Origin of the sequence: Kribbella rubisoli (assembly GCF_004217145.1) — a bacterium.
GTDB lineage: Bacteria > Actinomycetota > Actinomycetes > Propionibacteriales > Kribbellaceae > Kribbella > Kribbella rubisoli.
Map to the genome: position 1 here is coordinate 928,344 of NZ_SHKR01000013.1, position 56,335 is coordinate 984,678.

A 56,335-nucleotide genomic window follows, 5' to 3' on the forward strand; every position below is an offset into this window, starting at 1 on the left:
GGCGCCGTACGCAGCCAGACCATCGGTGCTGAGGGTGAGCAGCAAGACGACCTGACGCAGACCCAGCAGACGGCCGGTCCGGACCAGCAGTTGTCTGGGCAGGAGCCTGAGGTTGCAGCGCCGGAGCCCCAGCAGGTCCAAGCGCCCGAGCAAGGACAGCAGCAGGTGCAGGCGTCCGAGCAAGGTATGGGTGAGCAGAACGCAAACCAGGCAGGGCAGCAGCTGAATGCCCAGCAGGTTGGCAACGCTGCCCAGTCGGGCGTCGACCAGAGCGCCTCGCTCGGTTCCGATGAGCAAGGCCAGAGCGGTCAGGAAAGCCAAGCCCAGAGCCAATGGCGCCCACCCGCCGAGGAGCCGGTGCTCGACGAACAACGGGCGAAGAGCGGCCCGAACCAGCCGGGAAGCGAGATCCCACCGGGCGAGCGTGACACACTGACGCGCACCCAGCAGGGCCAAGCCCCCGCCGCCGGCGCAACCAGCCGCGAAGGCGGCGGCGTAGCCACCAGCGAACGCCCCGGCACCCCGGCCCAGCAACGCGGCCAGGACCGCAACCGCGGCGACCGAGGCCGAGACGACACCGGCCGCGAACGCTAACCACCAACCACCCCACGGTCCCCCGCCAATCACTACCGGCGGGGGACCTCTCCATTCTCCCGAACAACATCCCCGGCCCGTGCCGCACCTGCCGGCCTTCGACCGGCTGCTGACCCGGCTTCCGGCGTCCCGAGGAAGCCCCGCCGGCACACCAGTTTGTGGTTAGTAGACGATGGCTTGGGTGGCTTCGGTGAGGATTTCTTCGGTGAAGGTGGGGGCGCCGGCTAGGCGGGTGCCGGGGCGGAGGTCGGGTTGGGTGAGGTCGCGGCGTTTGGCGCATTGGGTGCAGACGGTTAGTTGACCGCCTTCCAGTACTGCGGTCAGCAGGTCTGCGAGTGGGGCGGCGTGGGGCAGGTCGAAGGACTCGGCGCGGCCGGGGACGGCGAACCAGACGGCCTCGCCGGTCAGCCAGAGGGAGACCGTGGCGCCGGCCGCTACGGCTGTGGCGGCGACGGTGAAGGCCTGGTTGGCGCGCTCGGGTTCCTCGGCGCCTGCGGTCAGTTTGATCACCAGCGTGCGGGACATCCCGCCACGCTAACCGAAGCCGCGGGGAACGTGGGTGCGGGAGGTCACGTCGAGGGAGGCGGGGCGACGGCGGTGAGATCCTCTAGAGTGGGGCCCGTGCTGCATGTTGTTTTCACCTCGCTGCTGGTGCTGGTCTGTGTGTTCATGGGCTGGTTCTCGGCGTTTGTCGTCTACCGGCTGTATCGCGGCCGCAACGCGGGCTGAGTGATTCGATGGCGTTCGAGATTCCGCAGGACCTGCACCCGGACCTGATGCCGCTGGCGTGGCTGCTCGGTCGGTGGGAGGGGCGCGGGCACGGCGACTACCCGACGATCGAGAAGTTCGAGTTCGGGCAGCAGATCGACTTCAGCCACAACGGCAAGCCGTACCTGCACTACGTCAGTCAGACGTTCGTCGTCGGCGAGGACGGCACCAAGGAGCGCCCGCTCGCGGTCGAGACCGGGTTCTGGCGGCCGCAGCCGGACAACAAGGTCGAGGTGATCCTGGCGCATCCGACCGGTTTCGCCGAGATCTGGTACGGCGACATCGACGGCGCCAAGATCGAGCTGCAGACCGACGTCGTCGCGCGCACCGTCAGCGCGAAGGAGGTCACCGCGGGCCACCGCCTCTACGGCTTGGTCAACGGCGAACTGCTCTGGGCGTACGACATGGCAGCCGAGGGCCAGGCACTCCAGCCCCACCTCTGGGCCACCCTCGTCCGCGCCTAAGCCCCCACCAAGCAGCCCCGGCAGTCACTCGGGCAAACACTCGGGCAAGCGGCTCAGCTCTCGGCGACCCAGGAGTATTCGACCTTGGGACGCCCGCTGCGGCCGTCGTAGCGTTGGGTCCGTAGCGCCTGTCCCTGGTCAGCCAGGTGTTCCAGGTAGCGCCGGGCCGTGATGCGCGACGTGCCCAACGACGTGGCGACCTCCTCCGCCGTCCACCCCTCGCGGTCCGCGAGCAGTTGTACGACGCGGTCCAGCACCGAGCCGGCCAACCCCTTCGGCACCGACGAGACCGTTGCTGGATGCAACAAACGGTCGACCTCGTCCTGATCCGCGACGACCTGTCCCGCCTCAGCCGCCCGGCGTTGCCGCGCGTACGCCGACAACCGATCCCGCAACGTCTCGAAGGCAAACGGCTTCAGCACATACTGGACGACCCCGATCCGCGCAGCGGCCTGTACGGCGGCGACCTCGCGCGCGGACGTCACCGCGACAACATCCGTTTGGTTGCCAAGAGCACGCATGCGCCGTACGACGTCCAGCCCGTGTCCGTCGGGCAGATGCATGTCGAGCAGTACGACGTCCACGTCGCCGCGGGCGAGCACCTGCAACGCGCGTCCCGCCGTACCGGCGATTCCCACGCAAGCGAAGCCCGGCAGGCGATCGACGTACGTGCGATGGGCTTCCGCGGCAACGGGATCGTCCTCGACGACGAGGACGCGGAGGGGGTCAGGCACTCGCGCCCACCGCCCGCGGTAACCGCACCCGCACGGTCAGCGCCGGTACTTCGTCCAGCTCGGAATCCGGATCAACCATCAGAGAACCTTGCCACCGCTCGACCGTGCTCCGCACCAGCACGAGCCCCAACCCGTGCCCGGGCTCGGCCTTGGTCGACCACCCGCGCTCGAACATGTGCGCCAACTCCACCGATCCCAGCTCGGCCCCGGTATTGGTCACGATCAGGTCGATCGCGCCGGGCAAGGCGGCCGCCCGGAACTCCACCTTCCGCGGCGCCGGCCCGCCCCGCGCGGCCTCGATCGCGTTGTCCAGCAGGTTTCCGACCACCGTGACCACGTCCTGCGCCGGTAGCCGCGTGTTCAGCTGCTCCTGCCCGAGGTCGAGCGACAGAACCACACCGCGCTCCTGCGCCTGCGCCAACTTTGCCAACAGCAACGACGCCAGCACCGGATCCCCGACCGTACCGACGACCCGGTCCGTCATCGCCTGCGCGAACTGCAGCTCCGACACCGCGAACTCCCGCGCCCGCTCCGGCCGACCGATCTCGATCAGGCTGACCACCGTGTGCAGCCGGTTCGACGCCTCGTGGTTCTGCGCCTGCAGCGATTCCGCCAGACTCCGTACGGCGTCCAGCTCGCCGAGCAACCGCTGCAACTCAGTGTGATCTCGCAGCGTGACGATCCGCCCGCGGCCCGACGGCTGCTGGTTCACGACGACAACGCCTTGCGCGCCGAGATGGAGCTCGTCGTACGCCGTACGCCCGGTCCCGAGCAGCTCGGCGAGGGGCGCGCCGAGATGCAGCTCCTCCAACGGCGTGCCTGGCGCAACGGAGCGCAACCCGAGCAGCTGCAGCGCCTCGTCGTTCGCGAGCTGGACCCGTCCGTCGAGGTCCAGCAGGATCAAGCCCTCACGGGCCGCGTGCAGCACGCCTTCGTAGAAGTCGAGCATCCGCGCCAGCGACTGCGTGCCCATGCCGCGCGTTGCCCGACGTACCCGCCAGGTGACGAGCGCGTTGCCGGCGATCGCGACCCCGAGCATCAGGCTCGCGATCCCGAGCATCGAGCGCAGATCGAGCCGGGCCAGCTCCCACCAGCTCGGTGCCGGCAGCCCACCGGCCGCGGCGTCCCGCACTGCCTGGGCGCGGGATCTGCTGACGATCGTGATCCAGACCATCGCGACCAGGACGGTGACCGTGACGGTCTGCAGCCAGAGAACCTGGCGGCGCAGCTCCCACGGTCGGTGTCGCATGCGGACAGTTTGCCTCTAATCCGTACTGCGAACGATATGAACGAAACGTGCACTTCTCCTGTGCGTCACGTCACAGTTACTCACCAAGTCCCCAACACCCCTCCGCCAGGCCGATACCGGGAGTCCCACCATGTCGAGCCAGATCGAACCCCGACCGACTCCGGTCCGCAACGACCGGACCCATTTCCTCTACATCGCCGTCATCGTCGCCGTTCTGCTCGGCATCGGTGTCGGGTTCCTGTTCCCGGACTTCGCGGTCGAGCTGAAACCGCTCGGCACAGGGTTCGTGAACCTGATCAAGATGATGATCAGCCCGATCATCTTCTGCACCCTGGTGCTCGGTATCGGCTCGGTCCGCAAGGCCGCCAGCGTCGGCAAGGTGGGAGGTCTCGCGCTCGTCTACTTCCTGGTGATGTCGACGGTCGCGCTCGCCATCGGCCTGGTCGTCGGCAACCTGGTCAAGCCCGGTTCCGGCCTGAACCTCACCGACGCGCTGCGCAAGACCGGCCAGCAGCAGGCCGCCGGCGCGCACGAGGGCACCACCGACTTCCTGCTCGGCATCATCCCGAAGACCATCCTGTCCTCGCTGACCGAGGGTCAGGTGCTGCAGGCCGTCTTCGTCGCCCTGCTGGTCGGCTTCGGCCTGCAGACGATGGGCAGCAAGGGTACGCCGATCCTGAACGGCATCGGCCACCTCCAGCGGCTGCTGTTCAAGGTGCTGTCGATGATCATGTGGGCCGCCCCGGTCGGCGCGTTCGGTGCCATCGCGACCGTTGTCGGCGCCGCCGGCGGCCAGGCGCTGCGCAGCCTCGCGATGATCATGGTGGCCTTCTACATCACCTGTCTGCTCTTCGTGATCGTTGTCCTCGGCACCATTCTGCGAGTGGTCACCGGAGTCTCGATCTTCCAGCTGCTGCGGTACCTCGGCCGGGAGTTCCTGCTGATCGTGTCGACCTCGTCGTCGGAGACCGCGCTGCCGCGGCTGATCGGCAAGATGGAGCACGTCGGCGTCAGCAAGGAGGTCGTCGGTATCACGGTTCCGACCGGCTACTCCTTCAACCTGGACGGCACCGCGATCTACCTGACGATGGCGTCGCTGTTCATCGCCGAAGCGATGGACCAGCCGTTCTCGATCGGACAGCAGATTTCCCTGCTGGTGTTCATGATCGTCGCCTCGAAGGGCGCCGCCGGTGTCACCGGCGCCGGCCTGGCCACGCTGGCCGGCGGTCTGCAGTCGCACCGGCCGGAGTTGCTCGACGGCGTCGGTCTGATCGTCGGTATCGACCGGTTCATGTCCGAGGCTCGGGCGCTGACGAACTTCGCCGGCAACGCGGTCGCCACGGTCCTGGTCGGGCACTGGGTCGGCGAGTTCGACAAGGAACAGGCCCAGCAGGTGTTCGCGGGCAACGACCCGTTCGACGAGGTCGCCTTCGCCGCCGGCGACACCCACGCCGGCGACATCCCGGCCGGTGTCGGCACCGGCGAGGCAAGCGTCGGAGCCGGCCCCGCCGGCGTCGGCCCGGCGGGCACCCGCCAAACCGACAGCTAGTCCGCCGAACCGCCACCCACCTGGTCCACTTCCCACCCCTCCACGCGCTGCCCGCCGGGCCACAGACCGGCGGGCAGCGCTGTGTTTGCGGATCCCCAGGCCATCACTATCGCCGCCCGGGCGGCGTCCCTCGCGGCGCGACCGCGTCAGGCGCGGATTGTGATGGCCTGGTGATCCGCTACTTCCCGTCGAGCAGCTCGATGACGGGAGCGAAGTCCTCGAGGTAGCCCGCGTTGATGCTGATGTAGCTGGCGCCGATCTCGTCGCGGCGGCGGAGGAGCTCGTCGGCCATCTGCTGCGGAGTACCGCGGAGCAGCATCAGCGAGTCCATCGCCTCGAGCTCGTCGGGGTCGACGCCGGAGGCCCGCTTCGTCCAGGGCGGCAGCGGGCGGGTGCCGGCGGCGAGCAGGTTCATCGCGAGCTCGATGTCGTCGGCGCGCGAGCCGGCCAGCGAACGCAACTCCCGCGCGACGGCCGCAACCTCCGAGCGAGGTGTCGTGGCGTCTTTGGCGATCGAGACGATGTCCGCCCGCGAGGCTGCCAGCGCGAGCGCCTTCGGCCCGCCGGCGGCAAGCATGATCGGCGTACGACGATCGCCGTCGAGCTCACGCAGCAGATCGAGGGTTGCGATGACCTGCTCCCGCCGCTCGCGCGCCGTTCCCCACGGCAGACCGATCTCGGCCGTCTGCTGCTCCGCGACCGGCCGACCGGTCCCGATGCCGAACTCGAACCGCCCGTCGGTCAGCACGGTCAGCGTGTGCGCCTCCCAGGCAGCCTGCCGCGGCGTACGCAGCGGTGCTGCCGCGACGAACGTGCCGACGCGGATGTCCGCGACCGCGGCCGCCATCGCCAGCGAAGAGAACGGCGCGGGGAGCTGGAGGCCGTCCGGCATGAGCACGGTCGAGTACCCGAGATCCGCCGCCTGCCGGACCGTCTTCACCCACTCCTCACCGGTCGTCGGGCTCCCCGCCACGCCGAACCGGAACCGCCTGTCGCTCATCGCCCTGTCCCTCCGTCGTTTGATGCCTCCAGCCTCCCTGCGCCGGGGGTCTGTCCACATCCCACGACGGGAGGCGTTCGCCGTACGCCGAGCGACGTACTCTGGTGACATGTCACGCAAGCGCAGCCCCCTGCTGGACCGGCCCGGCGCGGTCGAGGCCGACGGACTCGACGCCGGTGTCGCCGCGCACTACGGCTCGGATCTCCGCGAACAGCGGGCGTTGGTCGCCGGTGAGGCGTTCGTCGACCTGTCGCACCGCGACGTGGTCACAATCACCGGACCGGACCGGCTGACGTGGCTGCATGCGCTGACCACGCAGTTCTTCGAGGGCCTCAAGCCCGGTACGTCGACCACCGCGCTGCTGCTCTCGCCGACTGGTCACGTCGAGCACGTGATGTACGGCGTGGACGACGGTCAGACCTTCTGGTTGCACACGGAGCCTGGGGCCGCTGAGGCGCTGATCGAGTGGCTGCAGAAGATGGTCTTCATGTCCCGCGTGGAGATTGCGGATGTGACTGACGACTACGCGATCATCTGGCGGTCAGGTACTGCGGAAGGCGAGCACCTGACGCGCGCAGGTGAGGACTCGTTGGGCGGGCATGAGGTGTTCCTGCCGCGCGTCGAGCTGGCCAACCTTGAGGGCGTGGCCGCAGGCGTCTGGGCGTACGAGGCGCTGCGGATCGAGGCCGGGGCGCCGCGGTTCGGGCTGGACACCGACGAGCGCGCGATTCCGAACGAGCTCGGTTGGCTCGGGGTCGGCGTACATCTGAACAAGGGGTGCTACCGCGGGCAGGAGACGGTCGCGCGGGTGCACAACCTCGGCCGGCCGCCGCGGCGGCTGGTCCGGCTGCACCTGGACGGTTCGGTGGACCGCCTGCCGCAGCACGGCGACGCCGTACTGGCAGGGGAGAAGCAGGTCGGAGTCATCGGGTCGGCGGCTCGGCATCACGAGTTCGGGCCGATTGCACTGGCTGTCGTGAAACGCAACGTCGACCCCGAAGCCGTGCTCGACGTGGTGGCGGAGGACCAGCCGACGGTGAAGGCGAGCCAGGAGCTTCTCGTCGACCCCGAGGCCGGGCTGCACGTGCGCTCGCGGCTGTGAGGGGAATCATTCGCAACACGGCGTTTTGCACCTGTACAGTTCAGCCGTGACCGAACCTGTGATCCTGGCCGACGTCGTCCGCAGCGACTTCGTCGAAGGCCACCACCGCGGCTCCGTCGTGGTGACGCGTCCCGACGGCAGTGTGGACTGGTCCGTCGGCATCGTGGACGAGCCGATGTTCCCGCGCTCGTCCAACAAGCCCATGCAGGCGCTCGGTATGCTCCGCAACGGGTTGCCGCTCACCGACGAGCTGCTCGCCCTCGCAGGCGCGTCGCATTCCGGTGAGCAGTTCCACCTGGACGGCGTACGGAAGATCCTCGCGACGGCCGGTCTCGACGAGAGCGCGCTGCTGACGCCTGTCGCGTACCCGCTGGACGACGAGACCCGGGACGCGTGGGTCAAGGCCGGTCACGGCAAGGAGCGGGTCGTGATGAACTGCTCGGGCAAGCACGCTGCGATGCTGCTGACCAGCAAGCTCAACGACTGGGACCTCACGACGTACCGGTCGCCGGATCACCCGCTGCAGAAGGAGATCCGCACCGCGATCGAGGACACCGCCGGCGAGAAGGCGTCGTACGTCGCGGTCGACGGCTGCGGCGCGCCGATCTTCGCGCTCACGCTGTCCGGCCTGGCCCGCTCGTTCGGTCTGTTCGCCGGCGCGGCCCCGGAGACCAACGAGGGCCGGATCGCCGATGCGTTCCGCGCGCACCCGGAGTACGCCAGCGGGAGTACGCGCGACGAGGCCGAGCTGATGCGAGCCACCGAGGGTCTGTTCTGCAAGGCGGGTGCTGAGGGCGTGTACGCCGTCGGCCTGGCGGACGGCACCGGGATCGCGCTGAAGCTCGAGGACGGTACGCCACGCGCCCGCAAGGTCGTGATGGCCGCAACCCTCCAGCGCCTCGGCATCACCAACGAGACGATCGAGAACCACCTTCACTTCGAACTCACCGGCGGCGACAACATCGTCGGCGCCGTCCGCCCCCACGCGCCTTCGTTCAGCTGACCCGGGCGCCGGTCACTTGGCGCGTAGACGGTCGACTGCGGGCGACACGATCGGGAGCGATGCGGCCGGGGCCGGCAGGTTGTACCCGGCGTACAGGCGGCGGCGGATCGCCTCGAGCGGGAAGGTCTCGCGGTAGATCGCGAGCTTGACCGTGACGCCCTCCAATGTTGCTCTGAGCAACATTTCCTCGACGGCCGGGTCCGCGGCGCCGCGGGCCGCGAAGACGTCGCGGATCGCGTCCTCGACCAGCGACAGCCGGTCGGACTTGGCCTGCTCGACGCGGGCGAACACGTCGTGGGTGGTCGGCAGCATCATCAGGCTGATCGCGAGCCGCTGGATGTGCAGCGTGGTCGCGGCCGCCATCAGGGCGCCGTCGATGATGCCGGCCAGACGTTCATCCGGTGTTCCCTCGATGGTCAGGATGCCGGCGATGCCGTCCAGCCAGCGGTCCAGGAGCTCGGCGGCGAGCTGTTCCTTGGTGGCGAAGTAGTACGAGACCAGGCCGCGGGAGACGCCCGCCGCGGTGGTGATGTCGGAGATCGAGGCGGCCTCGTAGCCGTTCGCCGCGAAGACCTCCAGAGCCGCCGCCAGGATGCGCTCGCGGGAGCGTTCGCGCATCTCCTGGTTGACGGTGGCCGATCGCGGCACGGATTCCTCTCCTGGTCGAGGCCCTGAAGCGCCGGGCGACCCCCATCCTCTGCCCGGCGCCTCGGGGCTGACCCCCCGTGTTACGGCCCCTCCCCAGGCGCCATCTATAGACTGGACGTCCAGTCAACAAATGTCAAAGGTCTGCCCGGTTCGTGGGACACGCGCAGTAACCGGTAGGATGGAGGCGCTGCGCCCTGTGTCGAGTGGCACGTGAACCAGCCGTAGCCACCGCCCTGAACCCACCTGACTGCTTGGAGCGCTTCCTCATGCCTGTCCGTAACGACCTGCGCAATGTCGCGATCGTGGCCCACGTCGACCACGGGAAGACCACCCTCGTCGACGCGATGCTGTGGCAGTCGGGTGCCTTCGGAGCCCACCAGCACGTCGACGAGCGGGCGATGGACTCCGGCGACCTGGAGCGTGAGAAGGGCATCACGATCCTCGCCAAGAACACCGCCGTCCGGCACAAGATGGCCAACGGCGAGCAGATGACGATCAACATCATCGACACCCCCGGTCACGCCGACTTCGGTGGTGAGGTCGAGCGCGGCCTGTCGATGGTGGACGCGATCGTGCTGCTGGTGGACGCCTCCGAGGGTCCGCTGCCGCAGACCCGGTTCGTGCTGCGCAAGGCGCTGGCGCGCAAGATGCCGGTGATCCTGGTGGTGAACAAGGTCGACCGTCCGGACGCCCGGATCTCCGAGGTCGTCGACGAGACCTACGAGCTGTTCCTCGACCTGCTCGACCACGACGCCGACCAGGGCGCGCTGGACTTCCCGGTCGTCTACGCGTCCGCGCGGGCCGGCCGTGCGTCGCTGACCCAGCCGGCCGACGGCGGGATGCCGGACTCCGAGGACCTCGAGCCGCTGTTCGAGACGATCCTGAACAACGTGCCGGCGCCGGAGTACACCGAGGACGCGCCGCTGCAGGCCCACGTCACCAACCTGGACGCCTCGCCGTTCCTCGGCCGGCTCGCGCTGGTCCGGGTGCACGAGGGCACGCTGAAGAAGGGCGCCCAGGTCGCGTGGTGCCGTCACGACGGCTCGATCCAGAAGGTCAAGATCACCGAGCTGCTGGTCACCGAGGCGCTCGAGCGCGTTCCCGGCGACTCGGCCGGCCCGGGCGACATCGTCGCGATCGCGGGTATCCCGGAGATCATGATCGGCGACACCCTGACCGACCCGGACAACCCGAAGCCGCTGCCGCTGATCACCGTGGACGAGCCGGCCATCTCGATGACGATCGGCACCAACACCTCGCCGCTGGCCGGGCGGGCCAAGGGCACCAAGGTGACGGCGCGGCTGGTCAAGGACCGCCTCGACCGCGAGCTCGTCGGCAACGTGTCGCTGAAGGTGCTGCCGACCGAGCGTCCGGACGCCTGGGAGGTGCAGGGCCGTGGTGAGTTGGCGCTGGCCATCCTGGTCGAGCAGATGCGTCGCGAGGGCTACGAGCTGACCGTCGGCAAGCCGCAGGTGGTCACCCGTGAGATCGACGGCAAGCGGCACGAGCCGGTCGAGCGGCTGACGATCGACTGCCCGGAGGAGTACCTCGGGACCGTCACGCAGCTGCTCGCCGTCCGCAAGGGCCGGATGGAGCAGATGACCAACCACGGCACCGGCTGGGTCCGGATGGAGTTCCTGGTCCCGGCGCGTGGCCTGATCGGGTTCCGCACCGAGTTCCTCACCGACACCCGCGGTACGGGCATCGCCCACCACGTGTTCGAGGGGTACGAGCCGTGGTTCGGCGAGCTGCGCACCCGCCCGTCCGGCTCGCTGGTCTCGGACCGGGCCGGCGCCGCGACGTCGTACGCGATGATCAACCTGCAGGAGCGCGGCACGATGTTCGTCGAGCCGGCCACCGAGGTGTACGAGGGCATGATCGTCGGCGAGAACTCGCGCTCCGACGACATGGACGTCAACATCACCAAGGAAAAGAAGATGACGAACGTCCGCTCGAACGCGGACGAGTTCGAGAAGCTGGTGCCGGCGCGCAAGCTGTCCCTCGAGCAGTCGCTGGAGTTCTGCCGCGAGGACGAGTGCGTCGAGGTCACGCCGGACGCGATCCGGATGCGCAAGGTGGCCCTCACCCAGATCGAGCGCTCCAAGCTGGGCCGCAAGAACAAGAGCTAGCCTCCAGCGAGAAGGAAGACACCGAGCCATGGTGGATCGTGCGGTTGTTGACGTGCTGTTTCCGAGTGAGCTTCCGGAGCCGGAGTACTGGGAGGGGCAGTATCCGGTGCGCGAGCTTCCGGAAGGGGCGAAGGTAACGCGGTTCGGGCCTTCGCCTACCGGGTTTGTGCACATCGGCGGGATCTACACAGCGATGATCGATCGGGACGTCGCGACGGACTCCAAGGGTGTGTATCTGGTTCGGGTCGAGGACACCGACCAGGCTCGTGAGGTCGAGGGCGCGCTGGAGCAGTTCGACCGCGCCTTCTCCTACTTCCGCATCAGCTCCGACGAGGACCGGCGCCAGGGCTCGTACGGGCCGTACGTGCAGTCGCAGCGCGAGCAGATCTATCTGACCTTCGTGCGGCACCTGCTCCGGCAGGGCAAGGCGTACCTGTGTTTTGCGACCAAGGACGAGCTCGCCGACATCACCGCCCGCCAGCAGGCCGCGAAGGTCCCGACGGGGTACTACGGGAAGTACGCGCTGTGGCGCAACGCCGATCCGGCCGACGTGCAGGCGAAGCTCGACGAAGGTGTGCCGTACGTCGTGCGCTTCCGGGCGCCTGATGACGCCGACGGGCAGCGGACCAGCTTCGTCGACGCGATCCGCGGCCGGCTCGAACACGAGGCGAATCGCAACGACGCGGTGATCCTGAAGTCGTCGGACCAGTCGCCGCGCCTTCCGACGTACCACTTCGCACACGCGGTCGACGACCACCTGATGCGGGTGAACCTGGTGATCCGCGGCGACGAGTGGATCTCGTCGGTTCCGCTGCACCAGCAGCTGTTCGCGGCGCTCGAGTTCGAGCCGATCACCTACGCGCACGTCGCGCCGCTGATGAAGCAGATCCCGGGCGGGAAGCGGAAGCTGTCGAAGCGGAAGGACCCCGAGGCCGGTGTCGACTTCTACATCGGCGCCGGGTATCCCGCGGACGCAGTCCTGTATTACCTGCGCGGCCTGGCCAACGGCCGGCTCGCGGAGATGCCGTTGGCGGATGCGCTGACGACGCCGATCGATCTGGCCCAGTGCGGCGTTGCCGGTCCGCTCGTCGACCTGGTGAAGCTCGAAGACATCAGCGCCGACTACATCGCGACGCTCAGCGGTCAGCAGATCCTCGACGCGGTGCGCGTGTGGGCGACGGAGTACGACGCGGAGCTCGTGCCGGTGCTGGACACCGAGAAGGAGCTCGCGCTGCGGGCGCTCGCGGTCGAGCGCGACGGCGTCGAGAACCCGCGCAAGGACCTGCGCAAGTGGTCGGACTTCCGCTCGGCGTACGGCTTCTTCTTCACCGAGCTGTTCGTCCCCGTCGACGGTCCGACGGACGAGCGCCTCGTGCCGCTCGGCGTTGCATCGGACGTCACCACGGCCTTCGCGGCCGATCTGGTGGCCGGGTACGAGCATCGCGAGGACCCGCAGGAGTGGTTCGACCAGATCCGTTCGCTCGCCGCCAAGCACGGATTCGCGCCGAACGCCAAGGAGTACAAGAAGGATCCGGATGCGTACGCCGGTTCGATCCGCGAGGCCTCGCAGCTCGTGCGCGTCGCGATCACCGGTGCGACGCGGAGTCCCGACCTGCACGCGACGGCCCAGGCGCTCGGCGCTCCGGAGGTATTGCGCCGGCTGCAAGCGCTGATCGGCAAGTAGCTCCTGTGGCGTAAGTGGCTACTGGGAAACGCGTAGGGCACGAAGTGGACACGGTGGCTCACAGCGCGCGACCGCAACTACATCGGTGTGATACATAATTCTCGGTCGCCGGTGGGGGAAGAAGTTCTGATTCGTTACCAACCAGACGCCATGCGGCGACGTCTGTCTTGTGGAAGCATTCTTTGGGGGAAGGACAAGGGGAACATGGGCATCCTGCGTAAGGTCTGCGCAACTCTGACGGCCGTTGCGTTCGTGGGCGTCGGGGCGCTGTCGGCGACCACCTCGGCTGACGCCGCCACCCAGGTTGCGGGGTCGGCGCAGAAGTCGGCCACGGCGCCGAAGCCGGCGGGTCTGCCGCCGAAGGCGGTGACGAAGGCCCCGGCCTCGTCCACCAGCAAGCTCATCGCCAAGTACAAGATCGACCGGCGGTGCGTGACCAAGGGCCGGGTCCTCTGCATCAACAAGAAGACCCGCAAGCTGGTGTACCTGGTGAACGGCAAGCCGGTCCAGGTCATGGACGTCCGGTTCGGCGCGATGAAGACGCCGACCCGCAGCGGCGTCTTCAAGGTCTACCGCAAGTCGAAGAACCACGTCTCTTCGCTGTACCACTCGAAGATGCCGTACGCGATGTTCTTCAGCGGCGGTCAGGCCGTGCACTACTCGTCGGACTTCAAGGCCCGCGGCTACAACGGCGCCTCGCACGGCTGCGTGAACGTCCGCGACAAGAACAAGATCGCCTGGGTGTTCGCACGGGTGCACGTCGGCGACAAGGTTGTCGTCTACAGCAAGTGAGCTGAGTGTTCAGGACAGCGGCCGGGGAGCTACTCCCCGGCCGCTGTCGCGTTCCGGAACGCCTTGTACAGCCGCGGCTCCACCAGGCAGAAGGTGCCCTGGGCAACGTTTGTCGGCGTACTGCGCAACGTCTCGACGGCGATCTCCGCCGCGGATCGGGCCGGCCACCCGTAGATCCCGGCCGAGACCGCCGGCAGCGTCATCGTCTTCACGCCGAGCTCGTCCGCGATCCGCAACGCGTTGCGGTAGCAGGACTCGAGCAGCGCCGGATCCCGTTGCCCCGCGAGGTAGTTGGGTCCGACCACGTGGATCACGTACGACGCCGGTAGCGCGCCGGCCGTCGTCCACACCGCCGTACCCGTAGGTGTGCCGTTCGGGTACCGCTCGATCAGCTCCGCGAGGATCTCGCGACCACCGGCCCGATGGACCGCGCCGTCGACGCCGCCACCGCCGCGCAACGCGTGATGAGCGGCGTTCACGATCGCGTCCGCGGGCACCGTGGTGATGTCGGCGGTGCTCAGAACGATCTCCATGCGCGGTTCCTCCGGTACGCTGAGGCGCCAACCAAATGGGCCGTGAGGACGTCCTACAAGTGTAGGAACGGGGCTAGCAGAGGGGTGTCCGATGCGTGGGCTGATCATTCGCAAGGCACTGAGCACGCTGATCGTGGGCGGCGTGATTGCGACACTCCTGAGTTCTGGAACTGTGGCGACGGCGACCTCGTCGGACCTGAAGACGGTGCCGTTCGAGGTCAGCGGCGAGCTGCCGATCTACCCGAAGGCGCTGTGGAAGAACGGTTCCAGCGGGACGAACGTCCGCAAGGTCGAGGCGCGCCTGGTGCAGCTGAAGCTGCTCGAGAAGAAGTACCTCGACAACGACTTCGGCACGATGACGCGGTCCGCGGTGAAGAAGTTCCAGAAATCCAAGGGCATCCCCGAGCTCGGGTACGTCGACCAGAACACACTGGACCAGCTGGCCAAGGTCACGCATGTGCCGACCCAGACCGAGCTGTATCCGCCGGCACCCGTGGTGAACGGCAAGAAGCTCGACGCGCGCTGCGCGACCGGTGTGGCGCTGTGCATCGACAAGACCACCCGCAAGCTGCGGTACGTCGTCGACGGCGTCGTGAAGATGCAGATGGATGTCCGGTTCGGCGCCGTGAAGACCGCGACCCGCGAGGGCAGCTTCACGGTCGGCTGGAAGAGCCGGAACCACGTCTCGAAGCTGTACGACTCGAAGATGCCGTTCGCCATGTTCTTCAGCGGCGGCCAGGCGGTGCACTACTCGTCGGACTTCGCGGCGCGTGGTTACAACGGCGCGTCCCACGGCTGCGTGAACGTCCGTGACCTCGCCAAGATCAAGATCCTCTTCGACGAGGTCCACGTCGGCGACAAGGTCATCGTCTACCGCTCGTAACCGGGTTATCCCCTCGTCTTGGGGGTTCTCTGCTGGTGTGCGAGGGGAGAACCCCCAACACGAGGGGATGACCCCGTGCGCCGACGACCGACCGCCCCGCCCGCATCCGGTTGGTTTACAGCGGGCGGGGTCCTCGGCGGCGGCGTACGCCCCAGCCGCCTCGGCCGCGACCGGTGGCGGCGCGGAGAGCTGGGCGGGCGTCGACCAGGTAGACGGCGGACGCGACGATGCCGATCAGGCCGAAGAAGCTCAACCAGCCCTGGAAGAACTGACTCAGCGTGAACACGACCAGGATCAGCACCCAGCCCGGCTTGGTCAGCTTGTCGGCGGCGATGAACACTGCCCGCGGCCGGAACGCCGCGTCGAGCAGCGCGACCAGCTTGAGGACAAGCAGCACCCACCAGATGACCGACAGTGGATCGCCGAACCCGGGGATCAGGTTCTGGAAGGTGATCATGCTACGAGCCTAACTGACAGACCGGGCGGTCCACCTCTGCTGAGTCGCAGCTGTGGACCGCCCGGGCGAGGATTCACGCAAACAATCGGTGAATGATCACCGTCAGTGGCGGGTCAGTCGCCGATCTTGTCGGCGGCGGACCCGGCAGCCTTACCGGCCGCCTTCGCGGTCTTGCGGGCGCTGGTCGCGGTCGCCTTCACGGTGCGGGTCGCGGTCTCGGCGGTCTTCTTCACCGTGGTCCGGGTCGCCTTGACCTTGCTGACCGTGGACTTGGCCTGGGTCTCCAGGTCCTCGGTGGCCTGCTGGTGGCGGATCCGCTCGACCAGGTCCTTGCCCCGGCCGGCCAGGTCCTCGTAGGTCTCCTCGGCCTGGCCGAGGACGGTGGTGAAGCCGGCCTGCGCGGTCTTCGGCAGCTCGCGCAGCTTGGCCGGAGCGGTCCGCGCGTCGGCGACGATCGCCTCGAAGCGCTTGTTCAGCTCGGTCTGGGCCTTGGTGAGCTCGGTCTGCAGGGTCTTCTGGTCCAGCTTGGCGAACCGGGCAGTGACGTCCTCGCTGATCGCGCGGAACTTCTCGACCGCGAGGTCGCCGGCGCCGGCGATCGCGTAGAACGGGGTAACAGGCGTACGGGTAGCCATCAGGCTTCTCCTCGGGATGTCTTCAGCAGGTTTCAGTCGGTACCAGGTTTGGTACTGCGCTTGCGGGCGGAGGTCTTCTTCGCCGGAGCCTCTTCCGGGGCGGCGTTCTCCCGGACGAACGACGTGTACACGTCCAGCAGGACGCGCTTCTGCCGCTCGTTCAGGGCGGGGTCGAGCAGGACGGCGTCGACCACGCCAGAGGCCTGTCGGCCCTCCTCGTTGTCGTCCGGATCGAGGATGCCGGCCCGCACGTACAGAGTCTCCGCGGAGATCCGCAACGCCTTCGCGAGCTGCTGCAGCACCTCGGCCGACGGTTTGCGTAGGCCGCGCTCGATCTGGCTCAAGTACGGGTTCGACACACCGGCCAGGTCCGACAACTGCCGCAACGACAACTGCGCTTGCCGCCGCTGCTCGGCGAGGTACTCCCCAACGGAGCCCACCGCCCCAGCCGCACGATCACTCAACCTGGCCATACGCCCAGTGTGCTAGCAGGCGCTTGCAATTGCAAGCACCCCAGCCGTGAGGCGGCTCACCCCGCGCCCCGCTCACCCCCGCGAACCCGCTCACCCCGCGAACCCGCTCACCCCGCGAACCCCGCGACTTTGTGCACCAGATCCGTACGGCGCGGCGTCTGACGTGCGGATGTGGTGCACAAAGTGGGCGCGACGGGTCGACCCCCCGCCGCTCGAGGGAGGCGGTGTGTGGCTACTGCTCGCGGAAGACCTTGTGCTGGGCGGCCTGGGCGCGGGGGCGGACCGTGATGCGGTCGAGGTTCACGTGGGCCGGGCGGGTTGCGACGTACGTGACGATGTCGGCGATGTCGTCGGCGGTGAGCGGCTCGCGGACGCCGGCGTACACGGCGTCGGCCTTCGACTGGTCGCCGCCGAAGCGGGTCAGGGCGAAGCCTTCGCTCTGGACCATGCCCGGGGCGATCTCGGTGACGCGGACCGGCTGGTCCCAGAGCTCGAGGCGCAGCGTGTCGACGACGGCCTTCGCGCCGTGCTTGGCGGCGACGTACCCGCCGCCGCCTTCGTATGCGACCTGGCCGGCCGTCGAACCCATTACGAGGATCGTGCCGCGGCCCGCGATGAGGGCCGGGAGCAACGACTTTGTGACGGCTGCGACGGCGATCACGTTCACCTCGTACATCCGCCGCCAGGCGTCGAGATCCGCGTCGGCGATCGGCTCGAAGCCGAACGCGCCGCCGGCGTTGTTCACCAGTACCTGCAGCTGGTCGCCGACGGCTGCGGTCAGTGCGGCGACGTCGTCGGCCGACGTGACGTCGCATTGCACGGCGCGGCCGTCGATCTCCTTGGCCAGCGCCTCGATCCGATCGAGCCGCCGCGCGGCGCAGATGACCTCGAACCCTGCCCGGGCGAGGTACCGCGCCGACGCGGCTCCGATCCCACTACTAGCACCGGTCACCACGGCAAGAGGACGCTCGGAAGTCATACCCCGAGTCTCTCAAACCCTCTCGTCGAGCAAGGCAGGTGTCTCAGGACCGCCCGGCTCCGACGGGCTGCCGCGGTGCTACCTGCTCGGGTACGGCGGTACGCCGGGCGGCCGTGAGCACCGCTGCGAGCGCCAGCGCGCTGACGGCCAGGAAGCCACCGAGCATGCCCAGCGTCTCCGCGTCCGGGTGGATCAGTGCCTGCCCGCGGAACGCCTGGACCGTCACGGTTGCCATTACGCCGGCGTACGCGAAGGCTGCGACTCCGATCAGGCGGGCGCGGACGCGCTCCGGGCGGAGCCAGGCAATGCGACCGGCGAGGAGGTGCAGGACCAGCAGGGTGATGAGTAGGAAGTGGATCGCGTGCAGGCCCACGAAGTGCGGGACGCGTAGGTCGCCGCCGACGGTGCTCCAGTGGGTGAGCGGCATTCCGGGGCCGCCCGGCTCGACGCCGATGCCGTGGCTGCCGGCGAGGGTGACGGGGTGGCCGTAGGCGTCGGTGACCTGCTGGCGGTCGGTGTTGGCGCCGACCAGGTAGAACGCGATGCCCATCCCGGCGACTGCGAGCCCGAGGCCGACGCGGATCGCCCGATTCAGCGGGGCGTCGCCGACGCGCTGGAACAGCAGCATGATCGCGACGACCAGGCTGGCGCCGAACAGGCCGAGGACACCCGACATGAAGACCTTCTGCCCGACCTGGTTGAACGTGTCGGCGTTGTCGTTGAAGTGGCTGAACGTCCCCCGCGCAGCCTGTACGGCGATGAACCCGACGTCAACGATCCCGGTGACGGCGAACACCGTGCCGGTCCACCAGCCGAGGCGCTTCGCCTTCCGCAGCTTCGACAACAGCCAGGCCAGCGTTGCGCCGTACAGGACGAACGCGATGCCGAACTTGAACGGCTTGAGCCACACGGACTCGTTGAGGATCTCCCGGTTGTCGACCGCAAGGCCGATCGCCGACGCGACGACGAGACCCGTCATGGCGAGCACCATCAGCATCAGAGGACGGTGCCAGGACTTGGCTTGCTCGAGGACTGTACGCATGTGTTCCATGCTTTCGGCGCGGAGGCCGCAGCGCAGTGGGGCGAATCCGCCAACGCAGGTAGGGATAGACCCACCCTGAGAGAGACTCCGGGGTACGACCAGGGGTCTGGAACGACGTCACGCCTGGCGGGTCGGCAGCGCGATGATCTGACGCAGGTTGACCTCACGCCGCCGGCTCACCGCGAACGTCACCACATCCGCGATGTCCTCGGCGGCAAGCGGCCCGATCTGCTCGTTCATCGAGGCGATCAGATCCTGACCGGAGCTGTCCAGGTGCGTCGCCAGTTCGGTGTCGGTGAGACCCGGCTCGACGTTGGTGACGCGGACGTCGTACGGCGCGAGGTCGGCCCGCAATGCCGCGGACAACTGGGTGAGAGCGGCCTTCGTGGCCCCGTAGACGGCGTACCCCGGGAAGATCGCGTGCGCGCCGATCGACGAGATGTTGACGAGGTCGGCGGTCAGCCCTGCACCAGCAGCCGCGATCAGGTCCGGTGTGAAGGCCTGGATCAGTCGGAGTACGCCGGTCACGTTGGTGTCGATCATCCGGGTCCAGTCGTCGAGCCGGCCGTCCGCGATCGGCGCAGCGAGCATCACCCCGGCAGCGTTGACGACCAGGTCCGGCCGTCCGAGCCGCTCGTGGATCTGCTGTACGCCGGCATCGACCGAGGCCTGCGACGTGACGTCGAGGCTGACGCCGATCGCCCGCGGCCCGAGCTTGCCGGCCAGGTCGTCGAGCCGGTCCTGCCGCCGCGCTACCAGTGCGACAGACGCGCCCGCATCGGCCAATTGGGTGGCGATCGCAGCCCCGATTCCGCTGGCAGCGCCGGTGACGACAGCAATGCGGCCGGTGAGATCAGTCATGGTGTTCCTCCAGGTTTCGGTTGATGTCACCGATCCTGGAGCGATCGCCGAGGCTTACCCAGGTGTCTGTTGAGCCTGGTTCTGGCAGGACCAGGTTGCGCTCCGGGCCGCCCTGGATACTTGAGGCATGGATCGTCGAGCGGAGCTGACCGAGTTCCTCAAGTCACGCAGGGCCCGGGTGCAGCCCGAGGACCTGGGGCTGAAGGTGTTCAACGGCCGCCGCCGCGTCCCCGGGCTGCGCCGCGAGGAGCTCGCACAGGCCGCCGGGGTGAGTGCCGACTACTACGTCCGCTTCGAGCAGGGCCGGGCCGAGAACGTCTCGCAGGAGATCCTCGACGCGGTCGCCGACGTACTGAGTCTGACCGACGACGAGCGCAAACACCTTGCCCTGTTGGCGAAACCGGCCCGCCGCAGGGCGCGCCGCCGTACGGCGGAACGCATGCGCCCCGGCCTGCAACGGCTGCTGGACTCGATGCCCGACGTACCGGCGTTCGTCCTCGGCCGCCGGATGGACGTGATCGGGTGGAACCGGTTGGCCGCGGCCCTCATCGCCGACTTCGACAACCTCGAGCTGAAGGACCGCAACATCCCGCGGATGGTGTTCCTCGACCCGGCGACGCGCGACTTCTATCCGCAGTGGGAGGCGGTCGCGGACGAGACCGTCGGCTACCTGCGGATGTACGCCGGCCGCTACCCGGACGACCCGGAGCTCGCCGAGCTGGTCGGCGAACTGTCCATCCGTAGCCCGGAGTTCCGCGAGCACTGGGCCCGGCACGACGTCAAGGACAAGACGTTCGGCACGAAGACGCAGCACCACCCGATCGTGGGCGACATCACTGTGCAGTACGAGACGCTGCAGCCGCCGGGCGAACCGGACCAACTGCTCGTCACCTACACGGTCGAGCCCGGATCGACGTCCGAGCAGAATCTCCGTCTGCTCGCCAGCTGGACAGCCGCGGATAGGGAGGATTCCCGATTCCCGGCCCAAAGCCCGGAGTTACCCTGACTCCGTGAATAAACCCCTCCGGCGGGTCGCGATGATCAGCCTGCACACGTCGCCGCTCGACCAGCCGGGGACCGGGGACGCCGGCGGGATGAACGTCTACGTCGTCGAGCTGTCCAAGCAGCTGGCCGGCCTCGGGATCGAGGTCGACGTGTTCACCCGCGCGACCGCGTCTGTGCTCCCGGCCCGGGTCGAGCTGCTGCCCGGCGTGGTGGTCCGCAACGTCGCCGCCGGACCGTACGAAGGCCTCACGAAGAACGAGCTCCCGTCCCAGCTGTGCACGTTCGCCCGAGCGGTACTGCGGGCCGAGGCGATCCACGAGCCCGGCTGGTACGACGTGATCCACTCGCACTACTGGCTCTCCGGCCAGGTCGGCCTGCTCGCCCGCGACCGGTGGGCGGTCCCGCTGGTGCACACGATGCACACGATGGCCAAGGTCAAGAACGCCAGCCTGGCGGAGGACGACGTACCGGAGCCGCCAGCCCGGCTGCTGGGCGAGGAGCAGGTCGTCGAGTCCGCGGATCGGTTGCTGGCCAACACCGCCGACGAGGCGCGGGAGCTGATCGAGCTGTACGGCGCTTCGCCCGCGAAGGTCGGCGTCGTCAACCCTGGCGTCGATCTCGAGCTGTTCAGCCCGGGTTCGCAGGCGGCCGCCCGCAGCGAGGTTGGCTTGCCGGCGGATGCCGTCGTACTGGCGTTCGTCGGTCGGATCCAGCCGTTGAAGGCGCCCGACCTGCTGATCCGGGCGGCTGCGCGGATGCTGGAGCGGGATCCTTCGCTGCGCTCGAGGCTGGTGGTCGCGATCATCGGCGGGCCGTCGGGGAACGGGATGGAGCATCCGGAGTCGCACGCCGAGTTGGCGCGTGCGCTTGGCATCGACGACGTGGTGCGGTTCGTGAAGCCGATGGAGCGCCCTCGGTTGGCTTCGTGGTACCGCGCGGCCTCGGTCGTCTGCGTTCCGTCGTACTCGGAGTCCTTCGGGCTGGTCGCGCTGGAGGCGCAGGCGTGCGGTACGCCGGTTGTCGCGGCGGCTGTGGGCGGTCTGAGTACTGCGGTGGTGGACGGGCGGACCGGGTACCTCGTGCGCGGGCACCGGGTCGACGACTTCGCCGACGCGCTGGCCCGGATCGCGACGGATCCGGCCACTCGCGAGAGCATGAGCACCGCGGCGGTCAAGCACGCGCAGGGTTTCGGCTGGGAGGTGACCGCCCGCAAGACGCTGGCGGCGTACGGAACCGCAGCGGACACGATGGCGGCCGAAATCGCCGCGGAGGTGGCCGGGTGAGAGTTGCAGCGGCGGACGTGATCCGCCAGGTGCTGACCGAGAACGAGATCGAGTTCACCGAGCAGGACGGCGCGTTCACCGCCGATCTGCCGGGGGAGCGGAAGCTGAAGACGACCGTGACCCTGACGGTCGGGGCGCAGGCGGTCCAGGTGCATGCTTTCGTGGCCCGGCACCCGGACGAGAACCACGAGGCCGTGTACCGCTGGCTGCTCGAGCGGAACCTGAAGATGTACGGCGTCGCGTTCGCGGTCGATCATGTCGGCGACATCCACCTGGACGGGCGCGTCCCGCTGCACGCGATCACGCCGACCGAGGTCGATCGGCTGCTCGGCGCCGTACTGGAATATGCCGATACGTCGTTCAACACGATCCTCGAACTCGGCTTCGCGTCGTCGATCCGGCGCGAGTACGACTGGCGGATCGCGCGCGGTGAATCGACTCGAAACCTGGACGCTTTCAAGGGCTGGTTGGAGCCTCGATAGACTCACGACCATGACCTATCGCCTGATCCTGCTCCGCCACGGCCACAGCGACTGGAACGCCAAGAACCTCTTCACCGGCTGGGTCGATGTCGACCTGAACGCGCAGGGTGTCGAGGAGGCCCAGCGCGGTGGCGAGCTGCTCCGCGACCGCGATCTGCTCCCCGACGTACTGCACACCTCGGTGCTGACCCGGGCGATCCGCACCGCGAACATCGCGCTCGAGGTCGCCGATCGCCAGTGGATCGACGTACGGCGCTCCTGGCGGCTGAACGAGCGGCACTACGGCGGCCTGCAGGGCAAGGACAAGAAGCAGACCCTCGAGGAGCTCGGCGAGGAGCAGTTCATGCTGTTCCGCCGTTCGTACGACACCCCGCCGCCGGCGATCGAGCGCGGCTCGGAGTACGACCAGGCCGGCGACGCGCGGTACGCCGGACTCCCGTCCGAGCTGCTGCCCGCGACCGAGTGCCTGAAGGACGTCGTCGAGCGGATGCTGCCCTACTGGTACGACGCCATCGTCCCCGACCTCCGCGTCGGCAAGACCGTCCTGGTCGCCGCCCACGGCAACAGCCTCCGCGCCCTGGTCAAACACCTCGACAACCTCGACGAGCAGACCGTCGTCGGCCTCAACATCCCCACCGGCATCCCCCTGTACTACGAACTCGACGACGACTTCAACCCGCTGACTCCCGGCGGCGAATACCTGGACCCCGAAGCCGCCAAAGCCTCCATCGAAGCCGTCAAGAACCAGGGCCGCTAACAGCCCTCCAGCCGCGCCGGCCAAAGGACACGCCCCCGGCGCGGCTGTTCTATTGCCGGCTTCGCCGGGGTGCGGGATCGCATCGCCAGCGGGTTGCCCGCGCGCGGTCAACTGGAGTTCGCGGGGCGAACGGATACGGCTACGGCGCAGTTGCGTCTTGCCTGCTTCGTCGTAGGCCGGGGAGAGGCTATGGCGATTGCCGGCGCCAGCGTTAGGTCGCGCCATTCGCGCCTCGGGGTGCCGTCAGTCCAGAGGGGTGGTGCGGAGCTCGGTCAGTCGGGCTTGGAGGGCGGGGTGGTCGGACAAGACTTCCGAGCTGGCCTCCAGAAGGTCGCGTTCGGTGCGTAGGAGGTCCTTCATCCGGCGTTCGACCTCCTCCAGGTGGGCTTTCAGCTCCGTGGGGGTCAGCTTGGAGACGTCGGTGTTGACCAGGCGGTCGGTCTCGGAGGCGTCTGTCATGCGGTGAAGATATCGGTGATCGCACCTGGGAAAGCAAAAGCCCTCGGCAACCAGTTGGTTGCCGAGGGCCGCTTAGTTGGAGTTACTCGCCGACGAGCTGGTCGTAGTACAACGCCTCGCGGGAGGAGTTGACGCCGTTGCCGGCTTTGCCGGGCGGGAGCTGAATCCGCCCGATCTGCTTCCAGCGAGGTATCCATGTCACCCGGAGCATCGCCGCTCGCGATCCCTGTCACGGCAGGCGTCGTCGCACAATAGTCGGGATATCCGCACTTTAGTGCGGACAGCCGGCGCGTGAAGGCCGCCGATGGAGCCTCTTCGCTTCGCAGACAGCCACGATTACGGAATGTAGGCGGACCCTGCTACAAATTGTTTCCCTCTTCTGGGCCCGGGAGCCCGGACGATCGCCGGTGAGGGTCAGAAGACGTGAGGGAAGAAATACGTGGGAAGCGGGATCGTGCAGCTCGCTGCGTACCGCGCGTTCGAGGTGCAGCGGCAGGAAGCCAGCAACGCGATGATGGGGCTCCTGGCCGGTGCCCAACTGGCCTCGCATCTGCTGCAGCTGACCGAGGGCTCGGACACTCTGCTCCCCGAGGTGTTCCCGCGGGTCCCGCACATCCGCCGCTTCAACCTCCGAACCGAGGCTGCACGGTCCATCCTGCAGTCTGCCGACACGCATCTCGGTGCGATGAGCGTTCCGTACGCCCTCGCCCTGCATGAGGATTTCCTCAAGACCTGCGTCGGGCTGCTGATTCGAGACGGGAGAGCGCCCTCGAGTGCGGGCAGCGCTGTGCTCGCTCAATTGCACGATGGGATCGAGACGGCCACCGGTCAGACATTCGACGCGGACAGCATCATCCAGATCGACACGATTCGGCTGATGCGCAATGCGACCATCCACAGTGGTGGCCGGGCACACCAGGCTCTGGTCGACAAGGTTGCGCGGTGGACACCGACCGCGGAGGCCGGCTGGGTGAGGATTGCGAAGAAGTCCCTCGCCACGATCGCAGTTGGCGATCGGGTGGAGTTTGGCCACCCCGAGCTCATCCTCACGTTGGCAGTGACCAAGTCCCTCGGACGCCAGGCGAACGTCATCCTCCGGGATTCCCTCAGCCGGACCTTGTGGGCGCGGCTCGTTATCGAAGACGTCCTTGCCGAGGAACCCGGGAACTTGAACCGGCACCAGCTTGAGCGGAAAGTCGCAGGAAAGGCCCGACGCCACTACGCCAGTCTCAAGCTGACCGACTACGAACTCACCGCTGCGATGCGCGTCGTACTGGCCAACACATGACGAGGGGCGGACTGCCGAGCAGCCCGCCCCTCACGAAAAAGTGGGGCTCTACCAATTGAGCTACGTCCCTCCGGGGAGGGCGCCGGGACTCGAACCCGGATCGTCCACTTCAGTCGGAGCATCCGGCGATGAACCGCTGGGACTGACTCCCCATGCTCCGTTACCGCGATCTTCTTTCCACTTTTACTGTATCACCGAGGCGCCCCCAGCCACTGTTTGCTGAGGGCGCCTTCAGTTGGTGGCTACTCGCCGACGAGTTGGTCGTAGTACGAGGCCTCGCGGACGGTGTCGACGCCGTTGAAGACGACGTCGTGGATCGGGCCGTAGCCGGTCAGGGCGGTGGCTGCGCCGTTGGCCTTGCTCATGGCGTAGAGGGTGCCGGTCTGGGTGTTGTTGTCGACGCCGACGATCAGCAGACCGCCGCGGTTGCCGCAGTTCTCGACGACCAGCGACTCGAAGTTCTGCCAGCCGCCGGTGCGGATCCGCTTGAGGATCGGCTTGGTGGAGGCGGCGGTCGGGATCCGCACGGTCCACAGCGCGCCGGCCGTGGTCGTCATCAGCAGGGTGTCGTACGCCGCGTTCTCGCTGATAACGGTCATCGCCTTGAAGCCCTTGAAGCCCGGGAACGAGCCGTACGACTTGATGCCGGCGCCGACGATCGAGTACCGGTACAGGCTGCCGTTGCTGTTCAGGCCGTACAGGAACGAGTGCCGCGCGTTGTAGGTGTTGAGGTTCGACGTGGCGATCGTCTTGAAGCTCGTCCAGCCGCTGCCGACCTTCTTGAAGGTCGCAAGCGGGGCGCGGCCGTCCTCGTAGATATACGTCGTGTGCCGGTAGAGGTTCCCGCCCTGGAGCAGCAGGCCGTAGTAGTAGAACTGGGTGAGCGCGGCGTTCGACGCCAGGTACCACGATGCGTTGGCGCGGGTTCCGACGAACTTGAACGCGTCGTACTGCAACCCCTCCGCCGGCCGTCCGGCGATCACGTCGGCCTCCGACACGGTGCCTGCCGCGCCCGGGAAGGCGGTCGAGACCAAGCAGGCCGTGCCGGCTTTGGTGGTGTTCGTCTGCTTGGTCCGGTCGGACCACGGCTTCGAGCCGGTCGTGCCGGCGGTGGCCGGCGCGGACACGACGGACGCAGCGAGCAGGCCCATCCCTGCCATCGCGAGGGCGAGTCGTTGCAGTCTCATGGGCGGTTCCTCTTTCAGGAGAAGTCTTTCAGGTCACTCCTCGTCCAATCGCGCGGCCAGCACCCGGCGTTACATCGACAACTGGGCGTAACCAGATCGAGACATCCCTGGAAATAAACAGCCCTCGGCAACCGATGGTTGCCGAGGGCTACGGAAAGTCGGAGGGTCAGTTGCCGTTCGGGTTCGGAGTGGAGGCTCCGGCGCCGGAGCCGGCTGCGGTGCCGCCGATGGCTACCGGGAGTTCGCCGGTGACCAGGTAGACGACGCGGCGGGCCATGGCTACCGCGTGGTCCGAGATGCGCTCGTAGTAGCGGCTGAGGAGAGCCATGTCGACGGCCACCTCGACGCCGTGCGGCCAGGCGTTGTCCATCATCAGGCGGAACTGGTTGGAGCGGAGCTTGTCCATCTCGTCGTCGCTGGCCTCGAGCTTGCCGGCGGCCTCGACGTCGCGGGACGCGATCACGTCACCGGCCGCGTCGACCATCTTGCCGGCGACCGAGCCCATCGACTCGATCACGTCGTGCAGCTCGGTGGGGATCGCGGGAGCCGGGTAGCGCATCCGGGCGATCTTCGAGACATGTGCGGCCAGGTCGCCCATCCGCTCCAGGTCGGCGACCATGCGCAGCGCGGCGACGAGCATCCGCAGCTCGTTGGCGACCGGCGACTGCCGGGCCATCAGCTCGAAGACCTTCTCCTCCACGCCTTCACCGGCGGCGTCGAGCTGGATGTCGGCCGCGATGACCTCTTCCGCCCGGCGGATGTCGGCCTCCAGCAGCGCTGAGGTCGACCGGCGTACGGCGGTGGACACCGTCCGCGTCATCCGTTCCAGTTCGGCGAGGATGTCGTCGAGCTGTTCGTGGTAGGTGTCGCGCATTGTGTTCGAATCCGATCTGTGGTGTCCGATACCGCCGTGGGCGAGGCCGGCGGCACACGCCGGGTACCCGCCCACCAGGTGACCGTATGCCGTCGAGGTTGCCGGACGGCGACGAGTGGTGAACGACCGATGAACAGTTAGGTCGTGTCCCGGTCATCCGGTGCTCATTCGGTCTTTCCCTGCTGGTTGCCCGCGTAGCATCGTTGCCGTGGACCCCACGCTGGCTGCGGTGCTGGGCGGCGTCATCGGCGCGGCCCTGGCCCTGCTTTCGCTCGGTGCGATGATGCTTTCCGAGCGGGCCCAGCGCAAGATCCCGGAGACCTCGGACCCGATCGTCCCGGCCGGAGTCGCCACGGTTCTCTCGGTACTGCGGTCCTCCGCGGTCGTGATGGGCCCCGAGGATCAGGTGCTGCAGGCCAGTGCCCCGGCGCACGTGCTCGGCATCGTCCGCGGTGAGCGGCTGGTGGTCGACGACATCCTGACCATGGTCCGCCAGGTCCGGCGCGACGGCGAGATCCGCCAGCAGGACCTGGAGATCGTCCGCGGCCGGCTCGGCGCCACGCAGTACGTCAGCGCCCGGGTGGCGCCGTTGGGCAGCCAACTGGTGCTGGTGCTGGTCGAGGACCGGACCCGGGAGCGCCGGCTGGATGCGATCCGGCGGGACTTCACCGTCAACGTCAGCCACGAGCTCAAGACCCCCGTCGGCGCGCTGATCCTGCTCGCCGACGCGGTCTCGGAGGCCTCCGACGACCCGGAGGCGGTGCAGCGGTTCTCGGACCGGATGCGGATCGAGGCCTCCCGGCTGAGCCGCCTGGTCAAGGAGATCATCGAGCTGTCCCGGTTGCAGGGGGACGACCCGCTGGAGAACCCCGGCCCGGTCGACGTCAACTCGATCATCGAGACCGCGGTGGACCGGTGCCGGATCGACGCCGACGACCGCGACATCAAGATCGTGGTGAAGACCGAGCCCCACCTCGAGGTGATGGGCAGCGAGGACCAGCTCGCGATGGCGATCGGCAACCTGGTCGAGAACGCCATCAACTACAGCCCGGACGGCACCCGGGTCGCGGTCGCCGCGCACCCGATCGGCGACCTCGTCGAGCTGACCGTGTCCGACCAGGGCGTCGGCATCCCGAGCAGTGACCTGGAGCGGGTCTTCGAGCGGTTCTACCGGGTCGACCGGGCCCGCAGCCGCGAGACCGGCGGCACCGGGCTCGGCCTGTCGATCGTCAAGCACATCGCTTCCATCCATGGTGGCGACGTCCGGGTGTGGAGCGTCGAAGGCCAGGGCTCCACCTTCACCGTGAGACTCCCGCTGCGGCTCGAACCCGCGCCGGGCCAGACCGACTCCTCCAGCCAGGAAGAGCCGGCCGTTCCCCTGACGCCTACCCCGTCAGGTCAGATCGCAAAGGAGACAGCTTCGTGACCCGAGTGCTGGTCGTCGAAGACGAAGAGAGCTACAGCGACGCGCTGTCGTACGTGCTGCGCAAGGAAGGGTTCGAGGTCGCCGTCGCGGAGACCGGACCCGATGCGCTGGACGAGTACGACCGCGCCGGTGCGGACATCGTCCTGCTCGACCTGATGCTGCCGGGTCTGTCCGGCACGGAGGTCTGCCGGGCGCTGCGCAGCCGGGGCAACGTCCCGGTGATCATCGTGAGCGCCAAGGACACCGAGGTCGACAAGGTCGTCGGGCTCGAGCTGGGCGCGGACGACTACGTGACCAAGCCCTACAGCCCGCGCGAGCTGCTCGCCCGGGTGCGCGCCGTACTGCGTCGCGGGCAGGACGTCGAGCTGCTGCCGGACACGCTCGAGGCGGGTCCGGTCCGGATGGACGTCGAACGGCACGTGGTGACGGTGTCCGGGACCGAGATCCGGCTGCCGCTGAAGGAGTTCGAGCTGCTCGAGATGCTGCTGCGGAACACCGGCCGGGTGCTCACCCGCGGTCAGCTGATCGACCGGATCTGGGGCGCCGACTACGTGGGCGACACCAAGACCCTGGACGTGCACGTGAAGCGGCTGCGCTCCAAGCTCGAGAAGGACCCGTCGAACCCGGCCCATCTGGTCACGGTGCGCGGGCTCGGCTACAAGTTCGAGTCCTGAGTCACACCCCCGCGGGTCGCAACGGCCCAGGGGGTTAGCTTAGGCTCTCCTTAGTTGAGGCAATTGGTCTAAGGAGAGTCACCATGTCCTGGTCCCGTACCAAGGTCGGCCGAGTCGTCAGTGCGGTCACCACCGTGCTGCTCGCCACGACCACGCTGGCCGCTTGCGGCAGCGACGGCGACAAGCAGGCCGGCACATCGGCCGGTACGGCTGATTCGGCACAGTCCGGGTTCCCGGTCACGCTGAAGAACACGTTCGGCGATACCATTATCACCAAGAAGCCGGAGCGGATCGTCACGCTCGGCTGGAACGCGCAGGACGTCGTCTACGCGCTGGGCGAGACCCCGGTCGGGATGCCGAAGGTCACTTACGGGCCGACCCCTGAGGGCGTCACCGCGTGGGACGCGGACAAGTTCGACAAGTCCAAGACGACGCTGCTCGACACCGGGGACAAGTACCCGTTCGAGAAGATCGCGGCGCTCAAGCCCGACGTCATCCTGGCGCCGTACGAGGGGTTCGACGCGGCGACGTACAAGACGCTGAGCGGGATCGCGCCGACCGTCGCGTACCCGGGGGCGCCGTGGCAGACCACCTGGCAGGACCAGACGCTGCTGGTCGGTGAGGCGCTCGGCAAGAAGGCCGACGCGGAGAAGCTGATCACCGGCATCGAGGACAAGATCAAGCAGGTCGCCGCCGAGCACCCGGAGTTCAAGGACAAGACGATCACGGTCGGCTCGTTCGGCCCGGAGAACTACATCTACATGCCGGGCGACCCGCGGGTGCAGATCCTGAACGAGATGGGCTTCAAGAACGCGCCGGGTGTCGAGGCGCTGGAGAAGACCAACACCAAGAAGGAGTTCTCGCTCACGATCAGCAAGGAGAAGGTCGCGGATGTCGACTCCGACGTGCTGATCGCGTATGTCGACGGGATCGGGACGCAGAAGTTCCTGTCCGACCCGGTCTACTCGTCGCTGCAGGCGGTCAAGAGCGGCGGGGCGTACGCGCTGCAGGACCAGCAGGTGATCTCCGGGATGAGCGCGGTCAGCGTCCTGAGCGTCCCGTGGGTGCTGGACAAGATGCTGCCGGGCCTCTCGAAGGCAGCCTCAGCCAGCAAGAACTGACCGCCGTACGCCGCCGACCGAGCACGTCCAGCTGAGGGGTTGACCCCTCAGATAGACGGTTGCCCCCCGAGAATCTCGGGGGGCAACCGTCCGTTCGAGGGGTTGACCCCTCAGACGTTCCAGGCGGCTACTGGTCCGAGTTCGGGGACGGGGAGTAGTGGTCGTCGGTGAGGACCGGGATGTATGACGAGACCGGCGCCGCGTTGCCGAACGTGATCGTCACGTTGACCATCTGGCCCGGCTTCGCGCCGGTGACGATGATCGCCGGACCGGCGTCCTCCGCGCCCGGGGTCGGGGCCGACGGGGTGTCGGTCGGCGCCGCGGACGGGGTCTCGGACGGGGTCGCGCTCGGCGTGGCCCCGGCTTCGGCGATCGGCGGGGTGTCGGCGCCCGGCAGGCGGAGCGCGGTGTGCGGCGCCAGGTCGATCGGCTGGGTCAGGCCCTCGAACTTGACGTCGGTCGGCTGGTCGGCGCCCGCCTGGCCGTCCTGCGTCCCGGCCGGCGCCTGCGCGATACTGACCAGTGTGTCCGCCTCGTCACCGTCGTTGACGATCACGCTGTGCAGTTCGCCCCTGCCGTCGGCATCGGCCAGCACCAGCATGTTGCGCACCTTGAGCTGGCCGGAGTCGAAGTTCGTGCCCTCGGCGGCCTGGTACGGCTGCAGGGTCGGCGCATCGAAGCTCGCGCTGCACGCCGCCAGCGCGATACTGAGAGTGGCGGCGGCACTCGCCAGCGCAGTACGCCGGGCGAACCGCGAGGACAACGTGATCGGCACTGGAATCCCTCTCGTGCAAGCTAATTCGACACTGTCTAGGACAGTTCGTGTTGCCGTCAGGCGGCCGCCTCCGGCGCCCCAAAGCGTAGCCCTCGGGCTCCCCGGGCCTGACGGCGGGATGCCCCCGGAGGGGGCGGTAGGCAACAGGTCGCGCGCGTACGAGGCACGCACTCGAGCGTTTGTCAAGGCGAGAAGTGGCCCCTGACCAGCGCAAACGCCAGAACCGGACCACCGGCTGCGTGGTAGGATAGATCTTGGAAAGGGGCACTTCACACATGACTTTCACAGTCGGCGAGACGGTTGTTTACCCCAATCACGGAGCGGCCGTCATCGAGGACATCGAGACCCGTCAGATCAAAGGTGAGGACAAGACCTATCTGGTCTTGAGGATCGTCGCTCAGAACGACCTGGTCGTCCGGGTCCCCGCGTGCAACCTCGATCTTGTCGGCGTGCGTGACGTCGTGGATCAGGCCGGCCTGGAGCGCGTCTTCGACGTGCTGCGTGCACCGCACACGGAGGAGCCGACCAACTGGTCGCGTCGTTACAAGGCGAACCTGGAGAAGCTGCACTCCGGTGACGTGCTGAAGGTGGCAGAGGTCGTCCGCGACCTGTGGCGCCGTGAGCGTGACCGCGGTCTGTCCGCCGGTGAGAAGCGGATGCTGGCGAAGGCTCGCCAGATCCTGGTCTCCGAGCTGGCCCTGGCCGAGCACACCAACGAGGACAAGGCCGAGGCCATCCTCGACGAGGTCCTCGCCTCCTAAGACTGTTGACTCAGTCTGAAGCTGCAGTTCTGAATGACTAGCGCGGTCGTGATTCCCGCGGCCGGGTTAGGGCTGCGGCTCGGTGGAGAGACACCGAAGGCATTTCGAGAGGTCGGTGGCGATTCGCTGCTGGTCCACGCGGTGCGTGGGCTGAAGGCAGCGACCGCCGCCGACCTCAGCTGTTTCGTGGTCGCCGTACCGCCGGGTGCCGAGGAGAGTGTCTCCAAGGAGCTCGAGCCGTACGTCGGGGACGCGAAGCTGATCGTCGTCGCCGGTGGCGCGGAGCGACCCGATTCGGTCCGGGCCGCCCTGGACGTGGTCCCGGTCGACGGGATCGACTGCATCCTGGTGCATGACGCGGCGCGGGCGTTCGTTCCGGCCGACGCGATCGAGCGGGTGGTCGCGGCGGTGCGAGCCGGCGCGGAAGCCGTCGTACCGGTGGTGCCGGTGACGGACACGATCAAGCGGGTCGGGCCGACCGGCGAGGTCGTCGACACGCCCGATCGGTCGACATTGGTTGCCGTCCAGACCCCGCAGGGGTTCGCCCCCGAGGTACTGCGTCGCGCGCACGCCGCCGGCGCTGATGCCGGCGTGACCGATGACGCGATGATGTGCGAGCGGCTCGGGGTGACTGTGCAGACGGTCGAAGGATCGCCGGATGCGTTCAAGGTGACCCGCCCGCAGGACCTGCTGCTGGCCGAGGCCTTGCTGGCGGAGAGGCGGCTCAGGTGAAGATCCCGCGAGTCGGCAACGGTATCGACGTACATCCGTTGGAGGACGGCCGCCCGATGTGGCTGGCCGGTCTGCACTGGCCGGACGAGCCTGCCGGGCTGTCAGGTCATTCGGACGGCGACGCAGCCGCACATGCCATCTGTACTGCGTTGCTCACGGCAGCGAAGCTGGGCGACCTGGGATCGAACTTCGGCACCGCCGAGCCCGAGTGGGCCGGTGCGGCCGGCGTCGCGCTGGTCGCGGAGGCCGCACGCCGGGTGCGGGCGGCCGGGTTCGAGATCGGGAACGTCGCGGTGCAGATCGTCTGCAACCGCCCCCGGATCGGCACCCGCCGCGAGGAAGCCGAGAAGGTGCTGTCGGCTGCCTGCGACGGTGAGGTGTCGGTGAGCGCGGCAACCACAGACGGCCTCGGCTTCCCAGGCCGAGCCGAAGGCATCGTGGCCATCGCCACCGCTCTCATCTACTGACAGGATCAGTCGAGAACCTCGTTGCGCGAGGGTCGAGTTCGTCGCCCTGGCGTTCGGTCAGCAAGCCGTACAGTTCCGGCCGTCGTCCGCGCAGCCAGCGGCGGCCGGTTGCCAAGGGCACCAGATCCAGGTCGAGGTCGGCGACCACCACGGCCTCGGCGGGTACGGGCGTCTCGGCGACGATGCGGCCGTACGGGTCGAGGATCATCGCGTTGCCGGTGCGGAGCTCGTCGTCGTCCCGTCCGACGCCGTTGCTGAACAGGAGGAACATCCCGTTGTCGTGCGCCCGCGCTGGCAGCCACCGCATCAGCCAGCCGCGACCGCTCGGTCCGTTGAACGCCTCCTCGATCCGCGCGCGATCCCCGCTCTCCCAGACCTCGAGCGGGATCGGCTTCATCCCGTGCGGGCTACGCGAGTTCGTCCCGCCGGTCTGGTGCGGCGCGATCAGGACAGTTGCACCGAGCAACGCAGTGATCCGGACGTTCTCGACCAGGTTGTTGTCCCAGCAGATCAGGACGCCGGCCCGGAATCCCCAGGGCGTGTCGAACACCGTGTACGACGATCCGCTCGCGATCTGCTCGTGCTCGAACGCGTGCAGCTTCCGATGCACGTGGACGGTCCCGTCCGGCAGGCACACGGCGTACGCGTTGAACAGCGTGCCGTCGGCATCCTCCAAGAACCCGACCCCGATACCGGCGTCCAGCTCCTTGGCCAGGGCAACGACCCGGCTGATCAACGGCCCGTCGGCCGGCTCGGCCAGCTCGTGGAGCCGCTCGGAGGTGTGACGGCGCAGATGCCAGTAGCCGAGCAGACACATCTCGGGAAGTACGACGAGCCGGGCGCCGTCGTCGACCGCCGCACGGGCGAGTCGCTCGACGGTGGCGAGGTTGGTCGAGGGCTGATCGGGGGTCGGCTCGAACTGGACGACGGCGGCGCGGAAGGACGTCATACGACCATCGAAACGCCGATCGGTCCATGACGTCCAATAGCCGTTCGGGAGGATTCCATATCCTGGGGTTATGGATCTCCGTCTGCTCCGGGCGTTCGTCACGGTGGCCAGGCTGCGGAACTTCGGCGCCGCGGCCGAAGAACTGTCGACCAGTCAGCCGGCGCTGACCAAGCAGATCCAGGTGCTGGAGCGTCGGGTCGGTTCGGTGCTGTTCAGCCGGGGGCGGCATGGTGCCCGGCTGACCCCGGCCGGGGAGCTGCTGCTTCCTGACGCTCTGGAGTTGCTCGACCGGTCCGAGGCCTTCGAACGACGGGCTGTGCAGGTCGCGTCCGGGACTGAGGGATCGCTGGCGATCGGGTTCGGATTGTCCGGCATCGAGTTGGCTCCGAAGGCCGTTGCGCTGTTCCGGAGCCGGTGGCCGGGAGTGACGATCTCGCTGGAAGACATGTCGTCGGCGATGCAGTGTGAGCGGTTGCTGGCCGGGAGTCTGCAGATCGGGTTCGTCCGGTTGCCGGTGCCGGCCGGTCTCGAACACCTTCGGTTACGACGGGATCGGCTCACGCTCGCGGTCCCGGCGGGGCAGAACCTGCCTCGCGACCTGGTCCACTGGATCGACTCCCGCCCGCTGATCCGGCTGACACCCTCGCGGGGGCCGGGGCTGACAGCTCAGATCAACAGTCTGTACGCCGAGCTTGGTTGCCATCCGCAAGTACTTCAGGAAGCCGGTGATCTACAGACAGTGCTCGCTCTGACCGCGGCCGGCGCGGGGCCTGCCGTCGTACCTCAGTCTGCTGAGCGGATCGCACCGCCGGAGGTCCGGCTGGTGCCGCTGCCGGGACGTGCTGCTACCTGGTGGATCGGCACGGCCTGGGCAACGAGGACCCCACTCACCGAACGCTTCGTGAAGGTGGCCGCCGAGGTGGCGCGGGGGGAGGTGCGTTCCGGTTGACGCTGCCTACGGACCGGAGCTGAAGCCAGGGTTCACGACGTGCCGGACATTGCCGTGCAGCCGGCGGCTGTGGACGGCCGCAGCCGCGATGATGCCAGCGGCAACCAGCAGGCAGAGGATCCCGCCAACGAGGTCGGCGGTCACGTTCTCCTCGCCGACGAACTCGGGCTGGAGTACTCCGTGCTTGTCGAGGATCACCGGCACGTTGCCGCCGGGAAAGTCGTGCGAGCCGTGTTTGGTGAAGTCGTAGCTGTGGCCGTTCGGACAGTCGGCGGTGAATTCGTACACCGGGTCGCCGTCGTACCCGCGGACGTGGCAGGTGATCGTCGTACCGACCTGGGAGAGGGCGACCGGCGTCGGCGTCATCACGAACGGCACCGCCGCGAGCCCGCCGGCCAGCGCACCGAAGTACCCGAAGTTGCCGCCGCCCAGCGTCGCGATGCCCATCACCATGAAGCCGACGCCCAGAACAAGTACGAGCACCGACAGCACGATGTCGTGCGGCGGGAACGTGTACAGCCCGCCGGCCGCGACCAGCAACACCCAGCCCAGTGCGATGTGATGCCAGGTAGGCCCCTTCGGCGCGCCCGGCCGCCGGAGGTGACGCCCGGCGACGATCACGATCACGATGATCGCCGCCATCCCGCCGAAGAACTCGATCCCGATCCGCATCGACTAGCGCCTCCGGGGCAGCGGCGGTAGCCCGTAGGAGTCCAGCCAGGCGGCGAACAGGTGCCGGAGTGCTTCCTCGTCCGGGCTGAACGTGGTCGCCAGGGCGATGAACTCGGTAGTGGTGACGGAGCCGTGCCGATGGACCTTGGTCCAGGTGTGCAGGAGTTCGAAGAACGCGTCGTCGCCCAGGTGCTTCCGCAGTACGTGCAAGGTGATCGCGCCGCGCTTGTAGAGCCGGTCGTCGAACATCAGCTCCGGGCCGGGGTCCGACAGCATCAGGTCCTGCGGCAGCCCCTTCAACCGCGAGTGCGCCTTCGCGACCTGCTGGTCGGCGGTGAGGCCGCGCGACTCCTCCGACCACAGCCACTCGGCGTAGCAGGCGAAGCCTTCGTTCAGCCAGATGTGCTGCCAGCTCGCCGGGGTCAGGCTGTTGCCGAACCATTGGTGCGCCAGCTCGTGTGCGACCAGCCGCTCGGATCCGCGCCGACCGTCGACGTGGTTGCTCCCGAACACCGAGATGCCCTGTGCCTCGAGCGGGATCTCCAGCGGATCGTCGGTCACCACGACCGTGTACCCGCCGAACGGATACGGCCCGAACTGCCGGCAGAACAGCTTCATCATGTCCTGCTGCCGCCCGAAGTCGTTCCGGAACTGACGGGTCAACCGACCCGGCAGCACACCCTTCGTGGTCACGGGCGTCGTGGCCAGGCCCACCTCGTCGTACGAGCCGATCTGAACGGTCGCGAGGTACGTCGCCATCGGCGCGGCTTGGTCGAACACCCACGTCGTACGACTCGCCTTCACCCGGCGCGAGACCAGTCGTCCGTTGGCGACGACCTGGTACGGCGAATCCGTGGTGATCGAGATCCGGTAATGAGCCTTGTCGCCGGGATGGTCGTTGCACGGGAACCAGGTCGCCGCGCCGCTCGGCTGGCTCGCGACGATCACGCCCTCGGTGAGCTCCTCCCAGCCGAGCTCGCCCCACGGGCTGTCCTCGGGCTTCGGGCTCCCGCCGTACTGGATGTCGACGCTGAACTCGGCGCCGTCGGGCAGGTTCGCGGTGATGTAGAGCTTGCCGGCGCGCTGGGTGAAGCGCTGCGGGCGGCGGCCGTTGACCAGCACCTTGGACGCGCGCAGTCCGGACAGGTCGAAGCTGAACCGGGACAACGCCTGGGTGGCGAACGCCGTGATCGTTGCCTTGCCGCTCAGCCGGTTGCTGTTGACCCGATAGTCGAGCTCCAGGTCATAGGACTCGACCTTGTAGCCGGCGTTTCCATGCGTGGGCACATAAGGGTCAACCATCAGCCCTGCCAGGGACCGATCGGGTTCCCGGCCCAGCGCGTACCAGCCGGCACGCCTTCACCACGCATCACGAGAGACACCGGCCCGATGGTAGCTCCTGCTCCTACCGAGGCGGCCGGGAGGACGATGCCGTGGGGCCCGAGGGTTGCTCCTGGCCCGAAGGTGACTGTGCTCATGGAGAGAACTCGATCATGAAAAAGGTGCGTCTGCAGCACGCAGCCGCGATTCACCGTGGCACCGTCGCCCAGGGTGACTAGATCTGCCTCCGGCAACCAGTACGTCTCACACCAGACGCCCTTGCCGATCTTGGCTCCGAGTGACCTGAGCCACAGGTTGAGCACCGGCGTACCGGCCGCCGCGTTCGCGAACCACGGCGCCGCGACCAGCTCGACGAAGCTGTCGACCACCTCGTTGCGCCAGACGAACGAGCTCCACAGCGGATACTCGACCGCGCGCGTCCGGCCGACGATCAGCCACTTCGCGACCGTCGCCATCCCGCCTGCGACCGCGCCGGCGGTCAGGATCACCGCGCCGGACAGCAGCAGCGCAGGCAGCGGGCCGAGCCAGATGTCGAGCGCCTGCAGCGCGAACAGCACGCCGAGCGCGATCAGCACCGTGCACATGATCGGGACGAAGCGGCACAGCTCGACCAGCGCCCGCGCGACCTTCAGCTTGTACGGCGGGTTGAACGTCCTGCTCTGGTCGCCCGCGATGGCCTGCCGGCGCAGCTTCACCGGCGGCGAGCCGAGCCACGACGTACCGGCCTTGGACTTCTTCGGGGCCGCGGACAGTACGGCGACCAGGCCGTTCTTCGGGACGCTCCGGCCCGGCGCGGTCATACCCGAGTTGCCGAGGAACGCGCGTTTGCCGACCTTCGCGCCGGCCACATGCAGCCAGCCGCCGCCGAGCTCGTACGACGCGATCATCGTGTCGTCGGCGAGGAACGCCCCTTCCCCGACCGTCGTCATCTTCGGGAGCAGCAGCACGGTCGAGGCCTCGACGTCGCGGCCGATCTTCGCGCCCAGCGCCCGCAGCCACCACGGCGTCAGCAGGCTCGCGTACAAGGGGAAGAGCAGGGTGCGTGCCGAGTCGAGCAGCCGCTCGGTCGCCCAGACCTGCCACCCGATCCGGCTGCGGACCGGATAATGACCGGCCTTGATCCCGATGCCGAGCAGCCGTACGCCGATCAGCGTGAGGATCGCCATCGTCGCGAAACCGACGAGCGTCATCAGCGGGATCGCTTCCAGGGCCTTGAGCGCCGCGTCGCCGAGGGTCTGCGTGTCCTTCACATACCGTCCGAGTACGACCAACGCCGCCGCCGCAGCAGCGACCGGGATCAACGACATGATCGCGGACTGAGCGCCGTACGCCGCGACCCACCACGGCGCGCGAGCGGGCCGATGATCGGGCCACGGGTGCCGGGCGCGGCCGATCCGGGCCGCGGGCGAGCCGGACCAGCGCTCGTTCTCGGGGACCTTGCCGGAGACAGCGGAGCCGGCCATGATCTCGGCGTTCCGGCCGATCTCCGCGCCCGGAAGCAGTGTGCTGCGGGACCCGACCACGGCTTCGGCACCGACGGTCACCGGGCCGACGTGCAGTCGGTCGCCGTCGATCCAGTAGCCGGCCAGGTCGACCTCGGGCTCGACGGACGCGCCGCGACCCATCGTGAGCATGCCGGTCACCGGCGGAAGCGTGTGCAGGTCGACGCCTCGGCCGACCTTGGCGCCGAGCGCGCGGGCGTAGTACGCGATCCATGGCGCGCCCGCGAGGTTCGCGGCTCCGGCGGCGTCGGAAAGGTTCTCAGCGGCCCAGAGACGTACGTGGATTTTGCCGCCGCGTGGGTAGGTGCCGGGCTTCAGGCCGCGTAGGAGGATCCGGGCGCCGAGCACCGCGATGCCCATCCGGCCGGCCGGGCTGATGAGGATCAGCCAGCCTGCCAGGATCCACCACCACGACACGGTCCGCGCCCAGGGCAGCGGCTCGATCAGCTCGGCGAGCAGGTTGTTCAGCGTGAAGACGTACACCAGCCAGCGAACGCCGACGACGGTCTGGAGGATCAGGGTCAACGCCGTCTGCAGGAGCTGGGTGCTCTTCGGAGTCGGCCGGATGTCACGCATCTCGACCGGCTCCAGCGCCGCCGGCTGGAACTCGTCGAGCCGCTCAGCCAGCGCGCCGAGGCGTGGGTACTCGTAGATGTCGCCGACGGTGACCTCCGGGAACTTCTCCCGGAGCGCGGAGACCAGCTGCGCCGCGGCGAGGCTGCCGCCGCCGTGCAGGAAGAAGTCGTTGTCTGCGCTGGTGACCTTGGCGCCGAGGACCGTGGTCCAGCGCTCTGCCAGCCACCCCGCGGTGCCGGTCAGCTCTGCGGGCGGACCGTCAGTGTCCATCCCGGGCAGCGGCCAGGGGAGTGCGTTGCGGTCGACCTTGCCCGACGTCCTGGTCGGCAACGTGTCGACGACGGCGAGCAACGGCACGAGCGCCGCGGGCAGTGCTTCACGCAGCCGCTCAGTCGCCTTGGCATTGTCGAAGGACGTCGGATCGTCAGGTACGACGTACCCGACGAGAAGCTGATTGCCGGCCGCGCTGTTGCGTACGGCGGCCGCGGCGCCCGTGATCCCGGGGAGCGCCTGCAGGGCGGCATCGACCTCGCCGAGCTCGATACGGCGACCGCCGAGCTTCACCTGTTCGTCGGCGCGGCCCTGGAACAGCAGGCCCAGCGGATCGGACCTGACCAGGTCGCCGCTGCGATACGCTCGCTCCCAGCCGAGGGTCGGCATCGGGGCGAACTTCTCGGCGTCCTTGACCGGGTCGAGGTACCGGGCCAGGCCGACACCGCCGATGATCAGCTCGCCGATCTCACCGTCCGCGACTTCGTTGCCTGCAGCATCTATTACGGCGAGATCCCAGCCGTCCAAGGGGAGACCGATCCGGACCGGGCCTTCGCCGGTGAGCTGGGCGGCGCAGGCCACCACGGTCGCCTCGGTCGGGCCGTACGTGTTCCAGACCTCGCGGCCGTCGACCGCGAGCCGCTCGGCGAGCTCGGGCGGGCACGCCTCGCCGCCGAAGATCAGCAGCCGCACCTGGTCCAGCGCGTCCGGCGGCCAGAGCGCGGCCAGGGTCGGCACGGTGGAGACGATAGTGATGCCTTGGGCAACCAACCACGGGCCGAGGTCCATACCGGTCCGGACCAGCGAGCGCGGGGCCGGGACGAGGCAGGCGCCGTGCCGCCAGGCCAGCCACATCTCCTCGCAGGACGCGTCGAACGCGACCGACAGGCCGGCCAGGACACGGTCGTCCGGCCCGATCGGTTCGTCCTGCAGGAAGAGGCGGGCCTCGGCGTCGACGAACGCGGCGGCCGAGCGGTGCGTGACCGCGACACCCTTCGGTACGCCGGTCGAGCCCGAGGTGAAGATGATCCACGCGTCGTCGGTCGTCTCCGGGCCTTGCGTGCCACGCGGAGCGTCCGTCGCCGTCGCGGCGTCCATGCGGGCGGAGTACGGATAGTCGAAGGCGCCGTTGGCCGCGTCGTTGTCGACGATCGGTCGCTGCTGCGGACGGGTCACCGTCAGCTCGAGCTCGTCGCCGACAGTGGCCGCGACCGCTGCTTCACCGAACACCAGCTCGGCGCGCTCTTCGGGGTCGTCCGCGTCCACGGGAACGTAGGCCGCGCCGGCTTGGAGCGTGCCGAGAATCGCGACGTACAGGTCGTTGTGACCGGACGAGATCCGGACGCCCACTCGGTCGCCCGGACCGATCCCCGCGGTCGTCAGGCGGGTGGCGAACTTGGTCGTCTGCTCCAGCAGTTCGCGATAGCTGAGGCTCACGCTGCCGTCATCGAGCGCCGGCTCGTCGGCGTACCTGTTGGCCGTCTCCTCCAGCACATCCACAAGCGTCCGCGCGGCCGTCGCCAACTCCCCGCGTCGCAACGTCACGGCTGGATAGTACGCCGACGGGTTATCTGCTGGATAACCCGAAGCAAACACCTCAAGCGCTTGTTGTGTCCCGATCGTGTGCGAATGCCTTGAAAGTACGGGCGGGCCGACCGAGCGCTTGCTCGACATCGGTCGTCGGTTCGCCGCCGTGTCCGTTGGCGATCGAGGCCAGGATGTCGGTCAGAAGTTCGGCGCCCGCCCGCGGAACGCCCTTGGCTACTTGCTGTTCGGTGTACTCGGCCGGCGACAGGGCGACGTACTCGACGGGTAGGCCGGCCTCGGTCAACTGGTTGGCGGCTTCGGTGAAGGTGATGGCTTCTGGGCCGGTCAGTTCGTAGGTGCGACCGGCCTGATCGGACGTTGTCAGGGCGGCGGTGGCTACGTCCGCGATGTCGTCGGCGTCGATGAACGGCGTACGTCCGTCGCCGGCGGGTAGGGCGAGAGTGCCGGAGCGGACCGCGTTCTTCCACGGGCCTTCGGTGAAGTTCTGCGCGAACCAGTTGGGGTGCAGGATCGTCCACTCGGCATCGGAACCTCGGACGGTCTGTTCGACGCCGTGCAAGGGATGGTCGGAGTCGGATGCGCGGGACGCTGACAGCAGGACGAGCCGTCGTACGCCTTTTGCCAGCGCCTGCTCGGTGAAGTGGGCGAGGCGGTCGCCGGGGCGGACGGTGGGTTCCATGAGATACGCGGCGGTGATGCCGTCGAGCGCGGGCGCCCAGGTTGATTGGTCGTCGAGGTCGAGTCGTACGTCGCTGCCGGTGCGGGACGCCGTACGGACCTCGTGGCCCGTGGAGCGGAGGCGGGCTGCGATGCGGCGGCCGGTGGTGCCGGTGCCGCCGAGGACGAGGAACTTGTTCATGTGGCAAGCCAACTGGAGTCGGCGCAGACGATCCATGGGAGAGCGTCGCCGATCCATTTGTGATCGTCTAGCTTGGACGGGTGGATGTCCTCAGCGATCTGCTCCAGCGCGCGCAAGCGACGGACGCGCTGGTCCGGCAGATCATCGCGCGCGGGCCGTGGTCTGTGACGTACGCCGATGTGCCGTCGCTGTCGGTCGTCGCGACGCTCGGCGGTAGTGCTTGCCTGCGGCTGGACGACGGCGTACCTCGTCAGTTGGGGGCCGGTGACATCGCGCTGATCACGGGCGTCGGCAGCTACACGATCGCTGACGATCCGGCGACGCCGGCGTACTACGTGATCCGCGGCGGCCAGAAGTACACGATCGACGGCGAGCCGGTGGAGTGGCGGGGTGAGTACCTGGCGCCACGCACCTACGGCGATGGGCTGCCCGGCGCGACGACGATGGTGCGTGGTGCCTACGACCTGCGCGGTGACGTCGCCCAGCGGGTACTCGCTCTGCTGCCGCCGTTGGCAGTGGTGTCCGCTACGCCGCAGACCCGTCCCGCGCTGGACCTCTTAACCACAGAGGTCGCCCGGGAGGAGCCAGGACAGGACGCCGTACTGCGAAGGCTGCTCGACTTCGTGCTGGTCCTCGCGCTACGCGCATGGTGCGCTGAGGCGGGGCCGCCGTCCTGGTACCAAGCACTCACCGCACCTGGCGTCGGCGACGCGCTCCGCCACCTCCACGAGGACCCCGCGCACCGCTGGTCGGTCGCAGAGCTGGCCGCCAAGGTCGGCCTGTCCCGCGCCACCTTCGCCGCCCGCTTCACCAGTCTGGTCGGCCAGCCGCCCCTCACCTACCTGACTGCCTGGCGCATGACCCTGGCAGCCGACCTCCTCCGCACCACAAAGTCCACCGTCGCGACGGTGGCCCACCAGGTCGGCTACGAAGACCCCTTCGCCTTCAGCGTCGCCTTCAAACGCACCCACCACCAGTCACCGACAACCTGGCGCAACCAGCAGGTGGAAAGCTGATCCGGCTTAGACGGGGACGTTGATGGCGTTGTCTCGGGTCATGGCCGGACGCTAAGTCCGTTCGCCGGGGACCCCTCCCGAGGTCAGTCGTCCAGGATGTCGAGGTCCGCCGGGACCAGCGTGGTTGTCAGGAGTAGGGCGCGGAAGAGGTTGTCGTTCAGGGCGTTGCCGACTGGCTCGCCGACTTCCTCGCGGGTCAGGCCGGGTACGCCGTCTCGGGAGAGGCGGGTGCGCACGTTGGAGACCAGGTGCTCGACGCGCTTGGCGGTCCAGTTCTCTGACGGTTGTAGCTCGGCCAGCTGGTCTGCGGCCTGTCGCCAGGACAGGGGCAGGGGGTGTAGGTCGTGTAGGAGGTAGCGCTGGCCGACGACGGTCAGGGCCAGCTTCTCGGCAGGAGACAGCTGCCAGATGCGGGGCGGGTGCGTGGGGTCGCGTGGTCGCAGTACCGGACGGGTGCCGCTGTCGCCCACGACGTACACCTCCAGCAGGTGCTCGCGACCGCTGGAGCCCTGGACGAAGACCGGCGTGTACCCGGCGGCGAGCGGCATCGGGTCTTCGCCGGCGAACAGCGTCTGCTCGCGTGGGAACCGCACCGGCAGCCGCCCGGTCACGGCGACCCACCACTGACCGGTCCGGTAACTGATCGACCCGTGCATCCGGCTGACCCGCGGATCGTCCTCACCGACGCATACGTGAACCTCAGGCCGGTTCCGCCCGAACAGAATCGTCCGGTGCGGTCCGGGGTCCACTGTGAGACCACCGCCAACGCTGAGCACGAACATCGTGCCCGGCTGGGCGTCAGGTACGCCGCCTGCCAGGCTGGCCTGGCCCTGCGGGAGGCTCCGGATCGGCTCCATGTCAGGCCTTCGGCAGCTTCACGACGGCTGCCTGCGCGAGCTTTGTCGCCAGTCCGCACAGCGAGGCCGGCTTCGCCGAACCACCTACGGACATCGTCACCAACTCGACGGCATCCTGCCCGTTCGAGTCGACGTACGTCCGGTAGACGATCACTACCGCGCAGGTCTTCGGACCGTCATTTTCGTTCGAAAGGAAAGCGGACCGCCCGCCCACAGTGATCGGCTGCCCATCCGACGCGTCGAGCGGCTGGTTCCGGTCGAAGTACAGGTCCACCGACAGGTCGCTGGTCGTACTGTCCCAACCGCATGACCAGTTCCCGAAGGACAGGTCCGGATGTGTCGCGTCCACACCAGGGACCAGCTGGAGTGCCTTGCTGTCCAGCAACGTGCACGCGTTGACGTGCGCCAGCGACGTTGCCGGTAAGGACTCGGCACGCCGCGGAATCGAACCTGCCTGTACGACGCCGATCGCCTTCTGCGTAACGGCTTCCGCCATCGCGCACACGTCCATCCCGGCGCCGTCCGTGTGCTTGGCCTCCACCTGGATCTGCGTACGGTCGGACAGCACCAGCACCCGCTCGCAGTCGTCACCGCCGGACTTGACTCGCGTCACAGTGCGCAGGTTGCCGGTGAACTTCTGCACCGCACCTCTGGGCGAGTCGGTGTAGGGCAGATTCAGCTCCGCCCGGACGTCGACCTCCTGGTCGCCGGTACCGGTCACCACCACGTCGCACCGGTCGAAGTTCCCGTACGCCGGCTCGAGAGTGGTCTGCCCGAACCGGCCCAGCGACTTCTCGTCGATCAACGCGCACGGATCAACCGTCAGCGGATCCCCGACCAGCCCGGCTGCCGGCGAAGTGGAAGCGCTGGACCCACTGGTCGGCGTTGAGCTCGTCGGCGTCGTGGATGCAGCTGATGGCTCCGGTGTTCCCGACGGCTGCGACGGCCCCGACACCGCGCGCCCGATCAGCACACTCAGTACGACGACAACCGCGACGCCCGCTGCCGCCACCGGAATCGTCCAGCGCTTTCGGCTCTTCACCGGCGCAATCGCAGTACCGCCGAGCTCCTGGACCACCTCGGCAACAGAAGGCCGGTCCTGAGGATCGACGGCCAGCATCCGGGTGATGAGCGGTGTCAGCTCACCACCTTTGCGCAGCGGCTCGAGCTCGCCCCGCGCAGCGCGTCGCAGTACTGCCAACGGATTCGGATCGCTGCCGAACGGCGAGTGGCCTTCCAGCGCGGTGTAGAGCACCGCACCGAGCGAGAACACGTCGGAGGCAGTAGTAGGTTCGTTGCCGTTGGCCACTTCTGGGGCGAGGTGGGCAGGCGTACCGACGGTCGAGCTGTCGGTCAGCGTGGCCTCCGCCCACAGGCGCCGCGAGATGCCGAAGTCCGCGAGCTTCGCCGTACCGTCCGAGGTCACCAGGATGTTGGCGGGCTTGAGGTCGCGGTGGATGATGCCGGCCGCGTGCACGGCCTGCAATGCAGAGGCGATCTGTACGCCGATCCGTGCGACCTGAGCTGGTGGCAGCGTTCCGAGCTCGTCCAGACTGCGTGACGGCAGGTACTCCAGCACGAGCCAGTGCTCGTCGCCGTCGGCCACCACGTCGAAGATCGTCACCACATGCGGATCGTGCAGCCGAGCGCCGGTCCGTGCCTCACGGCGCAGCCGGCGTCCGTCCGGGTCGTCCACTCCGGGGTGTGCACGCTTCAGCGCGACCACGCGGTCGAGCTGCTGATCGTGGGCACGCCAAACCGAGCCCATACCGCCCGAGCCGAGCGGTTCCCCCAGTAAGTAGCGGCCCCCGATCAGGCGGCCGCTCACAGCACGGCGTTCATTTCACTAGGTCCGCCGACACCGCGAAGGTGTCGCACGCCTTGTTGGCGCCGATGTTGAAGCCGTTCTGGATCCAGAACCCTTGGCTGGCGGCCAGACCGTGCGTCCGCTCGTCCTCCGGCGTGTCCGCGGACTCACCGAAGCTGTTGCTGGACTGCTCCTTGAACTCGTCCAGCCGCTTCGTCAACGGATACGACTTCTCCACGGACTTGCTGAACACACCGCCGAAACAGGAGGCCTGCAACTCGTTCCGCCGCGAGCTCTCCAGCTTCTGGTCCGGGTGGTCCTGCAGGTAGACGGCCCGCGCATAGAACAGTCCGGTGACGCCTTGGACGTGGTGTCCGTACTCGTGGGCGATCGTCATCAGATAGGCGAGGTCCTGCTGCGGTCCGAACGCCTTGTTCATCTGCTTCACATCGACGTACATGACCTGGTTGCCGTAGCAGTAGAACGCCAGTACGCGTCCGGACAGCGGCTGGAAGTTGCCGCACGCCGTCTGGACCGGCTGGTCGAACACGACCAGGCCAGGGTCCGGCTTGTCCTGCCCGAGCTCGTGGAAGACCGGACGCCACGCGTCGTTCAGGCACTTGAAGAGGCGCTGGTAGTAGACCTTCTGCGAGGCCAGGCTGCCGCTGCCGAGGTTCGCTGCCGGGCAGTTCTGCTCCTGGAGCGGACCGGTGCGGTAGACGTCGGCGTTCAGCAGGTAGTCCTCGGCAGACCCCTTCTGCGGGTTCGTGGTCGGGGTCGGCACGATCGACGGACCGGTGACCCCGGGGTCTGCGGTGTCGGTGCCGCCCTTGTTCAGCAAGGCGGCCGCGACGGCGAACGAGACGCCGAGGAAGATCAGCAGGACAAAGCCGAACAGGATGAGCCGCAGCGGGCCGCCGCGCTTCCGCGGTGGCTGGAAGCCGTTGAAGTGGCCTGGAGGTCCGTAGTACGGCTGCGCCCACTGACCGGAGTACTGCTGGCCCGGAGCGCCCTGCATCGGCGGGTACTGACCCTGCTGCGGCGGCCAGGGGGCTGCCTGCGGCGGTGGCAGGATGCCGGGCGGCGGGCCGGGTGGCCGGCCTTGCGGCGGGCCGCCGTACCCGTACGGGCTGCTCACTACTCTGGCCTCCAGGCTGGTCGGTCGAGTTCGCTGCACGAACCGGCACGAGACTACTCTCGACCCATGTCACCGAAGCGCCGCCTCCTCCCGGCTGCCCTGCTGATCTGTCTGACCGCGCCGGTAGCGGGCCTGTTCGTTGCCCTGAGCCCGGTGTCCGCCCAGGCAGCGGGTCAGGCAGACGACCAGATCACGGCGTACACCGCGGATGCGACGCTCACCAAGGACGGTCAGCTCCAGGTCAAGGAGACCGTCGACCTGAACGCCGGCGGTACGACGTTCAGCCGCACGCTGACGACCCGGGTCCGGTCCGACTCCGAGCGCGACCGCACGTACGGCCTGAAGGACGTGTCGGCGACGGTGAACGGCCAGCCCGCTCAGGGCTTCGAGAACCAGAGCACCGACGACGGCCGCAAGCTCACGCTGAACGTGTCCGGTCAGTCGAAGATCGTCTACAGCTACACCGTCGACAACGTGGTCGCCGACACGACCGAGGGCCGCGAGGTGAGCTGGCCGATCGTGCAGGGCTTCGCCGTCTCGGTCCCGACGGCCAACCTGAGCGTCAGCGTGCCGTTCGCGACCTGGGTGACCTGCTTCGCCGGCCGGACCGGTTCGAGCATGCCGTGTACGTCGTCCCAGCTGGGCGAGTCCGCCGACCTGCAGATCCAGCAGAACGGCGTACCGGCGGGTGGTCGGCTGACCTTCCTCACCGGGCTGAGCGATCAGGCGACGGTGCAGGCGAACGCGCAGTACTCGACCCGCTGGTCGCTCGGTCGCGCGTTCACCGTGGACTCGAGCACGATCGGCCTGGCCGTGATCGTGTTCGGCATCGGACTGCTCGGTGCGGTCGGCCTGTGGTTCTTCCGCGGCCGCGACGCCGCGAAGGTCGGTGAGGGCGCGCCGGAGCGTCCGGTGCTGGACGGCGCCGACGGACCGCAGTTCGCTGCGCCGGACGGCATCCGCCCCGGCCAGGTCGGCACGGTGGTGGACGAGACGGCCGACGTCGTCGACATCACCGCCACGCTGCTGGACCTTGCCGTGCGCAACTACCTGACGATCGTCGAGCAGCCGCGCGAGTCGCACTTCGGCAAGCTGGACTGGGAGCTGCAGCGGCTGCACCCGGGCGGACCGGAGCTCCTGCCGTACGAGAAGGCCTTGCTGGACGCGGTGTTCGCGGACGGCGACTCGGTGCTGGTGTCCACACTCGGCCCGTCGCTGCGGCCGCGGCTCAACCTCGTCCGCGAGCAGCTGTACGCCGACGTGGTGACGCAGGGCTGGTTCAACAACCGCCCGGACGCCGTGCGGAACCGGTGGACCACCGCGGGCGTGGTGCTGCTCGGTGCGGGCGTCGTACTGACGATCGTGCTCGCGATCGTCACCAAGTTCGGTCTGGTCGGCTTCGCGGTCATGGCGGCCGGTCTGGTGCTCGCACTCGTCGGCCAGGCTGCACCGGCCCGCACCGCGCGCGGCGCCGCCGTGCTGGGCCGGGTCGCCGGTCTGCAGCACTACCTGGCCAACGAGTCCTCGTCGACTCTGCCGCAGAGCCACCGGCTCGAGTTCGCGTCCCGCTGCCTGCCGTACGCCGCTGTGCTCGGGCTGACCGAGAAGTGGGCGCTGGAGATCGCGGCCACCGATGACGACGACGACCCCGACGCCGGCATCGGCTGGTACTCCGGACCGGAGAACTGGCATCTGTCGGACATCGGGGAGTCGCTCAGCAACTTCGTGACCGCGTTCGGCGGCTCGCTGACCACCGCCCGTCGGCTCTTCGGCTGACGGGCGGCGGCTGCGCTGTTGCGGGCTAGTTGACCCGGACGTCTGCTGCGGTGAACGTGTTGCAGGCGTCCGGCTTCTTGCCGTTGAAGCCGGTGATCGACCACTGGTAGTTGCTCACCCGGTTGCCGTGGTCGTGCACGCGCGGCCGGGCGTAGTCGTCACCGGAGTGGGAGATCAGGAACTTCCAGTTGGCGAGCAGCGGGCCGTTCATCGGGGTGAACGCCGCGTTCGCACCGAGGTAGACGGCACCGAGGCAGGTCGCCTGCAGTTCGCGCCGGCGGCTCTCGAGGAGCTTCTGGTTCGGCGTCATCGACTGCTGCCGCGACATCGACGAGGCGAGGATCCCGCTCAGCTTCTGCACGTGGTGCCCGTACTCGTGGGCGAACGTGTTCAGCATGACCGCGCGCGCGTAGACCGGGTTGGTCTTGTAGTACCCGTTGTCGACGGCGAACGGCAGGTAGATCGTCTCGTTCGCCGCGCAGTACGCCGCGCGGACGCTGCGCTGGATGCCACACGGTGACGGCGTCTTGCCGACGTACACGACCGCCTTCGGGTTGCGGAACGGCAGGTTGGCCTTCTTCATCGCCAGCCACCAGGTGCGGTTGAGGCAGGGCAGCAGGCGGTTGTAGTACTGCTGCGCTGCGGCGACCGTGACCGGTGCGAACGGCGGCTCCGCGCACTTGGACGCGGCGACCGGGCCGATCTTGTAGAGCGCGCTGCCCTTCACGACCTCGTCGGCCGTCGGGCCGCGCGGCGCGGTCGGGGTGGGGGACGGGCTCGCGGACGGTGACGACGAGGACTCGGACACGGGTGCCGTCGGGCTGTCCTTGGCCTGCGGGTCATCGCCGCCGCCGACACTGCGGACGAGCAGGGTGATGCCGGAGCCGACCACGAGCACGGCGAGGACGACCAGGCCGATCAGCAGATTGCGCGAGGCCTTCTTCTTCTTGCGACGTCGGCCGCCCGGCGGCTGCGGGATCGGGATCGGCGGGTACTGCCAGGTCGGCGCCTGCTGGACAGGCTGACCCATCGGACCGGTCTGCCCAGGACCGCCCTGCGACGCGGCGTGGCGGGGGCCGGACTGCTGCTGTGGTGGGAGTGCGTTGCTCCAGGGGGAGGAGGGCTCCTGACCCTGGTTTGGTGGGCCCCACAGGTAGGAGCCTTCGGAGTGCGGACCGTTCTGGTCCCGCTGCTGTGGCTGGGACGGCGCCGCCTGCCATGCACTCGAACTGGACTGCCCGGTCGCGGACCAGCCCTGCCCAGCCCCGGACTGACCGGAACCGGCTTCGGAGGACTCGTCCTGCGAGTCGCCGTCGCCCGCAGAATCATCCCGCAACGTCCACGACTGCGCAGACCACTGGGACGGGCCGTCAGGTCCAGGCTGGTTGGGGCCCTGCTGGGTGGGGGCAGACTGCGACCAGAACGAGTCCGACTGCTGGCCGGACGGTGTCGGGTTGGTCTGCCAGGGGTCGACCTGGGGCGGGCCGGACTGCCACTGGCCAGGCTGGTTGGGACCAGGCTGACCGGGCCCCGCTTGGCTCGGTCCCGGCTGGTTCGGGCCTGGCTGGTTGGGAGCCGACTGCGGACCTTGCTGTTGTGGTCCGCGCTGCTGAGGGCCGGACTGGTTCGGGCCTGGCTGGTTCGGGCCTGGTCGGTTCGGGCCGGGCTGGTTGGAGCCTGGGCCGGCAGGACCGGACTGCTGGCGACCGGACTGCTGCGGGCCTGATTGTTGTGGGCCTGATTGTTGTGGGCCGCGCTGCCCCGGACCCGACTGCCCCGGACCCGACTGCCCCGGACCTGACTGCCCCGGACCCGACTGCTGCGGACCGCGCTGACCCGGACCTGCCTGACCCGGAGCCGGCTGGCCTGGGCCTGGTTGGTTTGGGCCGGCGGGTTGGTCGGGGTGTTCGCGGCGGCCGGGGTTCCAGCCGCCTTCGAACCAGTTGTTGGCGGGAGGCTCGGCCTGCGACGGGTTCTGGAACTCACGCTTGGCGTCGGTGTCACCGCTCCACCACGACTGCCCACGCTGATCGTCCCCAGGACCACCCTGCCCCTGTTGAGGACCACGCTGCCCGTCCGCACCCGCAGGACCACGGCCGCGCCGGCTCTCCCCGGGAGCGCCTCGGCCCTGTTCGGGGCCCTGCTGGTCTGCTCCGGGATGGTGGGGGTTCTGCCCGGGACCGTGCTCCGGTGGGCGGTTCGGCTGATCGTCAGCCGGGTCGCTCCCCGGGGGCTGGTTCCAGTTGTCCGACATCGATGCTCCTCACGACCTTGCTGGGTGGGGGTGCCGGATGCCGATTCCCCCGGACATACTTTGCGCGATCCGGACCCACCAGGCTAGCTACCCCGGCCAGTCGTCTCGAACTAGTTCGTCACCTACTTCACCTGCGCCGCCGATGCGGCCCAGGTGTTGCACGCATTCGGGTTGCGCCCGTTCCACCCGCGTAGTGCCCAGTAGTTGTGGATCGGCGGGGCGCCGTGGTCGTTCCCGTTGTCGATCGTGTTGGCGATCAGCCACCGCCACTGGACCAGCGACTGCCCGGTGATCGGGTAGGTCCGCCGGTTCGAGCCGATGAAGATGTCCGAGAAGCATGACGCCTGCAATTCCAGCCGCCGGCTGTCCTGCAGCTCCTGCGTGTACGTCGCCCGCTCGTACCGGATCCGCGCGTACGCCTGCAGGATCCCGGTCTGGTTCTGCACGTGGTGCCCGTACTCGTGGGCGAACTGGTGCAGCATCCACATCCGCGCCCAGACCTTGCTGTACGACTGCGTGTACTTGTTGTAGTTCCCGACGTCCTCGGTCAGGTTCATGTAGATCGTGTCGTTGGTGCCGCAGAAGAACGGCGGCCCGGAGTCGCTGTGGGCCCCGCACGGCGACTGCACGGTGCCGCTGAACGTGACGACGTTCGGGGACCGGAACCGCCCGCCGGCCTTGGTGATCATCGGCGCCCACGCCTTGTTCAGGCAGGCCAGCAGGTTCTTGTAGTTGGCCCGGGCACCGGCCGCCGTGCTCTGCCGGGACTTGGACTCCTTGCAGTTCACCGACCTCATCGCACCGACCTTGTACAGCTTGTTCCGCACTACCAGGTCTGTGTCGCTCGGCCCGGGGTTGGTCGTCGGCGTGCTGGTGGTCGTCGAGCGGGACGTGGTCGGCAGCGGCGCCTGCGTGGTCGGCCGGGTCGTGGTCGGCCTCACGGTGGGCTTGGTGGCCGGCTGCCCGGACGGCTCGGTCGACGGCTCGGTCGTGGGGCTGTACGACGAGGTGGTCGTCGGCTCGGCGTACGACGGGTCGCCGTTGTGCTTCAGGATCGACGAGGCGAGCTTCAGCCCGATCACGCCGATCACCACCACGCCGAGCACCACGAACAGCGCGATCACTCCGCCGCGGCCCTTCTTCGGCGGCCGCGGTCCACCCGGCGGAGCGCCCGCACCCCAGCCGAACTGCGGCTGACCGTGGAACGGCTGGCCCTGGAACGGTTGCCCTTGATAGGGCGGACCAGGCGGACCTTGGTACGGCGGTCCCGGCGGCGGACCAGGCGGTCCCGGCGGTCCTTGAGGCGGGCGGCCAGGCGGTCCGCCGTACCCGGGGGCTTGCTGACCCGGCCCCGGCTGCCACGGCGGTGGCTGCTGTGGCGGGTACTGCTGCCCGGGCGGTGGACCCCATTGGTTGCCTGACACAGCGGTGACGCTACCGGAGCCCAGGCTCAACTTACCCTGGCGGGTGATGCCGACCAGGTGTTGCAACTCGCCGGGTTACGAGCCGCGAAGGCGGCGCGGCTCCAGGCGCCGTGGCTGGTGGTGCTGCCGTGGTCCCGCGGGTACGGCGGCCGGTCACCGCTGTTGTTCACGTCGTACAGCCACATCTGGTACGCGTACCCGGTGATGCCGTAGCTGCCGCGGTTGGAGCCGAGGAACACGTTGCCCAGACAGGAGGCCTGTAGCTCGAGCCGCCTGCTCAGCAGCAGTTGCCCGTCGGTGGTTGCGTCGTACCGGAGCTTCTCGTAGGCCTCGCCGAGCCCTGTCATCCACTGGACCGAGTGCCCGTACTCGTGGGCCACAGTGAAGCTGCCGACCATCCGGCCGAATGTCGGGTTCTGCTTGTAGAACGCGATGACCGACGGCGACTCCATATAAATGGTGTGAGTCGTCGGGCAGTAGAACGCCCGCCCCGGCCCACTTCCGCACGGTGTGTTCACCGAGCCGCCCCAAACGACCAGACCGGGCGAACGGAACCGCCCACCGGCCGCAGCGACCTGTCGCGGCCAGGCGTGATCCAGACAGGCCTTGATCGCCTTGAAGTACGCCGATGCCTGCGCACCGTTACCAGGACCGGTCTTCGCCTGCTTGCAGTTCACCGTCCGCATCGCACCGGTCTTGTAGAGCCGATGCGTCGCGTTGTACGTCGCCGGGTTGATCTGCACCGGCTTCGGCGGTGCGGTGGTTGTCGTCTTCTTAGTAGGCGTCGGCACAGCCGTGGTCGGGCGCACCGACGTAGTCACTGTCGGCGGTGCGGCGACGGTCGGCTCCTCACCACCGCCCTGCGCGAGTTTGACGAGCAGGAACACACCACCGGCAGCAACCACCGCCACCAGGGCAACAATCAGTAGCCCTGCCCCACCTGACTTCTTCCGTGGCGGTTGCGGCGGCAACGGACCCCACCCGAACTGCGGTCCGGGCGGTGGCGGCGCTGCGTAGTACTGCGGTGGCCGGGGAGGAGCCGGGTAACCCTGCGGCGGCGGGACAGATTGCCCGGGAGGCGGTCCCCATTGGTTGCCTGACACCCCGCAGACGCTATCGTGCCCGGTGTCAACCTCCCCTCTTTCTACGGTGTGATTGGGCGATGCGTCTACGTCTCCTCGGGCTCTCCCTGTGTGCCCTCGGCCTGCTCGGCCTGTCGACTGTCCCGGCGGGCGCGGCCGTATCCAGCGCTGCCGCCGACCCGGTGGTGACCAACTACGACAGCCAGGTCCGGGTCGAGCGTGACGGCCTGCTCCGGGTTGCGGAGACCTGGAAGCTCAGCAACGTGAACGGGACCTTCACCCGGTTCATCGTCACCCGGGATCACCTGCCCGACGACATCGACCACGTGCAGGAGATCGGCGACCTGCAGGTCAAGGCCGGTGGCCAGGACAAGAAGGCGGACGTCAAGACCGACGGCGACGTCACGTCGATCGCGGTCCCCGACATCGACAGCGGTACGACTGAGCTCGACTTCTCGTACACGGTCAAGGGCGCGGTGGCGACGGTCCTGGACGGCACCGAGGTGCGGTTCGCGCCGCTGACCGGGATCAGCATCCCGATCCAGCAGGCGAACGTGGTCTACAGCGTCCCTGAGGTTTCGCACGTCTCCTGTTTCGCGGGCCCGATCGACAGCAACATCCCGTGCACGCTGGCGCAGATCGGCGAGACGTCCGGTCCGACCTTCCAGCAGGCCAACCTGCCGCCGGGTAACACGGTCCGGATGGCGGTCGGCTTCCCGAAGGGCCAGATCGCGGCCAACTCGATCGTCGAGTACCGCCACACCTTCAAGCGTGCTTTCTCCACCGACGCGGCCCAGTTGATTACCGCGCTGGCCGTGCTGCTGCTCGGTGCGATCGCGCTGTTCGCCCTGTACCGCCTACGCGGCCGTGACCAGGTCGACCCGCGTCGCGTCGTACCGGCGTCACTGTTCAGCCTCGGGACCGATGCCCGGATCAACTTCTCGCCGCCGTCGGACCTGCGGCCCGGCGAGGTGGGCACGCTGATCGACGAGCGGATCGATCCTGTCGACGTGACCGCGACGATCATCGATCTGGCCGTCCGCGGGCACATCACGATCATCGAGCAGGAGCACAGCACGGAGTACTCGCGTCCGGACTGGGAGCTGCGCCGGGTCTCGAACGCTCCGTCGGAAGAGCTGCAGCGCTACGAGAACGTGCTGATCCGCGCGATCTTCGGCGACGCCGACTCGGTGCTGGTCTCCGAGCTCGGCCGTCAGGTCCGCGCGAACCTCGAGCAGGTGCAGGACGCGCTGTACGACGGCGTGGTCAAGCGCGGCTGGTTCAGCGAGCGCCCGGACCGGACTCGGTCGCTCTGGGCAACGATCGGCATCGCCACCACTGTGATCGGCGTCGTCGCGACCGTCCTGCTGGCACTGCTGTCGACCTGGGGTCTGCTCGGTATCGCGATCACCCTGGTCGGCATCGGACTGCTCGTCGTCGGGCGCTACATGCCGGCCAAGGCTCCGGCTGCCGGCCGCGTCCTCGGCCAGGTCGCTGCGATCCGCGGCGAGCTGCTGGAGATGGACGTCAGCGAACTGCCGACCGACCAGCACGCCGAGCTCTGCTCACGCGCCCTGCCGTACGCCGTCGTACTGGGCGGCTCGGAGCGCTGGATCGACGCACTGGTTGCCACCGACACCACCCCGGACCAAGAGGACGAGGGCTTCACCTGGTACCGCGGTCCGCGCGGCTGGCACCTGCAGTACCTGCCGGACTCGCTCCGCAACCTCACCACGAACCTGACGGGCGCACTGTTCGCCCGTTAGGCCCTACAGGAACATAAGAACAGAGCCCGCCACGCCGCCCCGGCGTGGCGGGCTCTGTCGTTCTGGGGGTCGCCTACCAGTTGTGCTGCGGCCCCGATATCACCGGAAGCGGCACACCCTCCGGATGGATGACGTAGACCAACCCACCCGAGTGCGGCACCCAGGCGTTCTCGAAGGCGGCCCGGTCGTACGTCGTCCGCACCTGGTCGTCGCTCGCGATCAGATGCGAGGCAGGGTCGTTCACCACGACGTTGCCGGCGGCATCGAATCCGACGATCACCATCAGGTGCCCGTTGGTCCCGTACCCGGCACCGGGCAGATCGCCCTTCTTGAACGACAGCGAGGCCACCAGCGGGATCCCCGCCTTGATGAACTGTTCCGCCTCGGTCAGCGACCGCAGCCGGGTGATGAACCCGTCCACGCCGCGACTCCCGGCGTACGCCGTGTTGAACGGCCAGTTGCCGGCACCGTCGTAGGAGTAGTCGAAGACGGACCGGGCCGAGTTGTCTACCTGCGGATCCGGATCGGACGGATCGACCCAGGCGGTCTCGGCCGCGGTCGGACCGGCGCCCCAGTAGTCCAGCACCATCGCGGTCGACGTCGCCGAGCACCAGGCCTCACCGCCGCCGTCCCACTGCGGATAGTGGCCGATGTGCGTCTCCTGTGAGTACGTCGGTACGTCGAGCACCATGCCCTCCGCGCCGCCGAGGGGGCTCACGGCAACGGTCTTGTCCGACGGCAGCCGGGATGCCATCGCTCCGACGGAGCGGACCACGGGCGACTGCGTCGTACCGCTGAGCCGGTACAGCGTGACCTTGAGCTGCCAGCGGTCCAGCCATTTGCCGGACGCGGCCTGGAAGGTGTCGACGGCAACGGATCCGTTCGCGTCGCCCTGGCTGGGCACCGAGGTGCGGTGGATGTCGCCGGCCGCGGTGTCGTCGCCACCTGACCAGCGGCCCAGCACGTACCACTTGGTGGCGGCGCCGAGGTTCGTCGTACCGGCCATCGACACTTCGACCCAGGTCCCGGGCGGGGTGGTCGCGTTCCAGGAGGCGACCAGTTCGGTCAGCCCGAAGCCGGTGCTGACGTGCGGCGAGATCCAGCTGGTCTGGTCGTAGTTCTTGGCGGTGCCGTCGCCGAACGGATCGACGTACGACGTGGTGCCGGTCGACGTGCCGAAGGTGAGGGCGCCGTCGGTGACGGTGGTGCCGAACCGGTCGCCGGCCAGGAAGTCGGTGGTCGACGTCCAGGTGCGGTAGGCGATCTCCCGGGCCGGGGCGACCTTGACGGCTTCGCTCGGCAGAGCGCCGGCGCTGAGCACAACCGCCCCGACGATCAGGGCGGTGACGGAACGGGCGCTGGTCATGGGGCCTCCCGGCCTGGACTGAGGAGCGGAGGGAGCGAAGCGACCGGAGCGACGAGGGAAGGACGGGAGTCACAGCCCCATGACCCGCCGCGACGGAGTCGTGGCATCAGCACAGTCATATTCCGACGGTAGACCTGGACGGCACTCGCTGCCATGTGACAGCGCGCCGCGGCCAAAAACTTACGAACGCTTGTCCCATTCGTCCTTGAGCATGGCGAAGACCAGTTCGTCGGTCCATTCGCCCTTGAGGTATTCGTTCTGCACGAAATGCGCCTCCTGGCGCAGGCCGAGGCGCTTCAGCAGGTTCGCCGAG

53 protein-coding genes (1 of these 53 running past the window's edge) are annotated in these 56,335 nt (G+C 68.4%); 24 read left to right on the top strand and 29 right to left on the bottom strand.

The features are described from left to right. Positions 1-594, top strand: a 594-nt coding sequence (locus EV645_RS24625; RefSeq protein ID WP_198681821.1) for a hypothetical protein, incomplete at its 5' end; no start/stop codon positions are given. A gap of 162 nt (positions 595-756) precedes the next feature. Here the strand turns inward: EV645_RS24625 and EV645_RS24630 are convergent. Beyond that, entirely contained in the window at positions 757-1,119 is a 363-nt protein-coding gene (locus EV645_RS24630; protein WP_130446297.1) for a DsrE family protein, read from the bottom strand. Between the two features lie 212 nt (positions 1,120-1,331). Between EV645_RS24630 and EV645_RS24635 the strand changes: the two genes are divergently transcribed. After that, positions 1,332-1,826 carry a heme-binding beta-barrel domain-containing protein gene (locus EV645_RS24635; protein ID WP_130446298.1) on the top strand — a complete coding sequence of 165 codons (495 nt, stop codon included), beginning with the start codon at positions 1,332-1,334 and terminating at the stop codon, positions 1,824-1,826. Between the two features lie 53 nt (positions 1,827-1,879). Here EV645_RS24635 and EV645_RS24640 read toward each other — a convergent pair whose 3' ends face one another. Together EV645_RS24640 and EV645_RS24645 are read right to left on the bottom strand one after the other, a co-directional pair. After that, a complete protein-coding gene (locus EV645_RS24640; protein WP_130446299.1) occupies positions 1,880-2,560 on the bottom strand; it encodes a response regulator in 681 nt (226 codons plus the stop codon). Further along, on the bottom strand, positions 2,553-3,809 hold the full coding sequence (locus EV645_RS24645) for a sensor histidine kinase (RefSeq protein WP_130446300.1): 1,257 nt from the start codon (positions 3,807-3,809) through the stop codon (positions 2,553-2,555). Before EV645_RS24645 ends, EV645_RS24640 begins: the two co-directional genes overlap by 8 nt. A 130-nt stretch (positions 3,810-3,939) precedes the next feature. Here EV645_RS24645 and EV645_RS24650 point away from each other — a divergent pair, with 130 nt between their 5' ends. Then, positions 3,940-5,358 carry a cation:dicarboxylate symporter family transporter gene (locus EV645_RS24650; RefSeq protein WP_130446301.1) on the top strand — a complete coding sequence of 473 codons (1,419 nt, stop codon included), beginning with the start codon at positions 3,940-3,942 and terminating at the stop codon, positions 5,356-5,358. A 178-nt stretch (positions 5,359-5,536) separates the two neighbouring features. On the opposite strand, the gene EV645_RS24655 is transcribed toward EV645_RS24650, so the two are convergent. Continuing rightward, positions 5,537-6,358, bottom strand: a complete 822-nt coding sequence (locus tag EV645_RS24655; protein WP_130446302.1) for an LLM class flavin-dependent oxidoreductase — start codon at positions 6,356-6,358, stop codon at positions 5,537-5,539. A 109-nt stretch (positions 6,359-6,467) separates the two neighbouring features. Between EV645_RS24655 and ygfZ the strand changes: the two genes are divergently transcribed. Both ygfZ and EV645_RS24665 read left to right on the top strand, forming a co-directional pair. Then, the gene (gene ygfZ / locus EV645_RS24660) at positions 6,468-7,460 is read left to right on the top strand and encodes a CAF17-like 4Fe-4S cluster assembly/insertion protein YgfZ (RefSeq protein ID WP_130446303.1); all 993 of its coding nucleotides are present in this window, start codon (positions 6,468-6,470) and stop codon (positions 7,458-7,460) included. Positions 7,461-7,506: 46 nt separating this feature from the next. Further along, a complete protein-coding gene (locus tag EV645_RS24665; protein WP_130446304.1) occupies positions 7,507-8,463 on the top strand; it encodes an asparaginase in 957 nt (318 codons plus the stop codon). Positions 8,464-8,475: 12 nt separating this feature from the next. Here the strand turns inward: EV645_RS24665 and EV645_RS24670 are convergent, their stop codons facing one another. Further along, a complete protein-coding gene (locus EV645_RS24670) occupies positions 8,476-9,111 on the bottom strand; it encodes a TetR/AcrR family transcriptional regulator (protein WP_130446305.1) in 636 nt (211 codons plus the stop codon). Positions 9,112-9,377: 266 nt separating this feature from the next. Here EV645_RS24670 and typA point away from each other — a divergent pair, with 266 nt between their 5' ends. From typA to EV645_RS24685, 3 genes are all read left to right on the top strand, one after another. Continuing rightward, positions 9,378-11,240 carry a translational GTPase TypA gene (gene typA / locus EV645_RS24675; protein ID WP_130446306.1) on the top strand — a complete coding sequence of 621 codons (1,863 nt, stop codon included), beginning with the start codon at positions 9,378-9,380 and terminating at the stop codon, positions 11,238-11,240. A gap of 28 nt (positions 11,241-11,268) precedes the next feature. Beyond that, a complete protein-coding gene (locus tag EV645_RS24680) occupies positions 11,269-12,924 on the top strand; it encodes a glutamate--tRNA ligase (RefSeq protein WP_130446307.1) in 1,656 nt (551 codons plus the stop codon). Positions 12,925-13,128: 204 nt separating this feature from the next. Beyond that, positions 13,129-13,716 (top strand): L,D-transpeptidase, encoded by a 588-nt coding sequence (locus EV645_RS24685; RefSeq protein ID WP_130446308.1) that lies wholly within the window; start codon positions 13,129-13,131, stop codon positions 13,714-13,716. Positions 13,717-13,745: 29 nt separating this feature from the next. Here EV645_RS24685 and EV645_RS24690 read toward each other — a convergent pair whose 3' ends face one another. Then, the gene (locus EV645_RS24690; RefSeq protein WP_130446309.1) at positions 13,746-14,249 is read right to left on the bottom strand and encodes a macro domain-containing protein; all 504 of its coding nucleotides are present in this window, start codon (positions 14,247-14,249) and stop codon (positions 13,746-13,748) included. A 91-nt stretch (positions 14,250-14,340) separates the two neighbouring features. On the opposite strand from EV645_RS24690, the gene EV645_RS24695 reads away from it, so the two are divergent. Next, positions 14,341-15,132 (top strand): L,D-transpeptidase family protein, encoded by a 792-nt coding sequence (locus tag EV645_RS24695; protein WP_130446310.1) that lies wholly within the window; start codon positions 14,341-14,343, stop codon positions 15,130-15,132. A 115-nt stretch (positions 15,133-15,247) separates the two neighbouring features. On the opposite strand, the gene EV645_RS24700 is transcribed toward EV645_RS24695, so the two are convergent. The 6 genes from EV645_RS24700 to EV645_RS24725 all read right to left on the bottom strand — a co-directional run bounded on the left by EV645_RS24700 (position 15,248) and on the right by EV645_RS24725 (position 19,579). Beyond that, positions 15,248-15,589, bottom strand: a complete 342-nt coding sequence (locus EV645_RS24700) for a DUF2516 family protein (RefSeq protein WP_130446311.1) — start codon at positions 15,587-15,589, stop codon at positions 15,248-15,250. Between the two features lie 113 nt (positions 15,590-15,702). Continuing rightward, on the bottom strand, positions 15,703-16,224 hold the full coding sequence (locus EV645_RS24705; protein WP_130446312.1) for a hypothetical protein: 522 nt from the start codon (positions 16,222-16,224) through the stop codon (positions 15,703-15,705). 32 nt (positions 16,225-16,256) lie between these two features. Further along, positions 16,257-16,697, bottom strand: a complete 441-nt coding sequence (locus tag EV645_RS24710) for a helix-turn-helix domain-containing protein (protein WP_130446313.1) — start codon at positions 16,695-16,697, stop codon at positions 16,257-16,259. A 232-nt stretch (positions 16,698-16,929) separates the two neighbouring features. Then, on the bottom strand, positions 16,930-17,676 hold the full coding sequence (locus EV645_RS24715) for an SDR family oxidoreductase (protein WP_130446314.1): 747 nt from the start codon (positions 17,674-17,676) through the stop codon (positions 16,930-16,932). A 43-nt stretch (positions 17,677-17,719) separates the two neighbouring features. Further along, positions 17,720-18,718 carry a hypothetical protein gene (locus EV645_RS24720; protein WP_198681822.1) on the bottom strand — a complete coding sequence of 333 codons (999 nt, stop codon included), beginning with the start codon at positions 18,716-18,718 and terminating at the stop codon, positions 17,720-17,722. 117 nt (positions 18,719-18,835) lie between these two features. Further along, positions 18,836-19,579, bottom strand: coding sequence for an SDR family oxidoreductase (locus EV645_RS24725; protein ID WP_130446316.1), 744 nt, complete (start codon positions 19,577-19,579; stop codon positions 18,836-18,838). A gap of 127 nt (positions 19,580-19,706) precedes the next feature. On the opposite strand from EV645_RS24725, the gene EV645_RS24730 reads away from it, so the two are divergent. From EV645_RS24730 to EV645_RS24745, 4 genes are read left to right on the top strand one after another with little or no spacing between them, the layout of a single operon-like run. Beyond that, complete coding sequence (locus EV645_RS24730) at positions 19,707-20,585, top strand: helix-turn-helix transcriptional regulator (RefSeq protein ID WP_130446317.1); 879 nt, start codon at positions 19,707-19,709, stop codon at positions 20,583-20,585. A gap of 31 nt (positions 20,586-20,616) precedes the next feature. Then, positions 20,617-21,867 (top strand): D-inositol-3-phosphate glycosyltransferase, encoded by a 1,251-nt coding sequence (gene mshA / locus EV645_RS24735; RefSeq protein WP_130446563.1) that lies wholly within the window; start codon positions 20,617-20,619, stop codon positions 21,865-21,867. Beyond that, positions 21,864-22,349, top strand: a complete 486-nt coding sequence (locus EV645_RS24740; RefSeq protein ID WP_130446318.1) for a type III secretion system chaperone family protein — start codon at positions 21,864-21,866, stop codon at positions 22,347-22,349. Before mshA ends, EV645_RS24740 begins: the two co-directional genes overlap by 4 nt. Before the next feature lie 10 nt (positions 22,350-22,359). After that, a complete protein-coding gene (locus EV645_RS24745) occupies positions 22,360-23,106 on the top strand; it encodes a phosphoglyceromutase (protein ID WP_130446319.1) in 747 nt (248 codons plus the stop codon). A 243-nt stretch (positions 23,107-23,349) separates the two neighbouring features. Here the strand turns inward: EV645_RS24745 and EV645_RS24750 are convergent, their stop codons facing one another. Further along, complete coding sequence (locus tag EV645_RS24750) at positions 23,350-23,565, bottom strand: hypothetical protein (RefSeq protein ID WP_130446320.1); 216 nt, start codon at positions 23,563-23,565, stop codon at positions 23,350-23,352. Positions 23,566-24,004: 439 nt separating this feature from the next. Here EV645_RS24750 and EV645_RS24755 point away from each other — a divergent pair, with 439 nt between their 5' ends. After that, positions 24,005-24,853 carry a hypothetical protein gene (locus EV645_RS24755; RefSeq protein ID WP_130446321.1) on the top strand — a complete coding sequence of 283 codons (849 nt, stop codon included), beginning with the start codon at positions 24,005-24,007 and terminating at the stop codon, positions 24,851-24,853. Between the two features lie 242 nt (positions 24,854-25,095). On the opposite strand, the gene EV645_RS24760 is transcribed toward EV645_RS24755, so the two are convergent. Both EV645_RS24760 and phoU read right to left on the bottom strand, forming a co-directional pair. Further along, positions 25,096-26,040, bottom strand: a complete 945-nt coding sequence (locus EV645_RS24760; protein WP_130446322.1) for a hypothetical protein — start codon at positions 26,038-26,040, stop codon at positions 25,096-25,098. Between the two features lie 166 nt (positions 26,041-26,206). After that, complete coding sequence (gene phoU, locus EV645_RS24765) at positions 26,207-26,914, bottom strand: phosphate signaling complex protein PhoU (protein WP_130446564.1); 708 nt, start codon at positions 26,912-26,914, stop codon at positions 26,207-26,209. A 208-nt stretch (positions 26,915-27,122) separates the two neighbouring features. Here phoU and EV645_RS24770 point away from each other — a divergent pair, with 208 nt between their 5' ends. The 3 genes from EV645_RS24770 to EV645_RS24780 all read left to right on the top strand — a co-directional run bounded on the left by EV645_RS24770 (position 27,123) and on the right by EV645_RS24780 (position 30,135). Continuing rightward, a complete protein-coding gene (locus EV645_RS24770; protein WP_130446323.1) occupies positions 27,123-28,340 on the top strand; it encodes a sensor histidine kinase in 1,218 nt (405 codons plus the stop codon). Beyond that, on the top strand, positions 28,337-29,014 hold the full coding sequence (locus tag EV645_RS24775; protein ID WP_130383318.1) for a response regulator transcription factor: 678 nt from the start codon (positions 28,337-28,339) through the stop codon (positions 29,012-29,014). The genes EV645_RS24770 and EV645_RS24775 overlap by 4 nt, the downstream gene beginning before the upstream one ends. 83 nt (positions 29,015-29,097) lie before the next feature. Further along, on the top strand, positions 29,098-30,135 hold the full coding sequence (locus EV645_RS24780; protein WP_130446324.1) for an iron-siderophore ABC transporter substrate-binding protein: 1,038 nt from the start codon (positions 29,098-29,100) through the stop codon (positions 30,133-30,135). A 127-nt stretch (positions 30,136-30,262) separates the two neighbouring features. Here EV645_RS24780 and EV645_RS24785 read toward each other — a convergent pair whose 3' ends face one another. Continuing rightward, the gene (locus EV645_RS24785) at positions 30,263-30,910 is read right to left on the bottom strand and encodes a hypothetical protein (RefSeq protein WP_130446325.1); all 648 of its coding nucleotides are present in this window, start codon (positions 30,908-30,910) and stop codon (positions 30,263-30,265) included. Between the two features lie 275 nt (positions 30,911-31,185). Here EV645_RS24785 and EV645_RS24790 point away from each other — a divergent pair, with 275 nt between their 5' ends. From EV645_RS24790 to EV645_RS24800, 3 genes are read left to right on the top strand one after another with little or no spacing between them, the layout of a single operon-like run. Continuing rightward, entirely contained in the window at positions 31,186-31,671 is a 486-nt protein-coding gene (locus EV645_RS24790; RefSeq protein ID WP_130446326.1) for a CarD family transcriptional regulator, read from the top strand. A gap of 33 nt (positions 31,672-31,704) precedes the next feature. Continuing rightward, on the top strand, positions 31,705-32,403 hold the full coding sequence (gene ispD, locus EV645_RS24795; protein ID WP_130446327.1) for a 2-C-methyl-D-erythritol 4-phosphate cytidylyltransferase: 699 nt from the start codon (positions 31,705-31,707) through the stop codon (positions 32,401-32,403). A gap of 56 nt (positions 32,404-32,459) precedes the next feature. Then, on the top strand, positions 32,460-32,870 hold the full coding sequence (locus tag EV645_RS24800) for a 2-C-methyl-D-erythritol 2,4-cyclodiphosphate synthase (protein ID WP_242000649.1): 411 nt from the start codon (positions 32,460-32,462) through the stop codon (positions 32,868-32,870). On the opposite strand, the gene EV645_RS24805 is transcribed toward EV645_RS24800, so the two are convergent. Further along, positions 32,860-33,819: a nitrilase family protein gene (locus tag EV645_RS24805; protein ID WP_130446329.1), complete on the bottom strand. Its 960-nt coding sequence runs from the start codon at positions 33,817-33,819 to the stop codon at positions 32,860-32,862. The two genes, EV645_RS24800 and EV645_RS24805, sit on opposite strands and share 11 nt — an antisense overlap. A 70-nt stretch (positions 33,820-33,889) precedes the next feature. On the opposite strand from EV645_RS24805, the gene EV645_RS24810 reads away from it, so the two are divergent. Then, the gene (locus EV645_RS24810) at positions 33,890-34,768 is read left to right on the top strand and encodes a LysR family transcriptional regulator (protein WP_130446330.1); all 879 of its coding nucleotides are present in this window, start codon (positions 33,890-33,892) and stop codon (positions 34,766-34,768) included. Positions 34,769-34,774: 6 nt separating this feature from the next. Here EV645_RS24810 and EV645_RS24815 read toward each other — a convergent pair whose 3' ends face one another. The 4 genes from EV645_RS24815 to EV645_RS24830 are packed head-to-tail and all read right to left on the bottom strand — an operon-like array spanning position 34,775 to position 41,536. Beyond that, the gene (locus EV645_RS24815) at positions 34,775-35,440 is read right to left on the bottom strand and encodes a hypothetical protein (protein WP_130446331.1); all 666 of its coding nucleotides are present in this window, start codon (positions 35,438-35,440) and stop codon (positions 34,775-34,777) included. 3 nt (positions 35,441-35,443) lie between these two features. Beyond that, on the bottom strand, positions 35,444-36,727 hold the full coding sequence (locus EV645_RS24820; protein WP_242000626.1) for a M1 family metallopeptidase: 1,284 nt from the start codon (positions 36,725-36,727) through the stop codon (positions 35,444-35,446). 14 nt (positions 36,728-36,741) lie between these two features. Continuing rightward, entirely contained in the window at positions 36,742-40,674 is a 3,933-nt protein-coding gene (locus EV645_RS24825) for a Pls/PosA family non-ribosomal peptide synthetase (protein ID WP_198681823.1), read from the bottom strand. 52 nt (positions 40,675-40,726) lie between these two features. Beyond that, positions 40,727-41,536, bottom strand: a complete 810-nt coding sequence (locus tag EV645_RS24830; protein ID WP_130446334.1) for an NAD(P)H-binding protein — start codon at positions 41,534-41,536, stop codon at positions 40,727-40,729. 80 nt (positions 41,537-41,616) lie between these two features. Here EV645_RS24830 and EV645_RS24835 point away from each other — a divergent pair, with 80 nt between their 5' ends. Further along, a complete protein-coding gene (locus EV645_RS24835) occupies positions 41,617-42,552 on the top strand; it encodes an AraC family transcriptional regulator (protein ID WP_130446335.1) in 936 nt (311 codons plus the stop codon). 83 nt (positions 42,553-42,635) lie between these two features. Here EV645_RS24835 and EV645_RS24840 read toward each other — a convergent pair whose 3' ends face one another. From EV645_RS24840 to EV645_RS24850, 3 genes are read right to left on the bottom strand one after another with little or no spacing between them, the layout of a single operon-like run. Then, a complete protein-coding gene (locus EV645_RS24840; RefSeq protein ID WP_130446336.1) occupies positions 42,636-43,409 on the bottom strand; it encodes an FHA domain-containing protein in 774 nt (257 codons plus the stop codon). Position 43,410: 1 nt separating this feature from the next. Next, positions 43,411-45,237, bottom strand: coding sequence for a serine/threonine-protein kinase (locus EV645_RS24845; protein ID WP_277877083.1), 1,827 nt, complete (start codon positions 45,235-45,237; stop codon positions 43,411-43,413). Between the two features lie 10 nt (positions 45,238-45,247). Then, entirely contained in the window at positions 45,248-46,354 is a 1,107-nt protein-coding gene (locus EV645_RS24850; RefSeq protein WP_242000627.1) for a neutral zinc metallopeptidase, read from the bottom strand. 66 nt (positions 46,355-46,420) lie between these two features. On the opposite strand from EV645_RS24850, the gene EV645_RS24855 reads away from it, so the two are divergent. Further along, positions 46,421-48,130: a DUF2207 domain-containing protein gene (locus EV645_RS24855; protein WP_130446338.1), complete on the top strand. Its 1,710-nt coding sequence runs from the start codon at positions 46,421-46,423 to the stop codon at positions 48,128-48,130. Between the two features lie 25 nt (positions 48,131-48,155). On the opposite strand, the gene EV645_RS24860 is transcribed toward EV645_RS24855, so the two are convergent. From EV645_RS24860 to EV645_RS24875, 3 genes are all read right to left on the bottom strand, one after another. Beyond that, on the bottom strand, positions 48,156-49,466 hold the full coding sequence (locus tag EV645_RS24860; protein ID WP_130446339.1) for a neutral zinc metallopeptidase: 1,311 nt from the start codon (positions 49,464-49,466) through the stop codon (positions 48,156-48,158). A 1,040-nt stretch (positions 49,467-50,506) separates the two neighbouring features. Then, positions 50,507-51,808: a neutral zinc metallopeptidase gene (locus EV645_RS24870; RefSeq protein WP_242000628.1), complete on the bottom strand. Its 1,302-nt coding sequence runs from the start codon at positions 51,806-51,808 to the stop codon at positions 50,507-50,509. Positions 51,809-51,834: 26 nt separating this feature from the next. Continuing rightward, positions 51,835-52,719 carry a neutral zinc metallopeptidase gene (locus EV645_RS24875; protein WP_130446341.1) on the bottom strand — a complete coding sequence of 295 codons (885 nt, stop codon included), beginning with the start codon at positions 52,717-52,719 and terminating at the stop codon, positions 51,835-51,837. A gap of 251 nt (positions 52,720-52,970) precedes the next feature. Between EV645_RS24875 and EV645_RS24880 the strand changes: the two genes are divergently transcribed. Then, positions 52,971-54,656 carry a DUF2207 domain-containing protein gene (locus tag EV645_RS24880; protein ID WP_130446342.1) on the top strand — a complete coding sequence of 562 codons (1,686 nt, stop codon included), beginning with the start codon at positions 52,971-52,973 and terminating at the stop codon, positions 54,654-54,656. 73 nt (positions 54,657-54,729) lie between these two features. On the opposite strand, the gene EV645_RS24885 is transcribed toward EV645_RS24880, so the two are convergent. Both EV645_RS24885 and EV645_RS24890 read right to left on the bottom strand, forming a co-directional pair. Further along, complete coding sequence (locus tag EV645_RS24885) at positions 54,730-56,022, bottom strand: peptidase C39 family protein (RefSeq protein ID WP_130446343.1); 1,293 nt, start codon at positions 56,020-56,022, stop codon at positions 54,730-54,732. 180 nt (positions 56,023-56,202) lie between these two features. After that, a protein-coding gene (locus EV645_RS24890; RefSeq protein WP_130446344.1) for a GNAT family N-acetyltransferase crosses the window boundary here: on the bottom strand, positions 56,203-56,335 show its 3' portion. It continues 425 nt past the right edge of the window; 133 of the gene's 558 nt are visible here — the last part of the coding sequence; its start codon lies off the right edge, out of view; its stop codon occupies positions 56,203-56,205.

What these genes read in the sequence shown, in the direction of transcription:
- phoU (WP_130446564.1), bottom strand. Translation starts at nt 26,914, where the DNA reads ATGCGCGACACCTACCACGAACAGCTCGACGACATCCTCGCCGAACTG.
- EV645_RS24710 (WP_130446313.1), bottom strand. Translation starts at nt 16,697, where the DNA reads ATGGCCAGGTTGAGTGATCGTGCGGCTGGGGCGGTGGGCTCCGTTGGG.
- EV645_RS24650 (WP_130446301.1), top strand. Translation starts at nt 3,940, where the DNA reads ATGTCGAGCCAGATCGAACCCCGACCGACTCCGGTCCGCAACGACCGG.
- EV645_RS24725 (WP_130446316.1), bottom strand. Translation starts at nt 19,579, where the DNA reads ATGACTGATCTCACCGGCCGCATTGCTGTCGTCACCGGCGCTGCCAGC.
- EV645_RS24745 (WP_130446319.1), top strand. Translation starts at nt 22,360, where the DNA reads ATGACCTATCGCCTGATCCTGCTCCGCCACGGCCACAGCGACTGGAAC.
- EV645_RS24680 (WP_130446307.1), top strand. Translation starts at nt 11,269, where the DNA reads ATGGTGGATCGTGCGGTTGTTGACGTGCTGTTTCCGAGTGAGCTTCCG.
- ispD (WP_130446327.1), top strand. Translation starts at nt 31,705, where the DNA reads ATGACTAGCGCGGTCGTGATTCCCGCGGCCGGGTTAGGGCTGCGGCTC.
- EV645_RS24840 (WP_130446336.1), bottom strand. Translation starts at nt 43,409, where the DNA reads ATGGAGCCGATCCGGAGCCTCCCGCAGGGCCAGGCCAGCCTGGCAGGC.
- EV645_RS24750 (WP_130446320.1), bottom strand. Translation starts at nt 23,565, where the DNA reads ATGACAGACGCCTCCGAGACCGACCGCCTGGTCAACACCGACGTCTCC.
- EV645_RS24810 (WP_130446330.1), top strand. Translation starts at nt 33,890, where the DNA reads ATGGATCTCCGTCTGCTCCGGGCGTTCGTCACGGTGGCCAGGCTGCGG.
- EV645_RS24805 (WP_130446329.1), bottom strand. Translation starts at nt 33,819, where the DNA reads ATGACGTCCTTCCGCGCCGCCGTCGTCCAGTTCGAGCCGACCCCCGAT.
- EV645_RS24815 (WP_130446331.1), bottom strand. Translation starts at nt 35,440, where the DNA reads ATGCGGATCGGGATCGAGTTCTTCGGCGGGATGGCGGCGATCATCGTG.
- EV645_RS24690 (WP_130446309.1), bottom strand. Translation starts at nt 14,249, where the DNA reads ATGGAGATCGTTCTGAGCACCGCCGACATCACCACGGTGCCCGCGGAC.
- EV645_RS24700 (WP_130446311.1), bottom strand. Translation starts at nt 15,589, where the DNA reads ATGATCACCTTCCAGAACCTGATCCCCGGGTTCGGCGATCCACTGTCG.
- mshA (WP_130446563.1), top strand. Translation starts at nt 20,617, where the DNA reads ATGATCAGCCTGCACACGTCGCCGCTCGACCAGCCGGGGACCGGGGAC.
- EV645_RS24760 (WP_130446322.1), bottom strand. Translation starts at nt 26,040, where the DNA reads ATGAGACTGCAACGACTCGCCCTCGCGATGGCAGGGATGGGCCTGCTC.
- EV645_RS24635 (WP_130446298.1), top strand. Translation starts at nt 1,332, where the DNA reads ATGGCGTTCGAGATTCCGCAGGACCTGCACCCGGACCTGATGCCGCTG.
- EV645_RS24685 (WP_130446308.1), top strand. Translation starts at nt 13,129, where the DNA reads ATGGGCATCCTGCGTAAGGTCTGCGCAACTCTGACGGCCGTTGCGTTC.
- EV645_RS24880 (WP_130446342.1), top strand. Translation starts at nt 52,971, where the DNA reads ATGCGTCTACGTCTCCTCGGGCTCTCCCTGTGTGCCCTCGGCCTGCTC.
- EV645_RS24830 (WP_130446334.1), bottom strand. Translation starts at nt 41,536, where the DNA reads ATGAACAAGTTCCTCGTCCTCGGCGGCACCGGCACCACCGGCCGCCGC.
- EV645_RS24800 (WP_242000649.1), top strand. Translation starts at nt 32,460, where the DNA reads ATGTGGCTGGCCGGTCTGCACTGGCCGGACGAGCCTGCCGGGCTGTCA.
- EV645_RS24705 (WP_130446312.1), bottom strand. Translation starts at nt 16,224, where the DNA reads ATGGCTACCCGTACGCCTGTTACCCCGTTCTACGCGATCGCCGGCGCC.
- EV645_RS24715 (WP_130446314.1), bottom strand. Translation starts at nt 17,676, where the DNA reads ATGACTTCCGAGCGTCCTCTTGCCGTGGTGACCGGTGCTAGTAGTGGG.
- EV645_RS24645 (WP_130446300.1), bottom strand. Translation starts at nt 3,809, where the DNA reads ATGCGACACCGACCGTGGGAGCTGCGCCGCCAGGTTCTCTGGCTGCAG.
- EV645_RS24780 (WP_130446324.1), top strand. Translation starts at nt 29,098, where the DNA reads ATGTCCTGGTCCCGTACCAAGGTCGGCCGAGTCGTCAGTGCGGTCACC.
- EV645_RS24885 (WP_130446343.1), bottom strand. Translation starts at nt 56,022, where the DNA reads ATGACCAGCGCCCGTTCCGTCACCGCCCTGATCGTCGGGGCGGTTGTG.
- EV645_RS24655 (WP_130446302.1), bottom strand. Translation starts at nt 6,358, where the DNA reads ATGAGCGACAGGCGGTTCCGGTTCGGCGTGGCGGGGAGCCCGACGACC.
- ygfZ (WP_130446303.1), top strand. Translation starts at nt 6,468, where the DNA reads ATGTCACGCAAGCGCAGCCCCCTGCTGGACCGGCCCGGCGCGGTCGAG.
- EV645_RS24695 (WP_130446310.1), top strand. Translation starts at nt 14,341, where the DNA reads ATGCGTGGGCTGATCATTCGCAAGGCACTGAGCACGCTGATCGTGGGC.
- EV645_RS24730 (WP_130446317.1), top strand. Translation starts at nt 19,707, where the DNA reads ATGGATCGTCGAGCGGAGCTGACCGAGTTCCTCAAGTCACGCAGGGCC.
- EV645_RS24720 (WP_198681822.1), bottom strand. Translation starts at nt 18,718, where the DNA reads ATGCGTACAGTCCTCGAGCAAGCCAAGTCCTGGCACCGTCCTCTGATG.
- EV645_RS24855 (WP_130446338.1), top strand. Translation starts at nt 46,421, where the DNA reads ATGTCACCGAAGCGCCGCCTCCTCCCGGCTGCCCTGCTGATCTGTCTG.
- EV645_RS24790 (WP_130446326.1), top strand. Translation starts at nt 31,186, where the DNA reads ATGACTTTCACAGTCGGCGAGACGGTTGTTTACCCCAATCACGGAGCG.
- typA (WP_130446306.1), top strand. Translation starts at nt 9,378, where the DNA reads ATGCCTGTCCGTAACGACCTGCGCAATGTCGCGATCGTGGCCCACGTC.
- EV645_RS24630 (WP_130446297.1), bottom strand. Translation starts at nt 1,119, where the DNA reads ATGTCCCGCACGCTGGTGATCAAACTGACCGCAGGCGCCGAGGAACCC.